The 57671-nt window shown below is 29.5% G+C and carries 59 protein-coding genes (2 of these 59 only partly in view); all 59 read left to right on the plus strand.

The window, feature by feature from the left end:
- Positions 1-222, plus strand: partial view of a 30S ribosomal protein S16 gene (gene rpsP / locus TCEL_RS04355; RefSeq protein ID WP_018661524.1) — the 3' portion only. 24 nt of this gene lie to the left of the window's left edge; 222 of the gene's 246 nt are visible here — the last part of the coding sequence; the start codon falls outside the window, past its left edge; it ends in the stop codon at positions 220-222.
- Between the two features lie 15 nt (positions 223-237).
- Positions 238-465, plus strand: coding sequence for a KH domain-containing protein (locus tag TCEL_RS04360; RefSeq protein ID WP_018661527.1), 228 nt, complete (start codon positions 238-240; stop codon positions 463-465).
- A gap of 53 nt (positions 466-518) precedes the next feature.
- Entirely contained in the window at positions 519-1022 is a 504-nt protein-coding gene (gene rimM, locus TCEL_RS04365) for a ribosome maturation factor RimM (RefSeq protein WP_018661529.1), read from the plus strand.
- The gene (gene trmD, locus TCEL_RS04370) at positions 1019-1759 is read left to right on the plus strand and encodes a tRNA (guanosine(37)-N1)-methyltransferase TrmD (RefSeq protein WP_018661531.1); all 741 of its coding nucleotides are present in this window, start codon (positions 1019-1021) and stop codon (positions 1757-1759) included. The genes rimM and trmD overlap by 4 nt, the downstream gene beginning before the upstream one ends.
- 120 nt (positions 1760-1879) lie before the next feature.
- Positions 1880-2227, plus strand: coding sequence for a 50S ribosomal protein L19 (rplS, locus tag TCEL_RS04375; RefSeq protein ID WP_018661533.1), 348 nt, complete (start codon positions 1880-1882; stop codon positions 2225-2227).
- Between the two features lie 71 nt (positions 2228-2298).
- On the plus strand, positions 2299-3168 hold the full coding sequence (ylqF, locus tag TCEL_RS04380) for a ribosome biogenesis GTPase YlqF (protein WP_018661535.1): 870 nt from the start codon (positions 2299-2301) through the stop codon (positions 3166-3168).
- The gene (locus tag TCEL_RS04385) at positions 3158-3913 is read left to right on the plus strand and encodes a ribonuclease HII (protein ID WP_018661537.1); all 756 of its coding nucleotides are present in this window, start codon (positions 3158-3160) and stop codon (positions 3911-3913) included. Before ylqF ends, TCEL_RS04385 begins: the two co-directional genes overlap by 11 nt.
- A gap of 8 nt (positions 3914-3921) precedes the next feature.
- Positions 3922-4281 (plus strand): YraN family protein, encoded by a 360-nt coding sequence (locus TCEL_RS04390; protein ID WP_018661539.1) that lies wholly within the window; start codon positions 3922-3924, stop codon positions 4279-4281.
- A 219-nt stretch (positions 4282-4500) separates the two neighbouring features.
- Positions 4501-6021, plus strand: coding sequence for a YifB family Mg chelatase-like AAA ATPase (locus TCEL_RS04395; protein ID WP_018661541.1), 1521 nt, complete (start codon positions 4501-4503; stop codon positions 6019-6021).
- A gap of 39 nt (positions 6022-6060) precedes the next feature.
- Complete coding sequence (gene dprA, locus TCEL_RS04400; RefSeq protein ID WP_198010643.1) at positions 6061-7092, plus strand: DNA-processing protein DprA; 1032 nt, start codon at positions 6061-6063, stop codon at positions 7090-7092.
- A 59-nt stretch (positions 7093-7151) separates the two neighbouring features.
- Positions 7152-9203, plus strand: a complete 2052-nt coding sequence (topA, locus tag TCEL_RS04405) for a type I DNA topoisomerase (RefSeq protein ID WP_018661545.1) — start codon at positions 7152-7154, stop codon at positions 9201-9203.
- 174 nt (positions 9204-9377) lie between these two features.
- Positions 9378-9908, plus strand: coding sequence for an ATP-dependent protease subunit HslV (gene hslV / locus TCEL_RS04410; RefSeq protein WP_018661547.1), 531 nt, complete (start codon positions 9378-9380; stop codon positions 9906-9908).
- 19 nt (positions 9909-9927) lie between these two features.
- Positions 9928-11316 (plus strand): ATP-dependent protease ATPase subunit HslU, encoded by a 1389-nt coding sequence (gene hslU / locus TCEL_RS04415; RefSeq protein ID WP_018661549.1) that lies wholly within the window; start codon positions 9928-9930, stop codon positions 11314-11316.
- Between the two features lie 16 nt (positions 11317-11332).
- Entirely contained in the window at positions 11333-12112 is a 780-nt protein-coding gene (codY, locus tag TCEL_RS04420) for a GTP-sensing pleiotropic transcriptional regulator CodY (RefSeq protein WP_018661551.1), read from the plus strand.
- 197 nt (positions 12113-12309) lie between these two features.
- Positions 12310-13008, plus strand: a complete 699-nt coding sequence (rpsB, locus tag TCEL_RS04425; RefSeq protein WP_018661553.1) for a 30S ribosomal protein S2 — start codon at positions 12310-12312, stop codon at positions 13006-13008.
- Between the two features lie 65 nt (positions 13009-13073).
- Positions 13074-13991, plus strand: a complete 918-nt coding sequence (gene tsf / locus TCEL_RS04430; RefSeq protein ID WP_018661555.1) for a translation elongation factor Ts — start codon at positions 13074-13076, stop codon at positions 13989-13991.
- A gap of 87 nt (positions 13992-14078) precedes the next feature.
- A complete protein-coding gene (gene pyrH / locus TCEL_RS04435; protein WP_018661557.1) occupies positions 14079-14789 on the plus strand; it encodes a UMP kinase in 711 nt (236 codons plus the stop codon).
- 18 nt (positions 14790-14807) lie between these two features.
- Positions 14808-15365: a ribosome recycling factor gene (frr, locus tag TCEL_RS04440; RefSeq protein WP_018661559.1), complete on the plus strand. Its 558-nt coding sequence runs from the start codon at positions 14808-14810 to the stop codon at positions 15363-15365.
- Positions 15366-15367: 2 nt separating this feature from the next.
- Entirely contained in the window at positions 15368-15553 is a 186-nt protein-coding gene (locus TCEL_RS04445) for a hypothetical protein (RefSeq protein ID WP_018661561.1), read from the plus strand.
- A 77-nt stretch (positions 15554-15630) separates the two neighbouring features.
- Positions 15631-16395, plus strand: coding sequence for an isoprenyl transferase (locus TCEL_RS04450; RefSeq protein WP_018661563.1), 765 nt, complete (start codon positions 15631-15633; stop codon positions 16393-16395).
- Between the two features lie 13 nt (positions 16396-16408).
- The gene (locus TCEL_RS04455; protein WP_018661564.1) at positions 16409-17197 is read left to right on the plus strand and encodes a phosphatidate cytidylyltransferase; all 789 of its coding nucleotides are present in this window, start codon (positions 16409-16411) and stop codon (positions 17195-17197) included.
- 4 nt (positions 17198-17201) lie between these two features.
- A complete protein-coding gene (locus TCEL_RS12760) occupies positions 17202-18137 on the plus strand; it encodes an AI-2E family transporter (RefSeq protein ID WP_018661566.1) in 936 nt (311 codons plus the stop codon).
- Positions 18134-19279, plus strand: coding sequence for a 1-deoxy-D-xylulose-5-phosphate reductoisomerase (locus TCEL_RS04465; protein ID WP_018661567.1), 1146 nt, complete (start codon positions 18134-18136; stop codon positions 19277-19279). The genes TCEL_RS12760 and TCEL_RS04465 overlap by 4 nt, the downstream gene beginning before the upstream one ends.
- Positions 19280-19291: 12 nt before the next feature.
- Positions 19292-20302, plus strand: a complete 1011-nt coding sequence (gene rseP, locus TCEL_RS04470; protein WP_018661568.1) for an RIP metalloprotease RseP — start codon at positions 19292-19294, stop codon at positions 20300-20302.
- A gap of 17 nt (positions 20303-20319) precedes the next feature.
- Complete coding sequence (ispG, locus tag TCEL_RS04475; RefSeq protein ID WP_018661569.1) at positions 20320-21369, plus strand: flavodoxin-dependent (E)-4-hydroxy-3-methylbut-2-enyl-diphosphate synthase; 1050 nt, start codon at positions 20320-20322, stop codon at positions 21367-21369.
- A gap of 18 nt (positions 21370-21387) precedes the next feature.
- On the plus strand, positions 21388-22014 hold the full coding sequence (locus TCEL_RS04480) for a glycosyltransferase family 2 protein (protein WP_018661570.1): 627 nt from the start codon (positions 21388-21390) through the stop codon (positions 22012-22014).
- Between the two features lie 15 nt (positions 22015-22029).
- Complete coding sequence (locus tag TCEL_RS04485) at positions 22030-26334, plus strand: PolC-type DNA polymerase III (protein WP_018661571.1); 4305 nt, start codon at positions 22030-22032, stop codon at positions 26332-26334.
- Positions 26335-26483: 149 nt separating this feature from the next.
- Positions 26484-26939 (plus strand): ribosome maturation factor RimP, encoded by a 456-nt coding sequence (locus TCEL_RS04490; protein WP_018661572.1) that lies wholly within the window; start codon positions 26484-26486, stop codon positions 26937-26939.
- A gap of 2 nt (positions 26940-26941) precedes the next feature.
- On the plus strand, positions 26942-28000 hold the full coding sequence (nusA, locus tag TCEL_RS04495) for a transcription termination factor NusA (RefSeq protein ID WP_018661574.1): 1059 nt from the start codon (positions 26942-26944) through the stop codon (positions 27998-28000).
- Positions 28001-28003: 3 nt separating this feature from the next.
- A complete protein-coding gene (gene rnpM / locus TCEL_RS04500; protein WP_018661576.1) occupies positions 28004-28270 on the plus strand; it encodes an RNase P modulator RnpM in 267 nt (88 codons plus the stop codon).
- Positions 28263-28598, plus strand: coding sequence for a L7Ae/L30e/S12e/Gadd45 family ribosomal protein (locus TCEL_RS04505; protein ID WP_018661578.1), 336 nt, complete (start codon positions 28263-28265; stop codon positions 28596-28598). The genes rnpM and TCEL_RS04505 overlap by 8 nt, the downstream gene beginning before the upstream one ends.
- The gene (infB, locus tag TCEL_RS04510) at positions 28585-30711 is read left to right on the plus strand and encodes a translation initiation factor IF-2 (protein WP_018661581.1); all 2127 of its coding nucleotides are present in this window, start codon (positions 28585-28587) and stop codon (positions 30709-30711) included. Before TCEL_RS04505 ends, infB begins: the two co-directional genes overlap by 14 nt.
- Before the next feature lie 16 nt (positions 30712-30727).
- A complete protein-coding gene (gene rbfA / locus TCEL_RS04515) occupies positions 30728-31078 on the plus strand; it encodes a 30S ribosome-binding factor RbfA (protein WP_018661582.1) in 351 nt (116 codons plus the stop codon).
- Positions 31071-32045 carry a DHH family phosphoesterase gene (locus TCEL_RS04520; RefSeq protein ID WP_018661584.1) on the plus strand — a complete coding sequence of 325 codons (975 nt, stop codon included), beginning with the start codon at positions 31071-31073 and terminating at the stop codon, positions 32043-32045. Before rbfA ends, TCEL_RS04520 begins: the two co-directional genes overlap by 8 nt.
- Positions 32042-32899, plus strand: a complete 858-nt coding sequence (gene truB, locus TCEL_RS04525; protein WP_018661586.1) for a tRNA pseudouridine(55) synthase TruB — start codon at positions 32042-32044, stop codon at positions 32897-32899. Before TCEL_RS04520 ends, truB begins: the two co-directional genes overlap by 4 nt.
- 10 nt (positions 32900-32909) lie before the next feature.
- The gene (locus TCEL_RS04530; RefSeq protein ID WP_018661588.1) at positions 32910-33818 is read left to right on the plus strand and encodes a bifunctional riboflavin kinase/FAD synthetase; all 909 of its coding nucleotides are present in this window, start codon (positions 32910-32912) and stop codon (positions 33816-33818) included.
- A 115-nt stretch (positions 33819-33933) separates the two neighbouring features.
- A complete protein-coding gene (rpsO, locus tag TCEL_RS04535) occupies positions 33934-34197 on the plus strand; it encodes a 30S ribosomal protein S15 (protein ID WP_018661590.1) in 264 nt (87 codons plus the stop codon).
- Positions 34198-34382: 185 nt separating this feature from the next.
- A complete protein-coding gene (locus TCEL_RS04540; protein ID WP_018661591.1) occupies positions 34383-36491 on the plus strand; it encodes a polyribonucleotide nucleotidyltransferase in 2109 nt (702 codons plus the stop codon).
- Positions 36492-36574: 83 nt separating this feature from the next.
- Positions 36575-37834, plus strand: coding sequence for a M16 family metallopeptidase (locus tag TCEL_RS04545; RefSeq protein WP_018661593.1), 1260 nt, complete (start codon positions 36575-36577; stop codon positions 37832-37834).
- A gap of 3 nt (positions 37835-37837) precedes the next feature.
- Positions 37838-38278, plus strand: coding sequence for a dUTP diphosphatase (gene dut, locus TCEL_RS04550; RefSeq protein ID WP_018661595.1), 441 nt, complete (start codon positions 37838-37840; stop codon positions 38276-38278).
- A gap of 47 nt (positions 38279-38325) precedes the next feature.
- Complete coding sequence (locus tag TCEL_RS04555; RefSeq protein WP_018661596.1) at positions 38326-38574, plus strand: YlmC/YmxH family sporulation protein; 249 nt, start codon at positions 38326-38328, stop codon at positions 38572-38574.
- Positions 38575-38640: 66 nt separating this feature from the next.
- The gene (gene dapG, locus TCEL_RS04560; RefSeq protein WP_018661598.1) at positions 38641-39828 is read left to right on the plus strand and encodes an aspartate kinase; all 1188 of its coding nucleotides are present in this window, start codon (positions 38641-38643) and stop codon (positions 39826-39828) included.
- A gap of 143 nt (positions 39829-39971) precedes the next feature.
- Positions 39972-40676 (plus strand): ClpP family protease, encoded by a 705-nt coding sequence (locus TCEL_RS04565; RefSeq protein ID WP_018661601.1) that lies wholly within the window; start codon positions 39972-39974, stop codon positions 40674-40676.
- Positions 40677-40744: 68 nt separating this feature from the next.
- Complete coding sequence (locus TCEL_RS04570) at positions 40745-42982, plus strand: FtsK/SpoIIIE family DNA translocase (RefSeq protein ID WP_018661603.1); 2238 nt, start codon at positions 40745-40747, stop codon at positions 42980-42982.
- A gap of 182 nt (positions 42983-43164) precedes the next feature.
- On the plus strand, positions 43165-44505 hold the full coding sequence (gene rimO / locus TCEL_RS04575) for a 30S ribosomal protein S12 methylthiotransferase RimO (protein ID WP_018661605.1): 1341 nt from the start codon (positions 43165-43167) through the stop codon (positions 44503-44505).
- Entirely contained in the window at positions 44489-45007 is a 519-nt protein-coding gene (gene pgsA / locus TCEL_RS04580; RefSeq protein WP_018661607.1) for a CDP-diacylglycerol--glycerol-3-phosphate 3-phosphatidyltransferase, read from the plus strand. Before rimO ends, pgsA begins: the two co-directional genes overlap by 17 nt.
- Positions 45008-45171: 164 nt before the next feature.
- Positions 45172-46200: a recombinase RecA gene (recA, locus tag TCEL_RS04585; protein WP_018661609.1), complete on the plus strand. Its 1029-nt coding sequence runs from the start codon at positions 45172-45174 to the stop codon at positions 46198-46200.
- A gap of 58 nt (positions 46201-46258) precedes the next feature.
- On the plus strand, positions 46259-46882 hold the full coding sequence (locus TCEL_RS04590; RefSeq protein ID WP_018661611.1) for a regulatory protein RecX: 624 nt from the start codon (positions 46259-46261) through the stop codon (positions 46880-46882).
- Between the two features lie 5 nt (positions 46883-46887).
- Complete coding sequence (locus TCEL_RS04595; protein ID WP_018661613.1) at positions 46888-47877, plus strand: metallophosphoesterase family protein; 990 nt, start codon at positions 46888-46890, stop codon at positions 47875-47877.
- A complete protein-coding gene (locus tag TCEL_RS04600) occupies positions 47874-49304 on the plus strand; it encodes an AAA family ATPase (protein WP_018661615.1) in 1431 nt (476 codons plus the stop codon). Before TCEL_RS04595 ends, TCEL_RS04600 begins: the two co-directional genes overlap by 4 nt.
- Positions 49305-49327: 23 nt before the next feature.
- Positions 49328-49567, plus strand: coding sequence for a hypothetical protein (locus tag TCEL_RS04605; protein ID WP_018661616.1), 240 nt, complete (start codon positions 49328-49330; stop codon positions 49565-49567).
- A gap of 12 nt (positions 49568-49579) precedes the next feature.
- Positions 49580-50236: a hypothetical protein gene (locus TCEL_RS04610; RefSeq protein ID WP_018661618.1), complete on the plus strand. Its 657-nt coding sequence runs from the start codon at positions 49580-49582 to the stop codon at positions 50234-50236.
- Positions 50237-50454: 218 nt separating this feature from the next.
- The gene (gene rny / locus TCEL_RS04615; protein WP_242823450.1) at positions 50455-51942 is read left to right on the plus strand and encodes a ribonuclease Y; all 1488 of its coding nucleotides are present in this window, start codon (positions 50455-50457) and stop codon (positions 51940-51942) included.
- A gap of 152 nt (positions 51943-52094) precedes the next feature.
- Positions 52095-52355 carry a stage V sporulation protein S gene (locus TCEL_RS04620; protein ID WP_018661622.1) on the plus strand — a complete coding sequence of 87 codons (261 nt, stop codon included), beginning with the start codon at positions 52095-52097 and terminating at the stop codon, positions 52353-52355.
- A gap of 97 nt (positions 52356-52452) precedes the next feature.
- On the plus strand, positions 52453-52881 hold the full coding sequence (locus TCEL_RS04625) for a PadR family transcriptional regulator (RefSeq protein WP_242823436.1): 429 nt from the start codon (positions 52453-52455) through the stop codon (positions 52879-52881).
- Between the two features lie 17 nt (positions 52882-52898).
- Positions 52899-54092 (plus strand): pyridoxal phosphate-dependent aminotransferase, encoded by a 1194-nt coding sequence (locus TCEL_RS04630; RefSeq protein ID WP_018661627.1) that lies wholly within the window; start codon positions 52899-52901, stop codon positions 54090-54092.
- 102 nt (positions 54093-54194) lie between these two features.
- Positions 54195-55631: an adenylosuccinate lyase gene (purB, locus tag TCEL_RS04635; protein ID WP_018661629.1), complete on the plus strand. Its 1437-nt coding sequence runs from the start codon at positions 54195-54197 to the stop codon at positions 55629-55631.
- Between the two features lie 127 nt (positions 55632-55758).
- Positions 55759-56547 (plus strand): pyrroline-5-carboxylate reductase, encoded by a 789-nt coding sequence (gene proC, locus TCEL_RS04640; protein ID WP_018661631.1) that lies wholly within the window; start codon positions 55759-55761, stop codon positions 56545-56547.
- 204 nt (positions 56548-56751) lie between these two features.
- Positions 56752-57671, plus strand: partial view of a tyrosine recombinase XerC gene (locus tag TCEL_RS04645; protein ID WP_018661635.1) — the 5' portion only. The gene runs 79 nt beyond the window's last position; 920 of the gene's 999 nt are visible here — the first part of the coding sequence; its start codon is at positions 56752-56754; its stop codon lies off the right edge, out of view.

Genomic DNA, 57671 nt, shown 5'->3' on the forward strand with positions numbered 1-57671 from the left:
AGAATGGGTGCTAAGAAGGCTCCTTTCTACAGAATAGTTGTTGCTGATTCAAGATCACCAAGAGATGGTAGATTTATTGAAGAAATAGGATACTACAATCCAATTGCTGAGCCAGCTGATATAAAGATTGATGTTGAAAATGCTAAGAAGTGGTTAGCAAATGGAGCTCAACCATCAGATACAGTAAAGCGTCTATTCAAGATTGCTGGTGTTATAGAGTAATGGAGGTGGATTACCATGAAGGAATTGGTTGAGGTAATCGCCAAGTCACTTGTTGATAACCCTGATAAGGTTCAGGTAAATGAAATTTCAGGTGAGCAATCAGTTATAATAGAATTAAAGGTTGCTCCTGAAGATATGGGAAAAGTAATTGGAAAGCAAGGAAGAATTGCTAAGGCCATTAGAACTGTTGTTAAGGCTGCAGCAATTAAAGAGAATAAAAGAGTAATAGTGGAAATAATATAAATAAAAAGAGTTAGGATATCCTAACTCTTTTTAACATAAAAGGGTGTGATAGAATGAAACAATATCTTAAGGTTGGTCAAATAATTAATACTCATGGTATAAAGGGTGAAGTAAAGGTATACCCTTTAACTGATGATATCAAAAGATTTAGTAAACTAAAGTTTGTTTTTATTAAAAAAGATGAAAATTATAATAAAGTAAACGTTGAAGGGGTAAAATACTTTAAAAATCTTGTTATTTTAAAGCTAGAAGGAATAGATAATATGACAGAGGCTGAAAAATATAAAAGGGTATATCTTTATGTAGATAGAGAAAATGCTGTAGAACTAGAAGAAGATACTTATTTCATTGCAGATCTTATTGGATTAGATGTTTATACTCTAGAGGGTGAATATTTAGGAAAAATAACAGATGTGTTTAGCACAGGAAGTAATGACGTATATGAAATAAAGAAGGATAAAAAGAGTATATTAATACCAGCAATCAAAGATGTTGTTAAGGAAGTAGATATTGATAATTCCGTTATGAAAATTAATTTATTAGAGGGATTAAGATGAAATTTGATGTACTTACGCTTTTTCCAGAAATGTTTGAAGCACTAAATCATAGTATTTTAAAAAAGGCTCAGGAAAAAAATATAATACAAATTAATGTTACAAATATAAGAGATTTTGCCTATAACAAGCATAAAAAAGTGGATGATTATCCTTATGGCGGCGGAGCAGGTATGGTAATGCAACCTGAGCCTATTTATAATGCTGTAGATTACATTGTTGAAAAGTATGGATATAAACCATACACAGTTATTATGTCTCCAAGAGGAAAAAGGTTTGAACAGAGGGACGCCAAAAGGCTTGTAGAAAAAGAGCATATTTTAATGATATGTGGACATTATGAAGGTATTGATGAGAGAGTGTTAAATATAGTTGATGAAGAAATTTCAATTGGAGATTTTGTTTTAACTGGAGGAGAAATAGCCTCAATGGCAATAATTGACTGCATAAGTCGTTTGGTTCCGGGTGTTCTTCAGAAACAACAGAGTTATGAAGATGAGTCTTTTTATGATGGACTTTTAGAATATCCTCAATATACAAGACCAGAAGAATTTAGAGGTATGAGAGTTCCAGAAGTTTTATTGTCTGGTCATCATGAAAATATCAGAAAATGGAGAAAATATCAATCTTTAAAAATTACATATGAAAGAAGACCAGACCTTTTGAAAAATAAAACATTAACTAAGGAAGAACAGGAAATGCTTAATGATATAATTAAACAAAATATGAGTCTAAAGTAAAAAAATATGTAAAAATATTGTTGAACTATTTAATTATGTATGATATAATAATCGTTGTGTAAAAACGGGCGTTCCTCTGAAAAACTCATGAACGTCTAGGATAAAGGGAGGTAAAAGGACATGGATATCATTAGAGCTATTGAAGCAGAACAACTTAGAAATGATCTTCCAAACTTTGGACCTGGGGATACTGTAAGAGTACATGTTAAGGTTAAGGAAGGAAACAGAGAAAGAATCCAAGTTTTTGAAGGAATCGTATTAAAGAGACAAAATGGTGGAATTAGAGAAACATTTACAGTAAGAAAGATTGCTTACGGTGTAGGTGTTGAGAGAACATTCCCAGTTCACTCACCAATGATTGATAAGATTGAAGTTGTAAGAAGAGGTAAGGTAAGAAGAGCTAAGCTTTACTACCTAAGAAAGAGAGTAGGAAAGGCTGCAACAAAGGTAAAAGAAATTATGGACTAATGGGGCTGATTATCAGTCCCATTTTACTTTTATTGGATCTTTTTGTATAATTGCTGTGGAGGTGATAAAAATTGAATATACAATGGTATCCTGGTCATATGGTAAAAACTAAAAGGCAAATAGAGGAGAGTTTAAAGGTAATAGATGTTGTAATTGAACTTCTTGATGCTAGAATTCCAATAAGTAGTAAGAACCCTGATATAGATGAGTTAATTAAAAATAAGCCTAAGGTAATTATTTTAAATAAGTGTACTCTAGCAGATGAAAATGTAACAAGAGAATGGATAAAGCACTTTAAAAATAAAGGAATACTAGCTATTGAAGTAGATTCAATGTCTGGTAAGAATATAAATAAGGTTTTTCCAATAGTTAAAGAATCAGTAAAGGACAAATTTGAAAGAAAAATAGCAAAGGGTATTGTAGGTAGGCCTATACGTGCACTTGTTGTTGGTATTCCTAATGTAGGTAAATCATCATTCATAAATAAAATTTCAAACAAGTCTAGTGCAAAGACTGGTGATCTACCAGGAGTTACAAGGTCTAAGCAATGGATTAAGGTAAATAAAGAGTTTGAACTATTAGATACACCTGGTATATTATGGCCAAAGTTTGAAGATGAAAAAGTTGCATTACATTTATCCTATACAAAATCAATAAAGGAAGAAATATTGGATATAGAACAATTAGCAGTTAAGTTTATAGATGAGATGAAGCAAAAGTTTCCAAAGTCATTGACAGAAAGATATAAAATAGATGTGACAAAACCATCTATAGATATTTTAAACGACATAGGAAGAAAAAGAGGATGTATTGTTTCGGGTGGAGAAGTTGATACACTTAGAGCAGCCAATATATTGTTTGAAGATTTTAGAACTGCTAAACTAGGAAAAATTTCATTAGAGACTCCAAAGGATGAAATAGAGGTGGAAAATGAAAATTAAAGAGCTAGAAGAATTAATAAAGAATGCATCATTTGAAGAATTTGAAAAAATAAAAAATCAGTATTATGATTTAAATAACAAATCATTAGTTAAGCTATTTGATAGATATGAAAAGAAAATAAAAAAAGAACTATTATTAATAGAAGAGTACGAAAAGAGAACAGAATATGAAAGATCTTTATTAGAAAAGGGATATAAATTTATTGCAGGGGTTGATGAAGTAGGAAGAGGACCATTAGCTGGCCCAGTTTATGCAGCAGCTGTAATACTTGATTTAAAAAAGCCAATTTATGAAATAAAAGATTCTAAAAAATTGTCACATAATAAAAGAAAAGAGCTATCTGAAAAAATAAAACAAAATTGTATTGCATATTCAATTGCTTATGCAACAGAAAAGGAAATAGATGAATTAAATATACTTAATGCTACCAAATTAGCTATGAAGAGGGCAATAGAATCCTTAAAAATAAAACCAGATTATGTTCTAATTGATGCAGTATCTTTAGACATTGATATTGAATATAGCTCTATTATAAAAGGAGATGATGTGTCTGCATCAATAGGTGCAGCTTCAATTATTGCAAAAGTTGAGAGAGATGAATTTATGGATTCTATAGCTAAGAAATATACTTTATACGGGTTTGAAAAAAATAAAGGATATGGTACAAAGGATCATATAGAAGCAATTAAACTATATGGGCCTTGTGAGATACATAGAAGGAGTTTTTTAAAAAATATATTATAGGTGATAATATGAATAAAAGGGTATTGGGTGAGTTTGGTGAGAAGGCAGCTAGACAGTTTTTGTTAAATAATGGGTATAAGATTATAGATTTTAATTATAGAAATAAATATGGTGAAATTGATATTATAGCAGAACAAAATGACAGTATTGTTTTCATAGAAGTTAAAACCAGAAGTTCAAATAGATATGGTTTTCCCTGTGAAGCTGTCGACTACAGGAAACAAGATAAAATTAAAAAGGTGGCGTTAGGATATTTAAATGAAAGATGTATAAAGAGGAAATTTATTAGATTTGATGTAGTGGAAGTATATATTGAAAGAACAGGAGAAAATATAAGTAAAATTAATATAATAAAGGATGCATTTTAAAGGCTGCATAAAAACATTCCGATTTTAATGTTTATTCATAAAAGGAATGTTTTTATGCAGTTTTTTATTTAGAGGGAATTACTCTAATATAATGTTTATATGCTATAGAGACATAAATACTTTACGTGTCTTTTACATTAAACTATCCTATTTTATTGATTAAATATAAAAAATAAGGATATAATTAACAATAAATTATTTATGTATAGGGGGAAAACTATGATAAGTAGAGTTAACTCTATTTGTTTAATGGGAATGGATGGATATGTAATTGATATTGAAGTGGATATACAAACAGGGTTACCTACGTTTAATATGGTTGGACTTCCGGATGCGGTTATAAAGGAGTCAAAGGAAAGAGTTAAAAGTGCAATAAAAAATTCATATTTAGAGTTTCCAAGAGGAAAGGTTTTAGTTAATTTTGCACCAGCAGCGCTAAAAAAAGAAGGTAATCATTTAGATTTGCCTATAGCTGTCTCCATTTTAAAGGCAAATGATCAAATAAAAGCAGATTTAAATGGAGATATTTTTATTGGTGAGTTGGCTTTAAATGGTGAAATACGTAGTGTAAAAGGTATACTTCCTATGATAATTGAAGCTAGATCAAAAGGTTTTAAGAGGGCGTTTATCCCAATAGATAATGTTAATGAAATAAAAATGATAGATGGCATTGACATATATGCAGTAAATGATTTAAAGGAATTGATCCATTTTTTAAATTCAGAAATACAAATTGATAAGGTTGAAAATATAAAATATGATGTAAAGAGTGCAAAACATAATGTTGATTTTAATGAAGTTAAAGGACATAGTTTTGCAAAAAGAGCTGTTGAAATTGCAGCAGCAGGCTTTCATAACATTTTAATGTATGGTCCTCCTGGTTCAGGGAAAACTATGATAGCTCAAAGAATACCTACAATACTTCCATATTTAACATATGAAGAAAGTCTTGAAGTATCAAAGGTTTACAGTATAGTAGGTGGGCTTAAGGATACAGACATGATATTTTTACCTCCCTTTAGGAATCCACATGTCAATGTTTCGACAAACTCACTCATTGGAGGAGGTACTGTTCCAATACCTGGTGAAGTTTCCTTGGCACATAATGGCGTTTTATTTTTAGATGAATTTACTGAATTTAAAAAGGAAAGCTTGGAGGCATTAAGGCAACCACTTGAGGATGGCGTTGTTACCATTTCAAGAGTTAAGGCAAAATATACATTTCCAGCTAGATTTATGCTTGTTGCTGCAATGAATCCATGTCCATGTGGTTATTATGGTTCAAATATAAAGGAATGTAAGTGTACAGAAATACAGATTAAAAATTATTTATCGAGAATTTCAGGTCCTATTTTAGATAGAATAGATATACATATAGAGCTTAATCCAGTAAAATTTGAAGAGTTAAATAGTGATGATAAAGAGATAAGCTCTGCAGAAATTTTAGAGAGAGTTATCAAGGCAAGGTATATTCAAAAAGAGAGGTTTAAAGGCGAAGGAATTTTGTACAATTCTCATATGAAATCAAAACATATTAAAAAGTATTGTAAGTTAGATAAAGATGCAGAGTCTATTTTAGAAAGTGCATATAAAAAATACAATATGACAACAAGATCATATACTAAAATTTTAAAGATTTCACGTACTATTGCTGATTTGGATAATAGTGAAATAATTGGACTTAAGCATATTGCAGAGGCACTCCAATATAGAAAATTAGATGGAACTTTAATTAAATAGGTGATTAATATGAATAACGTGTATGAGTTGTGGTTTTTTATGCTCAAAATTAATAGAAAAAAGAAGCTGGATATACTTAAAATAGTAAATCCAGAGGAATTATATAAAATGAAAATAGATGAGACAATCAATATGGGTATAGATTTTATAACTGCTGAATATATTTCAAAAAATAAGAGTCTAGAAGAGGTTCAAAATTTACAAAAATATTTAAAGAGTAAAAATATAAATTTTTTATTTTACAATAGTGAATTTTATCCACAAACATTGAAATATATTGAAGATGCACCAATAGGACTATTTTATATGGGTAATATTAATTTCCCTAATAATTTATTAGCAATTGTAGGATCAAGAAAGGCCACAAGTTATGGTAAAACTACAGCATATAAAATGAGCTATGAATTATCAAAATATGAAATTGGAATAGTAAGTGGAATGGCAAGAGGAATTGATACAGAAGCACATTTGGGGTCATTAGATGCAGGTGGATATACAATTGCTGTTTTGGGGTCAGGGTTTGATAATATATATCCTAAGGAAAATATAAAATTATTAAATAGGATTATAGATAACGGATGTGTTTTAACAGAGTATTTACCAAATATTAAACCGTATGGTTATAATTTCCCAGAAAGAAATAGAATAATAAGTGGGTTATCAAAGGCTGTTTTGGTTGTAGAAGCAAGTATTAACAGTGGTTCAATGATTACAGTTAACTGTGCTTTAGAACAAGGAAAAGATGTATATGCAATCCCAGGTGATATCTATAAGGAGACAAGTAGAGGATGTAATAAATTAATTAAAGAAGGGGCAAAGTTAATTGATTCAGTTGATGATATTTTGTATGAATTCGGAATAAGAGCAGAAAATAGTCAATATAATATAGAATTAGATGAGTGTGAGCAAAGGATATTGGAGTGTATCAGTGAGGGAAAAATTACATTTGAACAGATAAAAAATAAGTGCAAAATGGAAACAAGTTTTCTATTGACTAAATTGACTTTGTTAGAATGTAGAGGAATTATTAAAAGATTATATGGGGGAAATTATGTTCTTTTAAAATCTTGATTTTATTAAATTTTCTGTTATAATACATTTATTGCTAAATAGTTACTGGAGGTGTTAGAATGGCTCAATCTTTGGTAATAGTTGAGTCACCTGCAAAAGCAAAAACAATAGGGAAGTTTTTAGGTAAAGGATATAAAATTGCAGCTTCAATGGGTCATGTTAGAGATTTGCCTAAAAGTCAATTAGGCGTTGATATAGATAATAATTATGAACCTAAATATATAACTATAAGAGGAAAAGGTAAGCTTCTTGAGGAGTTAAAAAAAGAAGCAAAAAAATGTGACAAAGTATTTCTTGCAACAGACCCAGATAGGGAGGGAGAGGCTATATCTTGGCACCTTGCCACCATTCTGGGCCTTAATTTTGATGAAGAGTGCAGGATTGAGTTCCATGAAATAACTAAGAAGGCTTTAAGTGAAGCGATAAAGCATCCAAGAAGGATTAATATGAATCTTGTGAATGCACAGCAAGCTAGAAGAGTTTTAGATAGACTAGTTGGTTACGAAATCAGCCCAATTCTTTGGAAAAAAATAAAATGGGGTTTATCTGCAGGTAGAGTACAATCTGTGGCTGTTAAACTTATATGTGAAAGAGAACAGGAAATTAAAAACTTTATTCCTGAAGAGTATTGGTCAATTACAGCAAAGCTTAAAAATAAAAATAAGCAATTTGAAGCAAAATTTTATGGCAAGGGAAAAGAAAAAATTGAGCTTAAGAACAAGGAACAAGTGGATGAAATATTACATAATCTAAAGGATTCAAGATTTATTGTTTCAAATATAAAAAAGCAGGAAAAGAAAAAGAGCCCTATGCCACCATTTACAACTAGTACATTGCAACAAGAAGCATTTAAAAAATTAAATTTTACAACTAAAAAGACAATGTCAGTTGCACAACAATTGTATGAAGGTATCGACATTTCAGGCGAAGGTACAGTGGGTTTAATTACATATATGAGAACAGATTCAGTAAGAGTGTCAGAAGAAGCACAAAAAGAGGCTAGGGAATATATTACAACGAATTTTGGATTAGAATATGTTCCTAAGACAATAAAGAGCTATAAAACAAAAGGAAATGCACAGGATGCACATGAGGCAATAAGGCCTACATCGGTTTTTAGACATCCTGATGCAATTAAGGATTCTTTAACTAATGATCAATATAAACTTTACAGTTTAATTTGGAATAGATTCATAGCAAGCCAAATGTCTGATGCTGTATATGATACAACATCAGTTGACATAACAGCAGGTGACTATTTATTTAAAGTTAGCGGAAGTATATTGAAATTTAATGGATATTTATCAGTATATCAAACAGATGATGAAGAACAAGAAACAAAACTTCCTGAACTTCAATTAAATGATATATTAACACTTGTAAATATTGATAGTAAACAACATTTTACACAACCACCATCAAGATATACTGAAGCTACATTAGTTAAAGTTTTAGAAGAAAAAGGTATTGGAAGACCTAGTACATATGCACCTATTATTAGCACAATTTTAGAACGTGGGTATGTCGAAAAAGATAAAAAATTTTTAGTACCAACTGATTTAGGAATAATTGTAACTGAGTTATTAAATGAAAACTTTAAAGATATAGTAGATGTTGAGTTTACTGCTGAAATGGAAAAAAAATTAGACCAAATAGAAGAAGGCGTTGAAAACTGGGTTGAAGTAGTTGATTCATTCTTTAAGCCTTTAAAAAGGCAGATTGAACTAGCAGAGCAAAATATTTCAAAAATAACACTTGAGGAAAAGGTTGAGGTTACAGATGTTATTTGTGAAAAATGTGGTAGAAACATGGTTGTAAAGAAGAGTAAGTATGGTAAATTTTTAGCGTGTCCTGGTTATCCAGAATGTAAAAACACAAAACCCATTGTTGACGAAATAGATGTTAATTGTCCATTATGTGGAGGTAAAGTGGTTATAAAGAAGAGTAAAAAAGGTAAAGTTTTTTATGGATGTAGTAACTTCCCAGAATGTAATTTTGTAAGCTGGGATAAACCAACAAACGAAAAATGTCCAAAATGTGGTCAAATTTTATATGAAAAAAATGTTAAAGGCGAAAAAAAGCTAGTATGCATAAACAAAAATTGCAAATAATAAAATCAGAAAAATTGTACAAATTTAATTGTCAATTTTAAAAAATATGTCGAAAAATATAAAAAAATTGTTGCATTATGTTTTTTAGTATGTTATATTTATATTGCAGATGGGAAATAAACAATTCAAAAAATTAAAAAAATTGTTTTAAGCTTTGTATTGGGGGTTATTTGTATGTTTAGAGCAACGACTATTGTTGCTGTTAAAAAGGGAAATTGTGTAGCAATTGCAGGTGATGGACAAGTAACTTTTGGTGAAAGTACTATCATTAAATCAACTGCAAACAAAATAAGAAAGATTTATAACGATAAAGTATTAATTGGATTTGCAGGTTCTGTAGCAGATGCATTTTCACTGGCAGAGAAATTTGAAGATAAGCTAGTTGAGTTTAATGGAAACTTAAGAAAGGCAGCAGTAGAACTGGCTAATTTTTGGAGAAGCGATAAAGCCCTAAGAAAGTTAGAGGCTTTGATGATAGCAGCAGATAAAGAAACGCTCCTTATTATATCTGGTGGTGGAGAAGTTATAGAGCCTGATGATGGAATTGCTGCAGTTGGATCAGGTGGAATGTATGCTTTAGCTGCGGCAAGGGCATTGATGCATAATACGGATTTAACTCCAAAGGAGATAGCTTATAAATCACTTGTAATTGCTTCTGAGATATGTGTTTATACAAATAGCAATATTAATGTGTTGGAATTATAAGCTGAGGGGGATAAGGTATATGAAACAGCTTACTCCTAAAAAGATTGTTGAAGAATTAGATAAGTATATAATTGGACAAGAAGAAGCTAAAAAAATGGTTGCCGTGGCTTTAAGAAATAGATATAGAAGAAGGCTAGCACCAGAATATATAAAAGAAGACATAATACCTAAAAACATATTAATGATAGGACCAACTGGAGTTGGTAAGACAGAGATTGCAAGAAGACTGGCTAAATTGGTTAATGCCCCTTTTGTAAAAGTAGAGGCCACTAAATTTACTGAAGTAGGTTACGTTGGTAGGGATGTGGATTCAATCATTAGGGATTTAGTAGAAAACTCAATAAGGCTAGTGAAGGAAGAAAAATTTAAGGAAGTAGAGGAGAAGGCATTAGAATTAGCAAAACAAAGAATTGTAGATGTTATTGCGCCACTTCCAAATAGAAAAAACAACAAAAACCCATTTGATTATATTTTCGGATTTCAAAACGATAATAAACATGTAACATATCATGAAAGTGACGAGGAGATTAATTTAAAACGTCAACAGATTATGCAACAGCTTGAACAAGGATTACTTGATAATATGGAAATAGAAATTGAATTAGAAGATAATGCGGCATTGCCTTTTGAGGTAATTGCAGGTGGCAATGTAAGCGATCTAAACATTAATTTTGAAGATATATTAGGGGGAATTTTCCCTAAAAAGAAAAAGAATAAAAAGGTTAAAGTAAAAGAAGCTATAAATATATTTAAAAATGAAGAGGCCAATAAACTTCTTGATATAGATGAAATAAATAAAATTGCTGTAAAAAGAGCAGAAGAAGATGGAATAGTGTTTATAGATGAAATTGATAAAATTGCAGGTAGAAATAATACCCATGGCCCAGACGTCTCAAGGGAAGGAGTACAGAGAGATATACTTCCAATAGTTGAAGGCAGTACAGTAAATACAAAATATGGGCCAGTAAAAACTGATCATATTTTATTTATAGCAGCTGGTGCCTTTCATGTTTCTAAAGTATCAGATTTAATACCTGAACTTCAGGGAAGATTTCCTGTAAGGGTTAAACTAAATGATTTAACTAAACAGGACTTTATAAAAATCTTAAAAGAGCCAAAGAATGCTTTAATTAAACAGTATATTGAGCTTTTAAAGGTTGAAGGTATAGAACTTGTATTTACAGATGACGGAATAGAAGAAATTGCTGAGATCTCTTATAAGATGAATTTGACTAATGAAAATATTGGAGCTAGAAGGCTTCATACTGTTATTGAACAGGTATTACTAGATATATCTTTTGAAGCTCCAGACGTTGAAGATAAGACTATTATAATAGATAGAGAATATGTTAGAGAAAGAACAAAAGATCTAATAAAAAATACTCAAGAAAAAAACTATATAATATAGAAAGGAGAAGGTGATTATGTATAGTTTACTAGAGAAGACAAGAATTTTAAATAAAATACTACAAAAGTCAGCTACTGAGCCTGTTGTGTTTAACGATATCTGCAAAACTTTAAGTGATGTTATGAACTGTAATGTATATGTTGTAAGTAGAAAAGGAAAAATACTAGGATATCAAATAAGAGATGAGTTTGAGTGTGAAATTGTTAAGAATACTATTATTAAAGAACAAAAGTTCCCAGAAGAATACAATAATAGCCTATTACAAATTAATGAAACTAAGCCAAATGTTAAGTCCAAGGGAATATGTGTATTTGAAAATGATGTTAAGTGTCTTTTCGAAAACAAGATAACAACAATTGTACCAATTATAGGTAACAGAGAAAGATTAGGAACATTACTTATAGCAAGATTTGGTGAAGAATTTACAGATGAAGACCTAGTACTAGCAGAATATAGTGCTGCAATTGTAGGTATGGAAATTATAAGATCAAAACAAGATGAAATTGAAGAAGAAGCTAGAAAGAAGGCAGTAGTTCAATTAGCAATAGGTACACTTTCATATTCTGAACTTGAAGCGGTTGAACATATCTTTAATGAGTTAGATGGTAATGAGGGACTACTTGTAGCAAGTAAGATTGCAGATAAAGTAGGCATAACAAGATCAGTTATAGTTAATGCACTAAGAAAATTTGAAAGTGCTGGAGTAATAGAATCAAGATCATTAGGTATGAAGGGTACTCATATAAAAATATTAAATGACAAATTATTAGAAGAATTAAAGAAGCTAAGAAGCTAATTTTTAGCTTCTTTATTTTGACTAAAAATGAATAATTTTTTCTTTATTTGTTAAAATAATTATTGATATTATTAAAAAGGTGTGTTATACTACTAATCGTGAAAAAACACACACTCTACAATTTTTAAAAGGGTGCCTGTAATAAGGCCTTTTAAAAAAATGAGTAGAGTGGAGGAATAAAACCAGGAGGTGCCTTTATGTCAGTTATTCAAATGAAACAACTATTAGAAGCTGGTGTTCATTTTGGACATCAAACAAGAAGATGGAACCCAAAAATGGCTGAGTACATCTTCACTGAAAGAAATGGAATCTACATCATCGACCTTCAAAAGACAGTAAAGAAGTTAGAAGAAGCTTATGAATTCGTTAAGAATGCAGCAGCAGAAGGAAAGGAAATACTATTTGTAGGAACTAAGAAGCAAGCTCAAGATTCAGTTAAGGAAGAAGCCATCAGATGTAATATGCACTATGTAAATGAAAGATGGCTTGGAGGTATGTTAACAAACTTTAAGACTATAAAGACAAGAATAGCTAGACTTGCTGAACTTGAAAGAATGGCTGAAGATGGAACATTTGATCTACTTCCAAAGAAGGAAGTTATCAAGTTAAAGCATGAAATGGAAAAACTTCAAAAGAACTTAGGTGGTATAAAGAACCTTAAGAAGCTACCAGACGTTCTATTTGTAGTTGATCCAAGAAAGGAAAAGAATGCTGTTGCAGAAGCTAAGATACTTGGTATTCCAGTAGTTGGTATAGTTGATACTAACTGCGATCCAGATGATGTAGACTATGTAATTCCAGGTAACGATGATGCAATAAGAGCAGTTAAGCTAATTACTTCAAAGATAGCTGATGCTGTTCTTGAAGGAAGACAAGGCGAACAATTTGCAGAATAATATTAAAAGGTAAGGGTAAAGGGTATCTTAACCCTTACCTTTAATAACATAAGGAGGAATCGGGTATGCAAATTACAGCTAAGATGGTAAGTGAACTTAGAGAAAGAACAGGCGCAGGAATGATGGATTGTAAAAAGGCTCTTGTTCAAGCTGAAGGTGATATGGAAAAAGCTATTGAAATTTTAAGAGAAAAGGGATTAGCAGCTGCTGCTAAGAAGGCAGGAAGAGTAGCTGCTGAAGGTGTTGTTGAAACATACATAACTGAAGATGGTAAAGTAGGTGCAGTTGTAGAAGTTAACTGTGAAACAGACTTTGTTGGAAAGAATGAAGACTTTGTTAACCTTGCTAAGAATTTAGCAAAGCAAGCTGCTTTATCATCAGCTAAAACAGTAGAGGAAATATTAGAAGAAAAGTACATAGCAGATGAAAACATGACAGTGAGAGAAGCTATAACATCACTAATAGCTAAGCTTGGCGAAAATATGACATTTAGAAGATTTGAAAGATTCAACGTTGAAAATGGTGTAATCATGGACTACATCCATGGCGGTGGAAGAATTGCAGTTATGGTTCAAGTTGAAGGAGCTAACAATGAAGTTGCTAAGGAAGTTGCTAAGGAATTAGCATTACAAATAGCTGCAGCAAATCCATTATATCTTGTAAAAGAAGAAGTACCACAAGATGTAATTGAAAAGGAAAAGGAAATATACAGACAACAAGCTCTAAATGAAGGTAAGCCAGAAAAAGTTGTTGAAAAGATGGTAGAAGGAAGACTACAAAAGTATTTCAAAGAAGTATGTCTATTAGAACAATTATGGATAAGAGATCAAGACAAGACAATAAGAAAGTTTGTTGAAGAAAAATCAAAAGAAGCAAATGCCGAACTTGTTGTTAAGAAGTTCGTAAGATTTGAAAAGGGTGAAGGTATAGAAAAGAAGGAAGAAAACTTTGCAGAAGAAGTTATGAAGCAAGCAAAAGCGTGAATCTAAAAGAGAACACACCTGTGTTCTCTTTTTTTAAGAAGGATATTTTTATATTTTGTTGAATTTAATTATTGGAGGTAGTAAAGAATGACAGCTCCAAAATATAAAAGAATTATGATAAAATTAAGTGGAGAAGCCCTTGCTGGTGAAAAGGGTTATGGATTTGATTTTGAGGTTATCAAGAGAATTGCTCAAGAAATCAAGGAAATTGTTGAAATGGGTGTTGAAGTTGGTTGCGTAGTTGGTGGAGGCAACATTTGGAGAGGTAGAAATGGTATAGACATGGATAGAACAACAGCAGACTATATGGGGATGCTTGCAACCTGTATAAATGCTATGGCACTTCAAGACTCATTAGAATCAATTGGCGTTAAGACTAGAGTTCAGACAGCTATTGAAATGAGAGAAATTGCAGAACCATTTGTTAGAAGAAGGGCAGTTAGACATTTAGAAAAAGGAAGAGTTGTTATATTTGCTGCTGGTACAGGAAATCCTTACTTTTCAACAGATACAGCAGCTGCATTAAGAGCTGCAGAAATTGAAGCTGAAGCTATTTTATTAGCTAAAAACGTTGATGGTGTTTATGACTCAGACCCAAATGTAAATAAAGATGCTAAGAAATTTGATAGGTTAACATTCATGCAAGTTTTAGAAAAAGAATTAAAGGTAATGGATTCAACAGCTACATCATTATGTAAGGACAACAATATACCTATAATAGTATTTGCATTAGATCAACCAGGAAATATTAAGAGAGCGGTTTTAGGTGAAAATATTGGGACTGTTGTTGAAAATTAATTATAAGGAGGTTAATTTATGATTAAAGAAGTAATAGTTGCTTCAGAAGAAAAAATGAAAAAATCAATTGAGCTACTTAAAAAAGAACTTCAAGGTCTTAAGGCAGGAAGAGCAAATGCGGCAATGCTTGATAAAATAACTGTTGATTATTATGGAACACCAACTCATATTGCACAACTTGCTTCCATATCAATTCCTGAACCAAGGGTTTTAGTTATTCAACCATGGGATAAAAGTGTAATAAAAGAAATAGAAAAGGCAATCCAAAAGTCAGATCTTGGTATTAACCCAACAAATGATGGTCAAGTTATAAGACTTGTTATTCCAGAACTTACTGAGGAGACAAGAAAGAATTTAGTAAAGGTTGTAAAAAAACATGGCGAAGATACAAAAGTTGCAGTTAGATCAATTAGAAGAGATGCTAATGATAAGCTAAAGGCATTAAAGAAAGAAGGAAATTATTCAGAAGATGAAATTAAGAGAACTGAAGAAGAAGTACAAAAATTAACAGATAACTTTATAAAGGAAATAGATAAGTTGGTTGAAGCTAAGGAAAAGGAGATAATGACTGTATAATTATGGAAGTAAAGAGGTTTTTAGGGTATAGATTAGATAAAGTTGAAGAGGTATTGAAAGAAAAGGGGATTAAATACGAGTTGGTATTTACAAATAATCCCAAGAATGTACTTATTGGAGAAGAAAAAAGAGTAATTAAAATCAAAGATTTGAATGATAAAATAATCATTTATTATTCATACTTTTAAGTAAGAATTAAATAAAATTTTTATGCCAAAGCTAATAATAAGGCTTTGGCATAAAAATTTATTAATGGGAGGTAGCAATGTTTCAATTTGGTAAAAAAAAGACTCAGACTACACAGAATTACTATGAATTAATTGATAAAAATAATATACCAAAACATATTGCAATAATAATGGATGGTAATGGTAGATGGGCTAAAAAAAGAAACATGCCAAGAACTTTTGGACATAGGGCAGGAGTAGAAACAATAAGAGAAGTTGTAAAGGCTTGTTCGGAATTAGGGGTAAAATATTTGACTTTATATGCATTTTCAACAGAAAATTGGAAAAGGCCATCTGAGGAAGTTGGCGCACTGATGAATTTATTAGTTGAATACTTAAGGGCAGAGGTAGAAGAACTACATAAAAACAATGTTATTGTAAATTCAATAGGGGATATTTCTAAATTGCCACAAATTTGTCAAGATGAATTAAAGAATGCTTATGAAAAAACAAAAAATAACACAGGTCTAACGCTTAATCTAGCGTTAAACTATGGAGGAAGAGATGAGATAAAAAATGTTGTTAAAAAAATAGCTCAGTTAATCGAAAAAGGTGAATTAAATTCAGATCAAATAGATGAAGAGTTAATTTCAAAATATTTATATACAGCAAATATGCCAGATCCAGATTTATTAATAAGACCAAGTGGTGAATATAGGCTAAGTAACTTTTTATTATGGCAAGTTGCATATACTGAATTCTGGTTTTCAAATATTTTTTGGCCAGATTTTAAGAGAGAACACTTATACCAAGCCATATACGATTATCAAAACCGTGATAGAAGATTTGGAGGTATAAAATAAAGAAGGTGAATATATGAAGACAAGAATCATTAGTGCTATAGTTGCTATTCCATTACTACTTTTTTTTGTTATTTCTGGGGGGACAATATTAAAGTTAGGAGTTGGTATTGTAACAGCAATTGCTTTATATGAATATATCAACGCATATAAATCAAAATTTCCTATAATATCTTTTCTTTTAATTGCTTTTTTTATAATTAACCAATTAATTATGTTTACTTCTGATATATCACAATATAATTTGATCTTAATATATCTTTTATTTTTACTTTCAATGGCTTATCCAATATTTAGTAAAAAATACACAGTAATTTCTTCAGCACTAACAGTAATAGGATACATATACATCGTTAGTTTCTTTAATTTATTAGTTAAAATAGATCAATTTAATAATGGACATAGGTTAATCTGGATAGTATTTATTATAGCATGGTGCTGTGATACGTTTGCTTATTTTACAGGAATGGCATTTGGTAAAAGAAAGTTATGTCCAGAAGTAAGTCCTAAGAAAACTATAGAAGGATCCATAGGGGGAATTTTAGGAAGTATAATAGGCTTATTTATATGGAAATATTTTAATAGGACTATTGATGTTACATATATTGAGCTTATTATTTTAGGTGCATTTGGTGCAATAGTTTCACAAATTGGTGATTTGTCAGCATCGCTTATAAAAAGATATGTTGGAATTAAAGATTATGGTAATATTATGCCGGGACATGGTGGTATTTTAGATAGATTTGATAGCATACTATATGTTATACCAATCGTATATTATTATATAGCATTCTTTTTAGGTTGATTATATGAAGAGTAATTTAAGGGCAATACTTAAGATAATAATAATTGATATAATAGTTATTATTATTCTTAAGTTATGCCTTGTTTTTTTATGGCCCTTTTTAATAGCACTATTAATATCATTATTATTGGAGCCAATGATAAAAAAATTAATACAAATAAAATTTAGTAGAAATATTGCAGTGACAATATCTTATGCAAGTATAATAGTGACTATTTTTATACTATCATTTGTTTTTATTAAATACATTTTGGGTGAGATAAATATATTGTATAATTCTCTATCAAGTAAATTTGAGATAGTTAATTTAAACTCAATTGCAAAAAGTATACCTAATTTTCAAAATTATACTGGTTTATTATTAAATAGAACATTTGTTACTATTAATAATTTATTTGATGTGTTTATTGTCCTTTTAATAAGTATAATTTTAAGTTTAGATTTTGATAAGCTGGTAAGCAATTTTATTACGAGTTTTGAAAGTAAATATACTATTTGTTTAATTAACGCATTTATAAAGCTTACTAGCATAACTTTAATAGAGTTTAAATTAGCTTTTGTATCAACTATACTAACCATAGTTGGTTTTTATATATTACGTATAGAAAATGCATTAACTATAGGATTGATTTGTGGTATACTAGATTTGCTACCTGTTTTAGGACCAGCGTTAGTATTTATACCATGGAGTGTAATTGCTTTTATAAATAAAAATTACTTTTTATCCGTTGGATTAATTAGCTTATACATACTTTTACAAATAATAAGAGAAGTTTTGCAGGTTAAAATGGTTGGAAATACATTAAAAATACATCCAATAATTTCGCTGTTTTCTTTATATGCAGGAGTTTTGATTTTTAAACTATGGGGAATTATTTTTGGACCGTTTATGGTTATATTTACAAAAGAATTGATAGATATAGAAAGGAGAATTCTATGAAAAGACTAACAATATTAGGTTCAACCGGTTCAATTGGTACTCAGGCATTGGATGTTATTAGAAATAAAAAGGATGAATTTAAAGTTGTTGCAATTTCAGCTAATTCAAGTGTAGACAAATTAATTAAACAGATAGAGGAATTTCAACCTGAATATGCAGTTATAATGAATAAGGATCTCCTTCAAACAGTAAAAGATAAGGCCGAAAAATATGGAACTAAGGTACTAACAGGAATAGAAGGATTAGAATACATTAGTACTTTAGATAATGTTGATATGGTTTTAACTTCTGTTGTTGGAATGATTGGATTAAGACCTACTATAGCTGCAATTAGAGCCGGAAAGGACATTGCACTTGCAAATAAAGAAACATTAGTTGTTGGTGGGAGATTAATAAAAGAGGAGTTATTAAAATCAAAATCAAGAATTATACCCGTTGATAGTGAACACAGTGCTCTTTTTCAATGTTTAAATGGAGAAAATAAGGAAAATATAAATAATCTAATATTAACTGCATCAGGAGGACCATTTAGGGGAAAGAAGAAAAGTGAACTAGATGATGTTTCGCCAGAGATGGCTTTAAAGCACCCAAGGTGGAACATGGGAAGAAAAATATCAATAGATTCAGCAACACTTATGAATAAAGGATTAGAAGTTATTGAGGCCCATTATTTATTTGATGTAGATTATGATAACATAAAAGTTATAATACATCCTCAAAGCATTATACATTCCATGGTTGAATTTAAAGATGGATCAATTTTAGCACAGTTATCAAATACAGATATGAGACATCCAATTCAATATGCATTAGAATATCCAAATAGAACAGAATCACTAATAGGATATCTTGATTTAATAAAGAATAATACATTAACATTTGAGCAACCGGATCTAGAAACATTTGAATGTTTAGAGTTAGCATACAAGGCTGGTAAAACTGGAGGCACAATGCCAGCAGTTTGTAATATAGCTAATGAAGAAGCAGTAGAATTATTCTTAAATAATAAAATTAAATTTTTAGATATACCAAAAGTAATTAAAGAAGCTATGAATAAATTTGATGTTAAATACGATTTTGATTTAGATTATATATTTGATTTAGAAGAGAAAGTAAGAGAATTTGTAAGAACAATTATATAGGGTGGTGTTTTTATGCAAACATTTTTAGCTACAGTATTTGTATTTGGATTATTAGTTACAAGCCATGAATTAGGACATTTTATTACTGCTAAATTAGCAGGAATAAAGGTTTTAGAATTTGCCATAGGGATGGGACCAAAGCTGTTTGGATTTAAAAAGGGAGAAACTAATTATTCATTAAGAATTTTACCACTCGGTGGATATGTAAAAATGCTTGGAGAAGAAGGAGAATCAAATGATCCAAGGGCATTTTGCAATCAAAGTCCATGGATAAGACTTATAGTTATTGTGGCAGGAGCATTTATGAATTTTGTTATTGCAGTAATTCTTTTTGCTATTATTGCAATGAATACCGGAATAGTTAAGCCAATAATAAGTGAAGTTGAAAAGGGATATCCAGCATATAATGCTGGTATTAAGGTTAATGATGTGATAATAGCTGTAAATGGAAAAAAGGTAAAGATGTGGGAAGATTTCGTATTAACTATTTCTGAAAATAAAGATAAACAAATCAATTTAACTATCAAAAGGGATAATGTAATTAAAGAATATAATATTAAGCCAGTATATGACGAATCAAGAGGGAAATATTTAATAGGTATTGTACCAACTGTTACTAAGGGTAATTTGATTGAGGCAATAGGAGACGGGTTTAATAAAACAATTTTTACAACAAAACAAATGGGATTATTTTTAAAAAGAGCTCTTAGGGGGCAGATTTCATCTGAGGATGTAGGTGGACCTGTTGCAATAGTTAAGATGTCAGGTGAGGCTGCAAGGTATGGGTTGTTAAGTCTTTTATCATTTGCAGCTCTTTTGAGTATAAATTTAGGAGTAATTAATCTTATACCATTTCCTGCACTAGATGGAGGCTGGGTTATTATATTGTTATTTGAGGGTATAACTGGTAGAAAAATAGATGAAAATAAGATTGGATTGATAAACCTAATAGGATTTACTATACTAATATTATTCGCTATATTCATAACATATAAAGACATAATAAGATTTAAACTACTTTAATTGGTAAGGTGAGTATAATGAATAGGAGAAAAACTAAAAAGATAAAGGTTGGTAATATTTTTGTAGGCGGGGATGCACCAATTACTGTGCAATCAATGACAAATACTGATACAAGAGATGTAAAAAGTACTGTAAATCAAATAAAACAGCTAGAAAAAGAAGGATGTGAAATAATAAGAGTTGCTGTTCCTGATATGGAAGCTGTTGATGCAATAAAGGAGATAATAAAGCAAATTAAAATACCTCTAGTTGCTGATATTCATTTTGATTATAGATTGGCAATAAAATCATTAGAAAATGGTGTTAATGCACTTAGAATTAATCCAGGAAATATTGGCGATGAAAATAAAGTTAAAGAAGTTGTAAACGCTGCAAAATACTATGGGGTACCCATAAGGGTAGGTGTTAATTCAGGTTCTCTTGAAAAAGAATTGTTAGAAAAATATAAAAGACCGTGTCCACAAGCGTTGGTGGAGAGTGCTCTAAAGAATGTTGAGATATTGGAGAAATATGGATTTTATGATATTGTTTTATCTGTAAAATCATCAAATGTTGTAGAAATGGTTGAAAGTTACAGATTGCTTTCAAAAAATACTGATTATCCTCTACACGTTGGAGTTACAGAGGCAGGTACAAAATTTAGTGGAACTGTAAAATCGTCAATAGGTATCGGTGCATTGTTATTAGATGGTATTGGAGATACAATAAGAGTTTCATTAACAGATGATCCTGTAGAAGAAGTAAGGTTGGGTAAAGAGATATTGCAGGCATGCGGTGTTCGTAAGTTTGGTGTTGAAATAATATCATGTCCGACTTGTGGAAGAACAGCTATAGACTTGATAGGACTTGCAAATAAGATTGAAAAAGAATTAAAACATATAAATAAGCCAATTAAAGTTGCGGTAATGGGTTGTGTAGTAAATGGACCAGGTGAAGCTAAAGAAGCAGACATAGGTATTGCAGGTGGGAAAAATGAAGCTTTGATATTTAAAAAAGGAGAAATAATCAAAAAGGTTAAAGAAGAAAATATAATAGAAGAATTGATAAATGAGATAAATAAATTATAAATACTAGGGGGAAATAATATGAAAATTGATTGTATTATTCCTGCTTATAATGAGGAAAGAACGGTTGGGGAAGTTATAAATGTTGTAAAAGAAGTTGAAATTATTAGAAATATAATTGTTGTTAATGATGGCTCAACTGATAATACAGCTAACATTGCAAGAGAAAAAGGTGCAACAGTAATAGAAAATCCCAAAAATCTTGGTAAAGGTGGAGCAATCAAAAATGGCATAGAAAATACTGATGCAGATATTATACTTCTATTAGATGCAGATTTAATAGGATTAACCAAAAAACATGTTATTGATTTGTTGACACCTGTAATGAATGATGAGGCTGATATGACAGTAGGCATATTTTCAAGTGGAAGACTTGCTACAGATTTAGCTCAATTTGTTGCCCCTAATCTTTCAGGCCAAAGGGCACTAAAGCGTTATGTTATAGATACTATGGATAATTTAGATATGACAAAATATGGTGTAGAAGTTGCATTAACTAAACATGCTTCTAAGATGAAATATAGAGTAATAAATGTTGAATTAAAAGATATGACACATATAATGAAGGAAGAAAAATTGGGATTAAAGAAGGGAATTAAGGCTAGGTTAAAGATGTACTATGATATTTTAAGATGTCTTAGGACATAATTAGGAGGTTTATATATGTCCAAAGCTTTAAGTGAAGTACTTGCAAATGACATAGAACTTAAAAGATATGATTTTTTAGATAAATTATATATCGAAAAAATTATAATAGATAAAAAAACTAAAAAATATGAGTTTTTTTTAAAATCCTATATTGATACTGATGATAAAATTAAGAACAATTTAATTGATATATTTAAAAGCAAATTTAAAATAGATAATAATTTAGAGTTATATATTGACTACTGTAAAAATTATATTGATATTAATAATATAGATGATAGCAATATAAGATTACTATTGAGGGATATTTTAAAACAATATCCCTCAATATGTTCTGTACTTACTTCAAGTAACATAAATGTTAAAGAGAAATTAATTGAGTTTAAAATAGATAATGAATTTACAGTTAATATGCTTAAAAGTAGACAAATTGATAAATTATTAAAAACTGAGTTATTTAAATTCACAAACGAGCACCTAGAGATCCGTTTTAATTATAGTGAGATAGAATTAGAAGAATATAATAAGATAAAATACGATGAAGACAATAAAATAATTAATCAGTATATTCAAGAATCTAGAGAAAAAAGTGATTATAAGGCTTTAGATAACAATAATAATGTTATTGAAAAAGAGGTAAAAGAAAAAGAAAAAGAGAAAGAAAGCCCATATATATATGGTAAGCCAGTTAAGGCTGATTTTACAAAGATATCAGCAATAAATGAAACATCAGGTGTTGTAGAAATAGAGGGTGAGGTATTTAAGGTAGATATTAAGGAAACAAAAAATGGAAAATTCATTTTTTCTTTTTATATAACTGATTATTCAAGCTCCATAACAGTAAAATTATTCCCTAAAAATGATATTCTAGATAAAGTAAAATCTGAAATATCAGAAGGTAAATATTTAAAAGTAATAGGAGAAGCTACCTTTGATAAATTTTCTAACGAAGTTGTAATAATGGCTAAGTTTATAGATAAAAAGGATCCTATTAAAAGAATGGATACTTGTGATCAGAAAAGGGTAGAGCTTCATCTTCATACTCAAATGAGCGGAATGGATGGAGTAACATCTGCAACAAAGCTAATACAAAGAGCAAAGGAATGGGGACATAATGCAATAGCTATTACAGATCATGGAGTTGTTCAAGCATTCCCTGAAGCTATGGATGCTGCAAAAAAGTATGGAATAAAGGTAATCTATGGAGTTGAGGGATACTTAGTTGATGATGGAGAACCTATTGTATATAATCCGAAGGATGTTTTACTTGAGGATGAATTTGTAGTATTTGATATAGAAACAACTGGATTTAATCCTCAAACAGAAGAAATTATAGAAATTGGGGCTGTAAAGATTAAAAATTATCAAATTGTTGATAGGTTCTCTGTTCTTATAAATCCTCAAAAGGAAATTTCTTTAGAAATAGAAAAACTAACTGGAATTACAAATGAAATGGTTAGTGATAAACAAACAATAGAAGAGGTATTACCAGCTTTTATTGATTTTATTGGTGAAGCTGTTTTAGTTGCACATAATGCTAAATTTGACACTGGGTTCATTAGGGAAAAGTGTAAGAAATTAAATTTGCCATTTAGTTTTTCAATAGTTGATACACTTCCTCTAGCAAGGTGGTTATTGCCAGATTTAAAGAAACACAAACTTAATATAATAGCTGAACACCTAGGAATAAGTTTAGAAAATCATCATAGAGCAGTAGATGATGCTGAAGCTACAGCCCATATATTTTTAAAATTTTTAGATATGCTAAAGGAAAGAGGGGCTAATAAACTTACAGAAGTAAATGAACTCTATAGTGGAAATTTTGATATAAGAAAGGCAGACACATATCATATTGTTATTTTAGTTAAGAACTATCAAGGTTTGTACAATTTATATAAACTAGTTTCTATGGCTCATTGTAATTACTTTTTCAAAAGACCAAGAATACCTAAAAGCTTACTTGAACAGATGAGAGATGGTTTAATAATTGGAACTGCTTGTGAGGCAGGTCAACTTTATAGGGCTATATTAAATAATATGCCTGAGAGAGACATTGAGGAAATTGTAAAGTTTTATGACTACCTAGAAATTCAGCCAATAGCAAATAATATGTTTCTTTATGAAAGTGGTAAAGTAGATAGTGTTGAAAAATTATATGAATATAATAAAAAAATAGTTGAACTAGGAGAAAAATATAACAAACCAGTTGTTGCAACTGGTGATGTACATTTTCTTGATCCACATGATGAGTATTTTAGAAGAATATTGATGGCTGGACAAGGATATGATGATGCAGATAATCAAGCCCCATTATATTTTAAAACAACAAATGAAATGTTGGAAGAATTTAGTTATTTAGGAGAACAAAAAGCTTTTGAAGTAGTAGTAGAAAATCCTAATAAAATTGCAGATATGGTTGAAGAAATTAAGCCAATACCTGAAGAAACATTTCCACCTAAAATAGATGGTGCAGACGAAGAAATTAGAAAAATGACAATGGACAATGCACATAGGATTTATGGGGAAAAACTTCCAGAGGTTGTTGAAAAAAGACTGGAAAAGGAATTAAATTCAATAATAAACAATGGATATGCTGTTTTATATCTAATTGCACATAAATTAGTGGCAAAGTCATTAAGCGATGGGTATCTAGTTGGATCAAGAGGATCAGTAGGATCTTCATTTGTTGCAACAATGTGTGGAATTACTGAAGTAAATCCATTACCTCCACATTATGTTTGTCCAAACTGTAAAAATTCAGAGTTTTTCTTAGATGGAAGCGTTGGATCAGGAGTAGATTTACCAGATAAAAATTGTCCTGTATGTAATACCAAATATAAGAAAGATGGCCATGATATACCTTTTGAAGTCTTTCTAGGGTTTGAGGGAGATAAAGAACCAGATATAGACTTAAACTTTTCAGGTGAATATCAACCGATTGCTCACAAATATACTGAAGAATTGTTTGGAGAAGGACATGTATTTAGGGCAGGAACTATAGGTACTATTGCAGAAAAAACTGCTTATGGATTTGTAAAAAATTATTTAGAAGAAAGAGGTTTAAAGGTTTCTTCTGCTGAGATGGAGAGACTTGTTAGAGGCTGTACTGGTGTTAAAAGAACCACTGGACAACACCCAGGAGGTATAATGGTTGTTCCCAGAGATAAGGAGATTTATGAATTTACACCTATTCAAAAGCCAGCAGATGATATAAATTCAGATGTTACTACTACTCATTTTGATTACCATTCTATAAGTGGTAGATTATTAAAACTAGATATACTAGGACACGACGATCCAACAGTTTTAAGAATGTTGCAGGATTTAACTGGTATTGATCCAAAAGAAATTCCTCTGGATGATAAAAATGTTATAAAACTATTTACATCAACAGAGCCTTTAGGGATTACACAAGAAGATATAAATTGTGAGGTTGGAACTTTGGGATTACCAGAGTTTGGAACCAAATTTGTTCGTCAAATGTTGATTGATACACAACCTCAAAATTTTTCTGATTTGGTTAGAATTTCTGGTCTATCACATGGTACTGATGTATGGTTAAATAATGCTCAAGATATTATTAGACAAGGTTTAGCTACTCTTAAAGAAGTTATATGTACAAGAGACGATATAATGCTTTATTTAATTTATAGTGGTGTACCACCAAAAACTGCTTTTAATATAATGGAAAGAGTAAGAAAAGGTAAAGGCTTAAGGGATGAGGATATTGAAATAATGAAACAAAATAATGTGCCAGATTGGTATATCCAATCATGTAATAAAATAAAATACATGTTCCCTAAAGGCCATGCAGTTGCATATGTTATGATGGCAGTTAGAATTGCTTACTTTAAAGTTTATTATCCTGAAGCCTACTATGCTACTTATTTTACAGTAAGAGCAGATGATTTTGATGCTGACTTAATTGTAAAGGGTGAACGAGCTATAATTAGTAAAATAAAAGAGATAGAAGCATTGGGTAATAATGTTTCTCAAAAGGATAAAGGATTACTGACTATATTGGAAATAGCTCTTGAAATGTATAAGAGAGGATTAAAATTTATACCTGTTGATCTATATAAATCAGATGCAACTAAGTTCTTGATTACTGAGGAGGGAATACTGCCTCCATTTAGAGCCTTACAAGGTGTAGGTGAGAATGCAGCAAAAAATATAGTTGCTGCAAGAGAACAAGGGCCTTTTGTTTCAAAAGAGGATTTAAGAATAAGAGCAAAGGTATCAAAAACAGTAATAGAAATATTAGACTCACATGGATGTCTAAAGGGATTACCAGAAACAAATCAACTTTCTTTGTTTTAACTTGAAATAATTTCATTATAATGATATAATAACTTTAGACTAAATACTTGGTTTTCAGAGTGGGCAAAACCCACTCTATATTTATGTTTTTTGTATACTGTGAATTATTTTTTGATGTATACAAAAAATAGAAACAAAGGAGGGATAAAATGATTAATAAAATTGAGCAACAAGTAGAAAAAATCGCAAAACCTATTGTAGAGTCATACAATTGTGATTTTATAGATGTTGAATTTTTAAAGGAGTCAGGTGAATGGTATCTTAGGGTTTATATAGATAAAGAAGATGGAGTAACCTTAGATGATTGTGCAAAAATAAGTAGAGTTTTAAGTGATGAATTAGATAAGGTTGATCCTATTGAATTTAGTTACTTTTTAGAGGTATCATCTCCAGGTGAAATGAAATTATTAGAAGATGATAAGAGCTTTAAAAAAGCCATAAATAAAATAGTTAAAGTAAGACTAAATGACGAGAATTATACAGCAATCTATGGCAAATTAATAAACTATAGTGAAAACAATATTGTTATAAACGTTGATGACGAAGAAAAGAATATAAGATTTGATGATATTTATTTCATTAGGTTGAGTGGAAAGGGGAGATAAAAATGAATTCTGTTGAATTAATCGAAGCTCTAAAGGCAATAGTACAAGAAAAAGGTATTGATGAAGACATAATATTTAATGCATTAGAATCTGCTCTAGTAGCTGCCTACAAAAAGAATTATGGAACATCACAAAATGTTAAGGTAACAATTAATAGAGAAACAGGAGAAATACATGTTTATGCTCAGAAAAAGGTTGTGGAAGATGTATATGACAATCTATTAGAAATAAGCCTTGAGGATGCTAGAAAAATAGATGTAAGATACAACCTTGATGATGTAGTTGATATTGAAATAACTCCAAAGGATTTCTTAAGAGCTTCGGCGCAAGTAGCAAAACAACGTGTAATACAAGAGATCAGGGAGCAAGAGAGAAAAATTTTATATGAAGAATTTATACAAAAAGAAAATGACATTATAACAGGTATTGTTCAGAAAAAGGAAAATGATAAAGTTTTAGTAGACATCGGCAAAACAGAAACTCTTCTAAATGCTAGTGAGCAAATGCCAAATGATACATATAGCCACGGTGAAAGATTAAAGTTCTATGTTGTGGAAGTTAAAAAGACAACTAAAGGACCAAATATAATTATATCAAGAACGCACCCAGGCTTAGTAAAAAGATTGTTTGAGCTAGAAGTACCAGAGATATACGAAGGTATTGTGGAAATAAAGAGTATTGCAAGAGAAGCAGGTTCAAGAACAAAAATTGCAGTTCATTCCAGAGATGAAAATGTAGATGCGACAGGTGCTTGTGTTGGACCAAAAGGAGTAAGAGTTCAAAATGTTGTTAATGAGTTAAGAGGAGAAAAAATTGATATAGTTAAATGGAGTAAAGATCCTGTTGAATTCATTCAAAATGCATTGAGTCCAGCTAAGGTTGTTAGTGTAGAAATAATAGATGAAAAAGAAAGAATCGCAAGAGTTATTGTTCCAGATTATCAATTATCATTAGCAATAGGTAAAGAAGGTCAAAATGCTAGACTTGCTGCTAAATTGACTGGTTGGAAGATAGATATAAAAAGTGAGTCCCAAGTCCAAGAATTGAATAAGGAGGAATGATTAATGAAAGTAAAAAAAATTCCTCAAAGAATGTGTCTTGGATGTATGGAGATGAAGCCTAAGAAGGAACTTATAAGGGTAGTTAGAAATAAAGAAGGCGAAGTAAAATTAGATTTAACTGGTAAAGCACCTGGTAGAGGAGCATATATTTGTAGAAGTGTTGAATGTTTTGAAAAGGCTTATAAGGGCAAAAAATTTGAAAAAGCGTTGGAAGTAAACATTTCTCCTGAAGTTTATGAAAAACTAAAGGAGGAGTTGCAACGTGGATAGTAAGCTTTATAACTTTTTAGGGCTTATACAAAAATCAGGTAATTTAACCTCAGGTGATGATGGAGTTGAAATAGATATAAAAAAGGGTAAATGTAAGCTCTTGATTATATCAGAAGATGCCAGTGAAAATACTAGAAAGAAGTTTCAAAATATGGCAAATAACTATGGTGTTCCATATGTTATATTTGGAACTAAAGATGACATAGGACATTTTATAGGGAAATCAATGAGATCGGTTTTATCTATAAAAGACAAAAACTTAGCAGATGCATTTATTAAGAAGTTAAGAGAAAATACCAGTGGGGGTGACAATATTGTCAAAGATTAGAGTTTATGAGTTAGCTAAACAAATCAATAAAACTAGTAAAGAAGTTATTGAGCTTTTAAGTAAAGAGTTTGGTATAGAAGTAAAAAATCACATGAGTGTGATAGAGGGAGAAGATGCAAATATAATAAAGGAATATATAGAAGAACTAAATAAAAAGAAAGATGAAGATAATTCAAGTCTTCAGGAGCAACAACAAGACCAAAGTGCTCATAAAGATGAACATGCTGATGACCATGAATATGATGACTTAGGTTTGATGGATGATAATTATACGAAAAATGAAAAGATTAGAAAGAAACAAAGAAACGAGAATATAAAGCACAAACAAATTAAAGAAAAAAATAAGGTAGTTGAAGAAGAAATAGGAATTGTTGTTATTCCACCAACTATTAAAGTAGGAGATTTTGCTCAAAAGATAAAGAAGCCAGTAGCCGAAATAATTAAAAAGTTAATTTTAAAAGGTATAATGGCCTCAATAAATCATGAAATAGATTTTGAAGTAGCTGAAAAAATAGCAGAAGAATATAACATATTATTAGAAAAGGAAGAAGTAAAGGAAAAGGAAGAAGTTCTAATTAATGATTTTGAAGATCGTCCAGAGGATATGGTTCCAAGACCACCAGTTGTAACTGTAATGGGACACGTTGACCACGGTAAAACATCACTTCTAGATGCTATAAGAAATTCTAGAGTAGCTGCACAGGAAGCTGGTGGAATTACACAACATATAGGGGCTTATAGTGTTGATGTAAATGGTAATAAAATTGTTTTCCTAGATACACCAGGACACGAAGCATTTACTGCAATGAGAGCTAGAGGAGCAAAAGTTACAGATATTGCTGTACTTGTTGTTGCTGCAGATGATGGTGTTATGCCACAAACTGTTGAAGCTATAAACCATGCTAAGGCAGCAAATGTACCTATTATAGTTGCAATAAATAAAATAGATAAATCAGGTGCTAATCCTGATAGAGTAAAACAAGAATTAACTGAATATGGTTTAATTGCTGAAGATTGGGGTGGAGACACAATATGTGTCCCTGTATCAGCACATACTCATCAAGGAATTGATACATTACTTGAAATGATATTACTAGTTGCAGAAATGCAAGAGCTTAAAGCTAATCCAAATAGAGCAGCAAAGGGTACAATAATTGAATCAAAACTAGATAAAGGTAGAGGACCTGTGGCAACAGCATTAATTCAAGCAGGAACTTTAAAGGTTGGAGACGCAGTAGTAGCTGGAACTGCTTATGGTAGAGTAAGAGCAATGATGGATGATAAAGGTAGAAAAGTGAATAAAGTAGGTCCATCAATGCCAGTTGAGATTTTAGGTTTATCAGAAGTGCCAAATGCAGGTGAAAAATTTTACGTTGTTGCAGATGAAAAAACAGCACGTGAAATTGCAGAAATAAGAAAAGAGAAACAAAGACAAGAGATGTTTGCATCAAGTGCAAAAGTATCATTACAAGATTTATTCTCACAAATTAAAGAAGGTAAAGTGAAAGTTTTAAATATAATTGTAAAGGCTGATGTTCAAGGATCAGTTGAGGCAATTAGACAATCATTAGAAAAGCTTTCAAATGATGAGGTTAAGGTAAAAGTTATCCATGGTGCAGTAGGAGCTATAACTGAAACTGACGTTACACTAGCATCAGCTTCAAATGCTATAATAATAGGTTTTAATGTAAGACCTGATAGTATGGCTAGGCAGTTAGCAGAAAAGGAAAATGTTGAAATTAAGACATACAGAATAATTTATGAAGCTATAGATGATATAACAGCAGCTATGAAGGGTATGTTAGATCCTGAATATACTGAAGTAGTAACTGCAAGATTACAAGTAAGACAAACATTTAAAGTATCATCAATTGGTACAATTGCTGGATGTTATGTTGAAGAAGGAAAAGTTAATAGACATGATAATATAAGAGTTATTAGAAATGGTATAGTAATATATGAAGGAAAAATATCATCATTAAAGAGATTTAAAGATGATGTTAGAGAAGTTGCTGCTGGATATGAATGTGGTCTTACAATTGAAAAGTACAATGATATAAAAGAGGGAGATATTTTTGAAACATATACAATGAAGGAAGTAGAGCGCAAGTAAAAGAGGTGTATAAATTATGGCGTTTGAAAGAAATAGTAGGCTTTCTGAGGAAGTAAAAAAGGTATTAAGTAATATAATTCAGTATGAGTTAAAGGATCCAAGAATTCCACCTTTAACATCAGTAACTCGTGTTGATGTTACAAAAGATTTAAGATATGCAAAAGTTTATATTAGTGTTTTTGGAAATGAAGAGATGAAAAATAGTTGTATTGATGGATTAAAGAGTGCAGCAGGTTTTTTAAGGAGAGAGCTTGGAAGCAGAATTAAGATGCGCTATACTCCTGAATTAATATTTGAACTTGACCATTCAATAGAATACAGCATGAAGATAAATGATCTTCTAAGGGAGATAAACAAAAATGATTGATATAGAAAGATTAAAACTAGTTATAGAAACTAAAAATACTTTTGCAGTTGTATCCCATACATCACCTGATGGTGATAGTATGGGTTCTATTCTAAGTTTTTATAATTTTTTAATTGAAAAAGGAAAAAGAGTGGATGTATTCGTTGAAGGTCAAGTTCCTAGAAAGTACTTATATCTAAATGGTGCAAATGAGATTAAAAATGTTGATTTGGCGCAGGAATCATATGATTGTCTTATAGTGTTGGATTGTGGTGATTTAGATAGATTAGGTGAATGTATGCCCCTAACAGAAAAATGCGATTTAATAATTAACATAGATCATCATATTACAAACACTAGGTTTGGTAATATAAATATCGTAGACAGTAATGCTTCTAGTGTTGGAGAAATGCTATATGATATTTATTTACAATTAGGACATAATATATCAAAAAATATTGCTGAGTGTTTGTATACATCAATAGTTTCGGACACAGGTGGATTTAAATTTTCCAATACAACATCAAAAACTATGAACATTGTATCTAAGTTATTAGAAAAGGATATTGATTTTACTTCAATTTATTATAGATTGTTCGATCAAAAAACATTAAATGGAATTAAATTAACATCTTTAGTTGTGTCAACTTTAAGAACCTACTTAAATGGTAAAGTAGCTATAATGAATTTAACAAAAGAAATGCTTGAATTATCCGGTGCTACCGAGGATGAAGCTGGTGAGCTTGTTAATATAGCTAGAGATATTGAGAATGTTGAGGTTGGAGTACTTATTAAAGAAATTGATAAAAATGTATATAAAATAAGCCTGAGATCAAAAGATTATGTAGATGTAAAAGATATAGCTCTAAAATATGGTGGTGGAGGGCATGTTAAAGCCGCAGGATGCACTATTAAAGATAAGACTATAGAACAGATTGAGACTATATTATTAAAGGATATTGAAAAGAGTTTGGGTGAAGTAATATGAATGGAGTTATAAATATATTAAAACCACCAGGTATGACCTCATTTGATGTTGTAGCATACTTAAGGAAGAAATTGAATGTAAAAAAAATAGGGCATACAGGCACACTTGATCCAGGAGCAGCAGGAGTTTTACCAATATGTATTGGAAAGGCAACAAAGATTGTAGACTACTTAACTGCACAAGACAAGAAGTATATATGCGAAATATGCTTTGGTGAAACAACAGATACATATGATAAATATGGAAATGTAGTTAGAAGATATGAGAAGGATTTTACACTTGATTATCAAAAATTAAATCAAATAATAAAGAGTAAATTTATAGGAGAGATTGAACAGGTACCTCCTGCGTATTCTGCAATAAAAATTAATGGAATGAGAGCATATGATTTAGCAAGAAAGGGTCATGAATTTGAAATTCCTAAGAGAAAAGTGATTATATATAACATAGATATTATAGATGTTTATAGCAAAAGAGCATTATTAGAAGTTCATTGCTCAAAAGGAACATATATAAGAAGTTTATGTTATGATCTAGGGGAATGTTTAGGATATGGTGCATATATGGGTTTTCTTCTTAGAACACAAACAGGAAAATTTAAATTAGATGATTCATATGTTTTAGAGGAAATAAATAAAGAAAACATAAATAATATTATGTTAACTGTAGATAAACTTTTAGATTATGATTCTTTAAAATTAGATATTGATGAATCTAAAAAGTTTTGTAATGGAGTTATTTTAAGTAAAAGACACAAAGATGGTATGTATAAAATATATAATTACAAAAGTGAATTTTTAGGTATTGGAAATATTAATAATAATAAATTAAAGCCAGAAAAAATTTTTGTATAAGGTGTTAAAAATGATAGTGATAAATGATGACATAAAAAACATTGAATTAGGTTATGAAACAAGTATTGCATTAGGAATGTTTGATGGGCTTCATATTGCCCATCAAAAAATTATAAAAAAAGCAGTAGAATGGGCAAATAAAAATAATACAAAAAGTGTTGTATTAACATTTGACAAGCATCCAGAAGAGATTTTATTTAATTTAAATCAAAAGATAATTATGGATAACTATACAAAAGCACGTTTAATTCAAAATTTAGGTGTAGATAACTTGATATTACTAAAAACTGATTTAGATCTATTAAATTTAGATTATAAATATTTTATAAAGTTTATTTGTGAAAAGTTAAAGGCAAAGTTTATCGTTTGTGGTTTTGATTATAGATTTGGTAAAAAAGCACAAGGAACTGCTTCAAAATTAATTGAATTAAGTAAGATATATAATTATGATATTGATGTTATAGATGAAGTTAAAATAGATAATTATAAAGTATCAAGTTCAATAATTAGAGAAAAGCTAAGTTGTGGATTAATAGATGAGGTGAATAATTTATTAGGTTATAACTTTTGTATTTATGGAAAAGTTGAAGGTGGAAATAGAATAGCAAGGGAATTTGGATATCCAACAGCTAATGTATACATTGATGACAATCTAGCTATTAAAAATGGTGTATATATTACCACAACAATAGTTGATGATAAAGAATATAAATCAATTACTAATATAGGATATAAACCAACTTTTAATCATAGAGGAAGGGTATTAGAAACCCATATATTTGACTTTAATAAAGATCTGTATAATAAAGATATATGTGTTAAATTTAAAAAGTTTATTAGGGATGAACAGAAGTTCAATAGTGTTAGCGAATTAAAAAACAGAATAGAAAAAGATGTTTTATTAGCAAAAAATATGTGAAACATATTTACAACAATAGATTGTTTTGATATAATCTGTCTGTAACCTGTGCAAAGTTATCGTAGCACCGGCGTTAACCTTGCACTAGGGGTTAATAAATTAGGAGGTGTAACAAATGGATAAGGTTAAGAAGCAAGAGATTATCAACAAGTACCAAAGACATGAAGGCGACACTGGATCACCAGAAGTTCAAATCGCATTATTAACAGAAAGAATCAACCATTTAACTGAACACTTAAAGGTTCATAAACATGACCATCATTCAAGAAGAGGTCTTTTAAAGATGGTTGGTAAGAGAAGAGGACTTCTAAACTATCTAATGAAGACTGATCTTGAAAAGTATCGTCAAATAATTGCTGATCTAGAAATCAGAAAATAATTCCTTAAAAATAGAGCGGTTTATCCGCTCTATTTTTTAAACTTGTAAAAAATCATTAAATTTTTAATTTTAAAAGATTATATCAATATGTACAATATATGGTATAATAAAGTTGTGAAAAAATGTTTTAAATTATATTTTTTATGAAATAATAAATAAAGAGGATAATGAAGGGAGGCTATTTGATGCATAATGTTTTTACAACAACATTTGCGGGAAGAGAAGTAAAAGCTGACATAGGAAAATATGCATTGCTTTCTAATGGTGCTGTTTTATTAAGTTATGGTGAAACAGTTGTATTAGTAACAGCAAATGCATCTGAGGAACCAAAAGAAGGAGTAGATTTTTTCCCGTTAAGTGTTGATTATGAAGAAAGGTTATATGCAGTAGGAAAGATTCCAGGAGGTTTTATAAAGAGGGAAGGAAAACCAACAGAAAAGGCTATATTGTCTGCTAGAGCTATAGACAGACCGATTAGACCTTTATTCCCAAAAGGTTATAGAAATGATGTTCAAGTTATATGTACAGTTCTTTCTGTTGATCCAGATAATCCACCTGAAATTGTTGCAATGAATGGTGCTTCATTAGCTTTATGTATATCAGATATACCATTTGAGGGACCTTGTGCAGCAGTTTTAGTTGGTAGAATTGATGGTCAATTTATTGTTAATCCAACTGCAAAAGAGAGAGAACAAAGTGATCTACATCTAGTTGTATCAGCAACAAAAGAAAAGGTAATGATGATTGAAGCAGGTGGAAAAGAAATACCAGAAGATGTAATGATTGATGCTATAATGTTTGGATTTAAAGCATGTCAAGATTTAATAAAATTTCAAGAGGATATAACTAAACAATGTGGAAAAGAAAAGAAAGTTCCTGAACTATACAAAGTTCCAGAGGAAATAGAAACAGCAGTTAGAGAATATGCAACTGATAAATTATGGGAAGCACTTCAATATACAGATAGACAAGAAAGACAAGAAAAAGTTGATCAAGTTAAAGAGGAAGTGTTTGCTCATTTTGCAGAAATATTTGAAGAAGCAGAAAAAGATATAGATGATGTTATGTATAGAATAATGAAGGAACATGTTAGAAGAATGATATTAGAAGAAAAGAGAAGACCTGATGGAAGAAAATTTGATGAAATAAGACCATTATATTGTGAAGTTGGAATTTTACCAAGAACACATGGTTCAGGTTTATTCCAACGCGGACAAACTCAAGTTTTAACTGCAGCAACTTTAGGAGCTTTAGGAGATGTACAAATACTAGATGGGCTAGGAGATGAAGAATTTAAGAGATATATGCATCACTATAATTTCCCACCATATTCTACTGGGGAAGTTAAGTTCTTAAGAGGACCTGGTAGAAGAGAAATAGGTCATGGTGCATTAGCAGAAAGAGCACTAGAGCCTGTTATTCCACCAGAAGAAGAATTTCCTTATACTATAAGATTAGTTTCAGAAGTATTAAGTTCTAATGGTTCAACATCTCAAGCCAGTGTTTGTGCAAGTACTTTAGCTTTAATGGATGCTGGTGTACCAATTAAACGACCAGTTGCAGGTATCGCTATGGGATTAGTTACTGATGAAGAATTAACAAGAGCAGAAATTTTAACAGATATTCAAGGCATTGAAGATTTCTTTGGAGATATGGATTTTAAAGTAGCTGGTACAGAAAAGGGAATTACTGCAATTCAAGTTGATACAAAACTAAAAGGATTAACAGAAGATATTATAAGAAGAGCAATTAAACAAGCAAGAGAAGCAAGAATGAAGATACTTGATACGATGTTAAAAGTAATACCAGAACCAAGAAAAGAACTTTCAAAATATGCGCCTAGAATAGTTCCAATGATAATTGATCCTGATAAAATAAGAGATGTTATAGGTCCAGGTGGAAAGACAATTAATAAAATAATTGCTGAAACAGGTGTAAAGATCGACATTGAAGATGATGGAAGACTATACATATGTGCGCCAAGTATAGAAGCTGGAGAGAGAGCAAAGAAAATTATTGAAGGAATAACAAAAGATGTACAAGTAGGTGAAATATATTTAGGTAGGGTAAACAGAATTACACAATTTGGTGCATTTGTTGAAATACTACCTGGAAAAGAAGGATTGGTACATATTTCAAAATTGGCTCATGAAAGGGTAAATAAAGTTGAAGATGTAGTTAATGTTGGAGATGAAATATTAGTTAAGGTTACAGAAATAGATAGCCAAGGTAGAATAAATTTATCAAGAAAAGATGCAATTAAAAAGGAAAAAACTGAAGATAACAAAGAATAAGGCTTTTTATAAGCCTTTTTTTGAAATTTATAAAAGTTTTTGACCTCTAATTTTAAACTATAAATTATTTTCAGGAGGTTTTTATGTATAAAATAATAAATTTAAAAAGTGGAATTCGTTTGGTTACTGAGTATATACCTTATGTTAACTCTGTTAGTGTAGGAATCTGGGTAAAAAGTGGTTCACGTTATGAAAATCAGGAAATTAACGGAATATCACATTTTATTGAGCATATGATGTTCAAAGGAACAAAAAATAGAACAGCAAAGCAGATAGCAGAGGATATTGAATCTTTAGGTGGTCAGATCAATGCATTTACTGCTAAGGAAGCAACCTGTTATTATGTTAAGATGATTGATCAGCATATTGATGTTGCAATGGATGTATTATTAGATATGGTTTTTAATTCAAATATGAATTTAGAGGATATAGAAAAAGAAAAAGGAGTAATAAAAGAAGAGATAAATATGTATGAAGATTCACCTGAAGATTTGGTAGGAGATTTATTATCTAAAGCTGCTTGGGATGGAGATACACTTTCATATTCAATATTAGGTAGTCATGATACAATAGACAAAATGTCTAGAGAAAAAATCATAAATTATATGAATGATACATATACGGCAGACAATATTGTAATTGCAATAACAGGAAATTTTAATGAAGAAAATGTCATAAATAAATTAGAATCATTTTTACAAAATATAAATGTAAAAGAAAGAGGAAAAGTTAATATAACAAATCCATCTATTAAAAGTAATATATTGTTTAAACAAAAGGATATTGAACAAGTTCATATTGGATTATGTATGGATGGAATTGAATTAGGGAATGAAGAAATATATACATTATCAGCTATAAACAATTATTTTGGTGGAGGAACTAGTTCAAGATTATTTCAAAGGTTAAGAGAAGAAAATGGATTAGTTTATACTATTTATTCATTTCCGTCATCCTATATTAATTGTGGTTCCTTTAATATCTATTTTGCTTTAAATGAAGCTCAGGTTGAAAAAGCTATTATGTTTATTAGAGAAGAGATAGAAAAGTTATATAAAAATGGTATTGATAAAGAAAGTATAAGAAAAGCAAAGGAACAACTAAAGGGAAATTATATTCTTGGTCTAGAGAGTGTTGCTAATAGAATGTTCAGTATGGGTAAGTCATTAATTTTACAAAATAAAGTTTACGAGCCTAAAGAAGTTTTAAATAGGATTGATGCTATAACAGAAGATGATGTAGAAAAAATAATAAATAAAGTATTTACTAAAGGAATTAAAGCAGCTGCGATTGTTGGCAAGAATATAAATGAAGATAAATATAAAAAAATAATTTGGGGGTAAAAAATGAAGTTACAAATAAAAAGGCTAGAAAATGCTAAGGATTTACCACTACCAAAGTTTATGACTGAGGGTTCATGTGGAATGGATCTTTATGCAAATGTTGAAGGCGAAGTTGTTGTAAATCCTATGGAAATTAAATTAATACCAACAGGTATTTCAATTAGTTTACCTATAGGTTATGAAGCACAAATAAGGCCAAGAAGTGGTTTAGCTTTAAAAAATGGGATTGCCCTAGTTAATTCACCAGGTACAATTGACAGCGATTATAGAGGAGAAATAGGTGTTATTTTAATTAATCTTGGAAAGGAACCTTTTATTATAAGACGTGGTGATAGAATAGCACAAATGGTAATAAACAAAGTTGTAATACCTGAAATTATTGAGGCAGAAAATTTAGATGAAACTATAAGGGGAAAAGATGGTTTTGGATCTACAGGTCTATAAACCATCTTTTTTCATATAATAGTATTATAAGGGGAGGGGGATCTATTATGAGTAAAAGGTTATCCGAACTTATGGAATTAGAAATAATAGATGTTTCAGAGGGTAGTAAATTTGGTACTATAGCAGATTGTGATATAGTTTTTAATAGACTTTCAGGAGAAATTGAAAGTTTAATAACTACCCCGAATTTTTCATTCTTTTCATTTAAAAATAAAGATTACATAGAGTTGCCGTGGAATAAAAGAATAAATGTTTTTAAAAAGACAATACTTTTTGATTTAAAAACTAAATTTTAATAGCAGAATTTGATGTAAAGTAGTATAATATAGTAGTGTTAGCATATGACTTGAGGAGGCCAAGATATGAAAATAATAGTACAAAAGTTTGGAGGAACATCTGTTTCAACTCAACAGAGAAGGGAAATGGTTGCAGATAAAGTAATTGATGCTATAAAAAAAGGGTACAAACCGGTTGTAGTAGTTTCTGCAATAGGACGAAAAGGGGATCCATATGCTACTGATACACTACTATCTTTAATTGATAATGAGAAGGCATATTTAGAAAAAAGGGAATATGATATTTTAATGTCATGTGGAGAAATAATTTCATGTGTTGTTATGGCAGAGGTATTATCAAAAAGAGGTTTAAAGCCCAGAGTATTAACTGGAGGCCAAGCAGGAATTATAACTAATGACAATTTTGGTAATGCTGATATATTAAGAATTGATACAACAAAGCTCATAAATTATATTAACGAAGGATATGTACCTGTTGTGGCAGGTTTTCAAGGTATGACTCAAAGCGGTGAAATTACCACATTAGGTAGAGGTGGTAGTGATATTACAGGTACTGCATTGGGAGCTGCTTTAAAGGCAGAATTTGTAGAAATTTATACAGATGTTGATGGAATAATGACAGCCGATCCAAGAATAGTTGATGATGCTCATTTAATTGAGACAATGAGTTATAATGAAGTATTTCAATTTGCTGATCAAGGTGCAAAGGTAATACATCCAAGAGCTGTAGAATATGCAATGAAGGTAAATATACCAGTCTACATTAAGAATACAATGTCAAATTCAAAAGGAACATTAATAACAGCATCTCGTGAAAGCATTGGCAGAATAATTACAGGAATAACACATATGTCATCAAGAACTCAAATAAGTGTTGAGTATGGCGAAGAAAATCAATATGTTGATGATGTATTTGATATATTAGCTGCGAATAAGATAAGTATAGATTTAATAAATGTTTTTCCAAACTATAGAGTATTTACTGTTGATTCAAAACAAGAAGAGAATGTAAAGAAAATTTTAGATGAATTAAAATTAAAATATACAGTTGTTTCAAATTGTAGTAAGATTGCAGTAATAGGAAATGGTATGAGAGGAATACCAGGTGTCATGGCTAAAATACTAAAGGCACTAAAGGAAAAGAATATTAAAGTGTTACAAACTGCAGATTCACATACTACAATATGGTGTTTAGTAAAGGAAGAAGATACAACAAATGCAATAAAAGCATTACATGAAGCTTTTGAGTTATAATAAAAAAATCCTATCAAGTAGTTTCTTGATAGGATTTTTTTATTTGTAAATTGCTTTATTACAACGTAATTAAAATAAATTTTATGTATAATTTTATAAATTGGTTATATATTGGTTAGAATAAATAACGAGGTGATAAAGTTATGGATTTCTTATTTAATGAAGAAAAACCTGATAAAGAAGTTCAAAAAAATATAGATGTTTCAGAAAATATAAAGGAACTGGGTAATTTTCCTAGTAGTCCCTTTATATCAGATATTTTTACAATGACAATAATAGGCCAAATTGAAGGGCATACAGTTTTACCACCACAGACTAAATCGACTAAATATGAACATGTTTTTCCTCAGTTAGTTAATGTAGAAGAAAATCCTAATATAAAAGGTCTACTTGTTATTTTAAATACTGTTGGAGGAGATGTTGAGGCAGGATTAGCAATTGCGGAAATGGTAAATAGTATAACAAAGCCTACAGTATCACTAGTTGTAGGTGGAGGACATAGTATAGGAGTACCACTAGCTGTATCTACAAAATATTCTTTTATATCCCCTACAGCAACTATGATTATACATCCTATACGTATGAATGGTTTAGTAATTGGTGTACCGCAAACATTTACTTATTTCCAAAAAATGCAAGATAGAATATTAAATTTTATTACTCGAAATAGTAGGGTTTCAAAAGAAAAATTACGTGAACTTATGTTGGAAACAGATGAATTGTTAAATGATATGGGTACTATATTGATAGGTCAGCAGGCAGTAGAACTAGGGTTAATTAATGAAGTTGGTGGTATTGGAGATGCAATAAGAAAATTAAGAGAATTAATTGATAAAGCAAATGCATAAAAATTGCATTTGCTTTTTTTTGCTAATATGTTATATTTTCATATAGAAGACTTTTGTGAGGTGATAGGATGGCTAAAAGTACAAAACGAAATAATAGTGACTTCAATTCAAGTTTAAAAAAAGAAATATATGGAATAATCATTTTTGGTATATCACTAATAATTGCACTTAGTATTTATATTAGACCAACGGGTATTGCAGGTGTATTTATAAGAGATTTTACAATGGGGATGTTTGGAATTAGTGCTTATATTTTTCCAATTTATTTTTTGATTATAGGGGCATTTTTTATAATAAAGAGAGGAAAAGCAAAGTTTAATAGAAAATTTTATTATGTTACAACATTGTTATACATAATAAATGTTATGTTAACCATATCATATTCTTCAAAATTGAATAATTTAAAATTCATTGAGAAGTTAAAGGAAGCATATTTAAATGGAATCTCCCTTAAAGGTGGAGGAGTAATTGGTGAACTGCTTGCATCACCAATGATTTATATATTTGGAAGTTTAGGAACATATATTATATTAATTTGTACAATAATTATTTTAGTAATTTTAATAACAGAAAGATCATTATTGTTTTCTACTTTGAATTTTATTGAAGGTCTAAAGAATAAAAATAAATTGAGAAAACAAATAATAAAAGATAGCAAAAATGATAGTGAAAAGATTGAAGACGAAAACAATGAAGCAGAAGTTAACGAACTAAAAGAAAATATAGAAAAAATAGATAAAAAAATTAAAATAGTTGATTTTCTAAAGGAAACAAAAGAGAAGGAAATAAAAGATGATTTTAAGGTAGATAAAATTGAGGATAAAGAAACAGCTGTAGATGAACTAAATGATCAAATAAGTAGTAGAAATAGTAATTTGATTGAATATAAATTTCCTCCTATTGACCTATTAAGTGAGAATAAATTTAAGGGAGGGATACAAGATAAGAAGGAGTTACTTCAAAACGCTAAACTACTTGAGGATACATTAAACAGTTTTGGAGTTGAAGCAAAAGTTATACAAGTAAATCGTGGACCGTCAGTAACAAGATATGAGGTGCAACCAAGTGCAGGTGTGAAAGTAAGTAGAATTGTTAATTTGTCAGATGATATTGCATTAAATTTAGCAGCACCTTCTGTAAGAATTGAAGCACCAATTCCAGGTAAATCAGCTATAGGAATAGAAGTTCCTAATAAAGAAGTAGTTCCAGTTACATTAAGGGAAGTTATTGAATCAAAAGAATTTAACGATTTTAAATCTAATCTTGCATTTGCTTTAGGTAAAGATATAACAGGAAAATGCATAGTTGCTGATTTAGCCAAAATGCCACATCTTCTTATTGCGGGTGCAACAGGTTCGGGTAAAAGTGTTTGTATAAATACTTTGATAACAAGTATTATTTATAAATCTTCACCTAATGAAGTAAAAATGCTGTTAGTAGATCCAAAAGTTGTTGAATTATCTATCTACAATGGTATTCCTCACTTATTAATACCGGTTGTAACAGAACCTAAAAAAGCGGCTTCAGCTTTATATTGGGCAGTAAATGAAATGACAAATAGATATAAAGCTTTTGCAGAAAATAATGTAAGAAATATAGAAGGCTATAATGAACTTATGAATAAAATAGATCCTTCTAAAAAAATGCCAAAGATAGTAATAGTAATAGATGAGTTAGCTGATTTAATGATGGTTGCTCCAAATGATGTTGAAGATGCAATATGCAGACTTGCACAAATGGCAAGAGCAGCAGGTATGCACCTTGTTATAGCAACTCAAAGACCATCTGTTGATGTAATTACTGGGGTTATTAAAGCAAATATTCCATCTAGGATTGCTTTTGCAGTATCAAGCCAAGTGGATTCTAGAACTATTTTAGATATGTCAGGAGCAGAAAGATTATTGGGTAGGGGAGACATGTTATTTATGCCAATAGGTGAGAGTAAACCTATTAGAATTCAAGGAGCATTTATTTCAGATAAAGAAGTAGAAGATGTTGTAAATTATTTAAAAAATAACAGTAACACAGAATATAAAGAAGATATTATTGATGATATTGAGAATAACATTGGAAATATTAATAACACAAATGATGATTATGAAGATGAACTATTTAGTGAAGCTGTAAATATTGCTATAGAAAGTGGACAAATATCAGCATCAATGTTGCAAAGAAGATTAAGAATTGGATTTAATAGAGCAGCAAGGTTGATAGAAGAGATGGAATCAAGGGGAATTGTAGGTAAACAAGAAGGAAGCAAACCAAGGCAAGTATTAATTTCTAAGCAAGATGTAGAAAAATATTAATATATATTGTAAATCAACCTCGTATATTATAAAATATATGAGGTTGATTTTTGTCGCAAAACAAAAAAATATAATTAATGATGTAAGAATGAGAAGTAATAAGTAAAATAAAGAAAAATAAAGCAAAATAGAAATAATCAAAGATAATTGCCCAGGAAATAAGATTAAAGGAGTTGATAAGATTGAAATATAAAGTAGGTTTAATTTCATTAGGTTGTGATAAAAACAGAATTGATGCTGAGGTTATGCTATCAGAATTAAAAAAGAATGGATTTGAAATTGTAAATGACGAAACAAAGGCAGATATAATCATAGTAAACACCTGTGGATTTATTGAATCAGCAAAGAGAGAATCAATAGAAACTATACTTGAAATGGCACAAAATAAAATAGAAGGTTCATGTAAAGCTATAATTGCTACTGGTTGTATGGCAGAAAGATATAAACAGGAGTTAATAGAGGAAATGCCTGAGCTTGATGCAGTTGTTGGAACAGGCAATTATACTAATATTGTAGAAATTGTTAATAATATTTTAAATGGAAATAATAAGATTGTAAAAGTAGGAAATATAAATTATAATTTAGAATATAAAGAAAGAGTTTTAACAACACCAAGACATTATGCTTATATTAAAATAGCTGAAGGATGTAACAATAATTGTAGCTATTGTATTATCCCACAGCTAAGAGGTAGGTTCCGAAGCAGAAAGATGGAGGATATCATTAAAGAGGCCAATCAACTTGCAAAACAAGGTGTTAAAGAATTAATTTTAGTTGCACAGGATACAACTATGTATGGTATAGATATATATGGGAAGAAGATGCTATGCAAGTTGTTAACTGAACTTGAAACCATAGAAGGTATAGAGTGGATTAGGATAATGTATTCTTATCCAGAAGAAATTGATGATGAATTGATTGATACGATAAAAAATAGTAAAAAAATTTGTAACTATTTTGATATTCCAATACAACATATAAGCAATAATATATTAAAATTGATGAATAGAAGAACAACTAAAGAAAGAATCATTGATGTTATTACTAAAATAAGAACAAAAATTAACAATGCAGTTATAAGAACATCATTAATAGTAGGCTTTCCTGGCGAACAGGAAGAGGATTTTAATGAATTAGTTGAGTTTATAAAAAATTATAAATTAGATAGAGTTGGAGTTTTTGAATATTCACAGGAAGAAGGTACAAGAGCAGCACTGATGGAAAACCAAATACCAGAGTATATAAAAGTAAAAAGAAAAGATAGGTTGATGAAAATACAAAGAAAAATTTCATTAGAAAAAAATAAAAGTTTAATAGGAAGTGTATTAGAGGTAATAATTGATGGTATAACAAGTGATGGAGTTTATTATGGTAGAACATATGGAGATGCACCAGAAATTGATCAAATTGTATATATAAATACAAAAAATAAATATAATAATGGTGATATTATTAAAATTAAAATTGTTAATGCGTTTGAATATGATTTAATAGGAGATGATTTAAATGAATTTGGCAAATAAAATTACAATTACGAGAATTTTCTTAGTTCCTGTATTTTTGTTTTTTCTATTAGTCAAAATGCCATATGGTAATTTAACAGCTACATCTATATTTATTATTGCAGCATTAACGGATACTTTAGATGGATATATTGCTCGTAGCAGAAATCAGATTACAAAATTCGGAAAATTCTTAGACCCGTTAGCTGACAAATTGATCGTGACTGCAGCCTTAGTTGCTCTTGTTGAACTAAAGAAAATACCATCATGGCTTGTAATTATTATATTGGCTCGTGAATTTGCAATAACAGGCTTAAGAGCAGTTGCAGCATCTGAAGGAAATGTAATTGCAGCTAGCAATTGGGGTAAATTAAAAACGATAACTCAAATAATAGCAATAATAGCAGCATTAATTGAAATGAAATTTAACATATATTTAATGTATATAGCTACTATAATAACAATTATATCTGGTATTGATTATATTTATAAGAATAGAAAATTTATAAACTCAAAAGATTGAAATAGGACAAACGATTTGTTTGTCCTATTTATATTATTCTCAAAATATTACTAAAATGATATTATCAAAAATGATAAAGGTCAACAATAATAAATATTATTGTTGACCTTTATAAAATTTTATTATATAATAAGAACAGATGTTCGGGGAAAGGAAGGATTAAAATGAACGAAAAACAAAAAGCACTAGAATTAGCATTAAGTCAAATAGAAAAACAGTTTGGTAAAGGTTCAATCATGAAGTTAGGCGAAAATTCTAAATTGAATGTTGAAGCAATATCAACAGGTTCATTAGATTTAGATATAGCATTAGGTATAGGAGGAGTACCTAGAGGTAGAATAGTTGAAATTTATGGACCTGAGTCTTCAGGTAAGACTACTGTTGCTTTGCATATAATAGCAGAAGCTCAAAAAAATGGGGGTACAGCTGCCTTCATAGATGCAGAACATGCACTTGATCCTACATATGCTGCAAAACTAGGTGTAGATGTATCAAATTTAGTTGTATCACAACCAGATACAGGAGAACAAGCATTAGAAATTGCTGAAGCATTAGTTAGGTCTGGTGCAATTGATGTCATTGTTGTAGATTCAGTCGCTGCACTTGTTCCTAAAGCAGAGATTGAAGGTGAAATGGGAGATGCTTTTGTAGGATTACAAGCAAGATTAATGTCACAGGCTTTAAGAAAATTAGCAGGTGCTATAAATAAATCTAAATGTGTGGCTGTATTTATTAACCAGTTAAGAGAAAAAGTTGGTGTTATGTTTGGTAGTCCTGAAACAACTCCAGGTGGTAGAGCACTTAAATTCTATGCTTCAGTTAGATTAGATGTAAGAAAGGTTGATTCAATAAAGCAAGGTGAAGATGTTATAGGAAGCAGAACAAGGGTAAAAGTAGTAAAGAATAAAGTTGCTCCACCTTTTAAACAGGCAGAATTCGATATAATGTATGGCGAAGGAATTTCAAGAGAAGGTAATATACTAGATGTTGCAGTAAATAATAACATTGTTCAAAAGAGTGGTGCGTGGTTTTCATATAAGGATATAAAATTAGGACAAGGTAGAGAAAATGCTAAAAGTTATTTAAAAGAAAATCCTAATTTAGCATTAGAAATAGAGAATGCAATAAGACAAAAATATAATTTACCTTTAAATTTACCAGCAAGTTCACAGGATAATAAAAAAGAAGAATAAATGAATTAAATAAACATCCCAGATGGGATGTTTATTTTCAATTTTTAGAGGTGATTAGATGAAAATTACATATATAGAGAAACAAAAAAATAACAGTAATAGATATAATATTTTTGTAGATGGTAACTATTGTTTTTCAGCAGAATTAGAGGATATTATAAAATATCAAATTGATATAGATAGAATATTTTCTAAGGAAGAGTTAGAGAAAATAATTGAGAAATGTGAAATAAGTAAAGGTTTTAAATATGGATTAAATCTTTTAAGTAATAAAGATTATACAAAAAGTGAAATGTTTGATAAATTAAAAGAGAAGGGATATAGTGATAATAGTATAGAAGTTATATTAGATAAATTATGTGAATATGGATTTGTGGATGATATGAAATATGCAGAAAAATTTGCGTACAGAAAAGTAAAATTAAATAAAATAGGAAAAAAAAGAATTATAAACGATTTAAAAAATAAAGGTATTGAAGCTGAAATATTAGATAAGATACAATTTGATGAAGAAGAAATTTTAAACAATGCATATGCTTTACTTATCAAAAAGTTAAAAGGAAATAAAAAAGATAAAGAAAGTCTTCAGAAAGCGATAAGATATTTATATAATAAAGGGTATACTTTTGAAGAAATAAAAAAGGCTGTATTTAAAATAAATAATGAAATAGATTGGGAGTAGGTATTATGAAGGTTTTATTTTTTACAGATACACATATAAGAGGAACAAATCCTAGATCGCGACTAGATGTATTTCAGGATACCTTATATAATAAATTAAATGAAATACTTAACTTTATAAAAGAAAATAAAGTCAATTATGTTATATTTGGAGGAGACTTATTAGATAGGCCAGATGTATCGTTATCGGTTATGCAAAGGTTTATCTATCTATTAAATCAATTTCCAAAGCCTATATATATGGTTTTAGGTAATCATGATATTTATGGACAGAATCCCAATACTGTAAACAGAACAATTATTGGTATTTTAGAAACATTAGGTATAGTTCATATATTAGATAATAATCATGTAATTTTAGAAGATGAAGAAATGAAAATTAAAGTAACAGGTGCCAACTATTATTATGATATTGATGTTGATATAAATAAGGAGAAATATATATCCAAAAACAAAGATGGATGTGATTATTTAATTCATGTTGTACATGGTATGTTAATGGAAAAATCGTTTATTAAGGAGGTACCTCATACTTTAATTGATGACATTTTTAGTATGACTGAGGCAGATATTACATTATGTGGACATTATCATACTGGTTATGGAGCTTTAAAAATTAACGATAAATATTTTGTAAATCCTGGAGCGCTTGTTAGAATTAATAATAGTCTTTCGGAAATAAAAAGAAGTCCTTCTTTTGCTGTTATTAATTTAGAAAAAAATAATATAGAGATAAGTATTGAAAAATTAAAGACAGCTCCAGAGGGAGAATTAGTTATAGATAGAAGTTTTGTCAAAGAACAGGCACAAAGAGAAGTAATATTAAATAAAATAATTCAATCGGTAAATAGTTACGGAGAATTCGAGATGTTAAGTATAAATCAAATTGTAGAAGAAATAGCAAGAAAAGAAGCAATACCTGATGAAATAAAAAAAGAGGCACTTGATAGGTTATCGAGAGCACACTTACTTTTATCAAATGAGGTGGTAGATTGATATATATAAAATCAATTGAAATAGAAAATTTTCAATCCCATGAGTTTACTAAAATTGATTTTAGTAGTAATTTGAATGTTATTGTAGGACCATCGGACAATGGCAAATCAGCTATAATAAGAGCTTTAAAATGGGTATTGTTTAATGAACCCAAAGGAACAGAATTTATTCGTTTTGGGGCTTCTTATTGCAGAGTTTCAATTGTTTTGTCTAATGGTATAAAAATAATTAGGGAAAGGACAAAATCTAAAAATCTTTATAAATTAATAGAAGGCGAAAATGAGACAATATATGAGGGTTTTGGAAATGATATACCTTTAGAAATACTTGAAGCACATAAAATAAAGAAAATACAAATAGATAAAGATACTAATATTTGTTTAAATATCTCTGAGCAATTGGAAGGACCTTTTTTGTTAAGCCAGCCAAATTCATATAAGTCAAAAGCTATAGGAAGGATTGTTGGACTTCACATAATTGATGAGGCAATAAAGGAGATCAATAGAGAAATTAGCTCAATACAGTTTGAAAAAAGAAATTTAAAAGATGACTTAGATAAACTAGATAAACAAATAAAAGATTTAGAATATATTTATGATCTAGAAGATTTAATATTAAAAAAAGAAACATTAATTAAAAAAATTCAAGATAAGCTTGATTTGTTAGACAAACTAAAATATTATAAAGAACTAATAAATCAAATTGATCGAGAAATTGATTATGAAGAGAGTTTGGTTAGTGAATTAAGAAAAATAGAGAAAATAGACTTGGAATTATTAGAAGTAAAAGTTTATAATTATACTAATTCTACAAAGCTTTTAAAAAATATGAAATTATTAGCAAAAGAAATTAAGAATCAAAAAGATATATTAAACAATACAAGTAATTTAGAACATATAGAAATAAAGCTTAAGATCCTTGAAAATTATTTAAAAAAGTATATAGACATCATAGATTATTATAAAAAATATAAGCTAATTGAAAATGAAATAGAGAATAATAGAATAATAGAAATTGAAACTAAAAATGTACAAGAAATAAATAATATATTGGTTAGATTAGAAAAAGTAATAAGCAAATATAGTGCATTAAGTGATAAATATCAACAATTAAATCTATGTATTAATTCAATAAATAAAGGTAATGAATATATGAAAAAATTCCGTTATCAAGAAGAATGCCAGAATAAAATAGTTAATATAGAAAAACTCTATAATGTATTAATTAATATTATTACACTTAAAAAAGATTTTGATATGATAGAAAAGGAATTTAAAGCTGTAGAACAGAATTACAAAGATTGTTCTCAAAACATATATAATCTAACAGAAGAATATAAGAATATTTTAAAAAATATTTCTGTGTGTCCTTTGTGTGGAAGTGATATTGATGAATTAAAAATAGATAAGATACTAGAATCAATTTAATTATAGTGAGGAGGAATATAAAAATGATAAACTATGAAGATAAATTAAATGAGCTAAAGAAAAAATTAGAATATGCTAAAAATAAAAGAATTAAAGCAGAAACAAGATTGGAACAATTGCAATTACAAAAAAACGAAATTATGAACGAAATAAAAAAGTTAGGTTTTGAACCTGATAACTTAGAAAATGAAATTAAAAGCTTAGAAGATGAAATTGTAAAACTTATAAATGAAGCAGAATCCTTAATGCCAAGGGATATATAATAAGGTGATTTTATGTGGAGAGAAAAAATACAGAACTTAAATAAAAGTTTAAATCAAGAGAAAGAAATTTATTATCAACTCAAAGGTAAATTAGATACATTAAATAATGAAAAAATAAAATTAAATGAAAAGATGGAAATTTTAGATAAAAAAGAATTGACGTTATTAGAAACTAGAAGGTTGTTACAGAGTGTATCTGAATATGCAAGAAATCAATCAAAGCAACAAATAGAATATATAGTAACCAATTGCTTACAATATATATTTAACTCTAATATTGAATTTAAAATAGAGTTAAATGAAAAAGCAAATCGTAATGAAGCTGATTTTTATGTTATTACTCCTCTTGATAATGGACAAAATGTGGTAACAAGACCAGAGGTTTCAAGAGGAGGGGGAGTTGTTGATATTGTATCCTTAGCGTTAAGAATTGCCCTTTTAGAAGCTCATAATCCAAAGATTAATGGTCCTTTGATCTTAGATGAACCTGCTAAACATGTAAGTGATGATTTTATAATAAATGTTGCAGAGTTTTTGAAACAGGTATCTAATATGTTTAAAAGACAGATAATTATGGTTACACATAATACCCATTTACTTGAATCAGCTGATAAAAAGTATAAGGTTGAATTGATTGACAATGTAAGTACTGTTACCCCTCTAACTTGACATAAAATTAAAACTATAATAAAATAAAGACAAATAATGGTTTCAATTTGCTTTGTTTCTTGCTTCTATTTGTTAGAGTCTCTAAATTGAATTTTACTTAAAAAATAACAAATATATGATAAATTAAGTTTAATTTTTTTGACGTTTTGAGGGAGGTGTTGTGTATTAGTACTCTTGTATGGCTATTATTAATTGGAGCAACAGGTATTATAGCCTTTATGCTAGGCTATTTTATTAGAAAAAATATATCTGAAAAGAAGATTCAATCTGCTGAAGAATTAGCTAAAAAAATAGTTTCTGATGCAGAAAAAGAAGCTGAATCAAAAAAGAAGGAAGCAATAATTGAAGCTAGAGAAGAAGTTCATAAGCTTAGAAATGAGTTTGACAAGGAAGTAAGAGAAAGAAGAAATGAACTTCAAAGAATGGAAAGAAGATTAATATTAAGAGAGGAGACTCTCGATAAAAAGGTTGAAGCATTAGAAGCAAGAGAGGAAAATTTAACTAAAAAACAACAGGAAATACAAGAATTACAGGAACAATTAAATGAGGTTTACAAGAAACAAATTCAAGAGCTTGAAAGAATAGCAAATTTAACAACAGAGGAAGCAAAAGAAATTATTTTAAGCAATGTTAGAGAAGAAGTTAAACATGATGCAGCAATGCTTATAAAAGAAATTGAAACAAAAGCAAAGGAAGAAGCCGATAAAAAAGCGAGAGAGATAATTGCTTGTGCTATTCAAAGATGTGCTGCAGATCATGTTGCTGAGACAACAGTTTCAGTTGTAAACCTACCTAACGATGAAATGAAAGGTAGGATAATAGGAAGAGAAGGTAGAAATATTCGAACATTAGAAACATTAACAGGAATTGATCTTATAATTGATGATACTCCTGAAGCTGTTATTTTATCAGGTTTTGATCCAATTAGAAGGGAAGTTGCTCGTTTAGCGTTAGAAAAGCTTATTGCAGATGGTAGAATACATCCTGCAAGAATTGAAGAGATGGTGGAAAAGGCAAAGAAAGAAGTTGAAAATGATATTCGAGAACAAGGTGAACAAGCTACTTTTGAAACAGGTGTACATGGTTTACATAGCGAACTAATAAAGTTGCTAGGTAGATTAAAGTATAGAACAAGTTATGGACAAAATGTTTTAAAGCATTCAATTGAGGTTGCATATTTAGCAGGATTAATGGCTGCAGAATTAGGTGCAGATGTTGCTTTAGCAAAGAGAGCAGGTTTATTACATGATATAGGTAAAGCATTAGATCATGAAATAGAAGGACCTCATGCTATGATAGGTGGAGATATACTAAAGAAATATAATGAATCTCCAGCAGTTATACATGCGGTTTCAGCACACCATGGTGATATAGAGCCTCAAACAATTGAAGCTATTCTTGTTCAGGCTGCAGATGCAATTTCAGCTGCTAGACCTGGAGCAAGAAGAGAAACACTTGAGGCATATATAAAGAGATTAGAAAAATTAGAAGAAATAGCTGATTCTTTTGATGGTGTTGAAAAATCATATGCTATTCAAGCAGGTAGAGAGATTAGAATAATGGTAAAACCAGAACAAATTTCTGATGCTGATGCTATACAAATGGCAAGGGATATAGTAAAAAGAATTGAAAGTGAGTTAGAATATCCAGGTCAAATTAAAGTTAATGTAATAAGAGAAGTTAGAGCTATAGAATATGCAAAATAATAGGACAGTTTATTACTGTCCTATTTTTAGTTTTTTGTCTTAGATTTTTGGAATTATTAAATTATTTAACAATTTTAAGAAGGATTTTTTTAATTTATGTAGAATATAGAATTATGAGAAAATAATAAGCAACTTTAAGGAGGTACTAAAACATGGAAGTATTAAAGGTTTCAGCAAAATCAAATCCAAATTCTGTAGCAGGTGCTTTAGCAGGTGTTGTAAGGGAAAAAGGTGTTGCAGAGATGCAGGCTATAGGTGCAGGTGCTATTAATCAAGCTATAAAGGCTGTTGCAATTGCAAGAGGATATGTAGCACCAAGTGGAATTGATTTAATATGCATCCCTGCATTTACTGATGTTAATATTGATGGTGAAGAAAGAACAGCAATAAAGTTTATTGTTCAGCCAAGATAATAAATAAAATTAAAATGGAGAGAAAACTCTCCATTTTTTATTTATTTTAAAAAAATGAAAGAAAAGTTGCAAACTGTATAGACATATAATTGTTTTAATGATATATTTTAAGTATATTAAGTGTATATTTAAAATTGAAGAGGTGGATGAAATGGTATCTACAGGTGGGCAGAGGAATAGACAGCTACCTAGTAAGTTTAATACAACAACTGTTGTAAAACTATTTATATTACATTTTTTAAATCAGAAGAATTGTTATGGAAATGAATTGATAGATTTAATAGAAAAAAGTTTAAATTACATATGGCGCCCTAGTCCGGGAATGATTTATCCACTTTTAAGGGATATGGAGGATAATTTGTTAATTGAAGGTTGGTGGGAGGAACCAGATAAAAAAACAAAAAGAATATATAGAATAACTGAAGATGGGAAGAAGCATTTTGAAGTTATTAAAAATATAAATAAACCATTAATAGAAGAATCAATGTATATTTTAAAATATACATTAAATACAATATATGATTAATTCGGGGAGGGTAAAATATGGAGTTATCAAGAAAAGCAAAGGCAATTACACCATCTACAACACTAGCAATAACTGCAAAAGCTAAAAAGATGAAAAGTGAAGGAATTAATGTAATAAGTTTTGGTGCAGGAGAACCTGATTTTGATACTCCTCAATTTGTAAAAGATGCAGCATTTGATGCAATAAACAAGGGGTTAACTAGGTACACTCCTGCATCAGGTATAATCGAATTAAAGGAAGCTATTTGTATGAAGCTAAAGGAAGAAAACAATTTAGAATATTCTCCAGCAGAAATAGTTATATCGAATGGCGCAAAGCATTCAATTTATAATGCGCTAATGGCAATTTGTAATCCAGGTGATGAAGTTATTATTCCTGTACCATATTGGGTGAGCTATCCTGAATTAGTTAAATTGGTTGATGCAGTGCCTGTTTATATTAATACATCAGAAGACAATCAGTTTAAAATAAAAATTCATGAATTAGAAGAAAAAATAACATCAAAAACAAAAGCTATTATATTAAATAGTCCAAGTAATCCAACTGGTGCAGTTTATACAAAAGAAGAATTAGAGAAAATAGCTGAAATTGCTGTAAAGCATGATTTGATAGTTATATCAGATGAAATATATGAAAAGTTAATATATGATGAATACAAACATATAAGTATAGCTTCATTAAATGATGAAATTAAAAATAGAACAATTGTAATAAATGGTATGTCTAAGGCATATGCTATGACTGGTTGGAGAATAGGTTATACAGCTTCTAATAAAGAGATAGCATCACTAATGGCTAATATACAAAGTCACGCTACATCAAATCCTAATACAATTGCTCAATATGCAAGTGTGGCAGCATTGAAAGGCGATCAAGAAGTAATAGAAAAAATGAGAAAAGAATTTGAATTAAGAAGAAACTATATGGTAGACAAGATAAATAGTATTGAAGGTTTAAGTTGTGTTAAACCTATAGGTGCATTTTATGTAATGATTAATATATCTAAACTAATAGGAAAATCATTTAATGGAAATATAATAAACTCATCATTAGAATTTGCAAATGTTCTATTGGATGAAGAAAAGGTAGCTGTAATTCCAGGAGACGCTTTTGGAGATGATAATTATATTAGATTGTCATTTGCAACTTCTTTGGAACAAATAAAAGAAGGGTTGAATAGAATTGAAGCTTTTATAAAAAAATTAAAGTAGGGGTGTAATCTCCTACTTTTTATATTGTAAAAGTTGTGTTATAATAAAACTACGAAATAAAATCATTTAAATAAAAAGAATTTACGTTAGGAGGCGAATGAATTGACTGATAGAGAATTATATATTAGTCCATTAACAAAAAGATATGCAAGTAGAGAAATGTCATATTTATTTTCAGATGATAAAAAGTTTAAAACATGGAGAAAACTATGGATAGCACTTGCTGAGTCGGAAAAAGAATTGGGGTTAAATATTACTGATGAACAAATTGATGAGCTTAAGAAATATGCTGAAGATATTAATTATGAGGTGGCTGAGAACAAAGAGAGAGAAACAAGGCATGATGTTATGTCTCATGTATATGCTTATGGAATGCAATGTCCTACAGCAAAACCTATAATTCATTTAGGAGCAACAAGTTGTTATGTTGGTGACAATACAGATGTTATTATAATGAAAGAGGCCTTAGAACTAATTAAAGCTAAACTATTAGTATGTATTAAAAATTTAAGAGAGTTTGCTTTAAAATATAAAGGTTTGCCAACATTATCATATACTCATTTACAGCCAGCTCAGTTAACGACTGTAGGTAAAAGAGCATGTTTGTGGATACAAGATTTAATTATGGATTTTGAACAACTAGAATATTGTATTGAAAATTTAAAACTTTTGGGAGTAAAGGGTACTACTGGTACACAGGCAAGTTTTTTAAAATTATTTAATGGAGACCATAATAAGGTAAAGAAATTAGATGAAATGATTTGTGAAAAAATGGGATTTAAAGATAAATATTTTAAAGTTACTGGGCAAACTTATCCTAGAAAACAAGATTCTATAGTATTAAACGTATTATCTAATATTGCTCAAAGTGCTTATAAATTTAGTAACGATTTAAGAATTCTTCAAAGCTTTAAAGAAATAGAGGAACCTTTTGAAAAAAATCAAATTGGTTCTTCGGCTATGCCATATAAAAGAAACCCTATGAGATCTGAAAGAATTTCAGCATTGGCTAGATATGTAATTGTTAATTCCACAAACGCAGATATAACAGCATCAACCCAATGGTTTGAAAGAACATTAGATGATTCAGCTAATAGAAGAATAGTGATTGCAGAATCTTTTTTAGCTGTTGATGGCATATTAAATTTATACATAAATATAAGCTCTAATATGGTTGTTAATGATAAGGTAATTTTAAGAAGAGTTAGAGATGAATTGCCTTTTATGGCAACAGAAAATATCTTGATGGAATGTGTAAAACGAGGCGGAGATAGGCAAGAATTACATGAAAGGATAAGAGTTCATTCTATGGAAGCAGCTAAAAATGTAAAACAATTAGGAGGAAATAATGATTTGTTAGATAGGATAATGAATGATCCGATGTTTGGATTAAATAAAGAAGATATTAGTGATATAATGGATGAAAGTAAATATATCGGGCGATCACTAGAACAAGTAGAAGAATTTATTAGTGGTGTTGTTGATCCGTTACTAGATAAATATTCTATTGAAAATATTGATGTAGATATTTTTGTATAAGCGACTTATTGGTCGCTTATTTTTATTGTTAAAAAACAGTTTTATAATTTGAACCTTTGATTTTTTAATGATATTTTATTATAATAAACTTAATAGCTTGTACTTTATTGTATTTAGGGGGTATAATATGATAGGTTTCATTGGTTTTGGTAATATGGCAAATGCAATAGTTAATGGTTTGATTAATAACAATGTTATTGCAGCGAATGATATATATATTTTTGATATTGATAATGAAAAATGTTATAATGCAAAACAAAAATTTGGAATAAACATATGTAGGGATTATGATGAAGTTTTTAAGAATGCAAAGTACATAATTTTGGCTATAAAGCCAAATGTTTATAAAGATATTTATGGAATTATTAAAAGTAATTATTGTGATGATAAGGTATTAATATCATTGGCAGCAGGAATAACAATAGATGAAATTGTGAAAAACACTGGTTGGAACAAGATTGTAAGGTTAATGCCTAATGTACCAGCACTAATAAATTCTGGTGTAATTGCAGCAACAATTGTAAAATTAGATAATGAAGAACGAGAGTTTGTAACAAAAATGTTATCAAGTATAGGAAGAGTTTTTATAACAAGTGAAGAAAATATAAATAAATTTTCTGCTTTAAGTGGAAGTGGCCCTGCATTTGTTGCTATGTTTATTGAAGCTTTAGTTGATGCAGCTATATATTTAGGTATGCCTTATAAAGAGGCATTAGATATTGTTTTAGAAACGATAATAGGTACATCTGAACTGTTAAAACAAAAAAATATTTCAACGAGCGAATTAAAATATATGGTATGTTCTCCAGGTGGAACTACTATAGAAGGTATACGAACTATGGAAGAAAAAGGTTTTAAGACTGCAGTTATAGAAACGATAATTAATACATATAAAAAGAATTTAAATATAAGGTGATTATATGTTTAGGTTTATAATATTTTTGGTGTTTTTATTTATTTTTTTAATAATACAAAAAGAGTTGTTTATATCAATAGGAAATAAAAGAAAAATAAAAAGCAATAGAAAAAACAAATAATTTTGCTTTTTATTTTTCCCTTTATATAATTTCGCTAAATACTAATTTAGCGAAATACAATATAAAAAAGAGGGGGGTCTAATGTGAATTTTTCGCAAATTTATGATAAGAATTGTCCAATATTATTAAATGATTTTTTAGCATATATGATCAATGTAAAAGCAAAATCAATTAATACTGTTTTAGGCTATAAAGTTGATTTAAAATTATTTTTAAAATATATTAAGTATATAAAGCAAGGGATTTATAATAATGATATTAATATAGATGAAATTGAAATTAATGATATTAATATTGATTTTATAAAAAATATAACACTATATGATATCTACTCTTTTGTAAATTACGTAACTGTTGAAAGACAAAATTCAAGTTATGCTAGAGCAAGAAAAATAGCGGCAATAAGGTCGTTTTTCAATTATTTAGAAAAGAAAGTTAAACTAATAAACGATAATCCTGCTAAAGATTTGGAAAGTCCTAAAATATCAAAAAGGCATCCAGTCTATTTAACGTTAGAACAAAGCAAAAAATTGATTGAAGCAATAGACGGTAAACATAAAGAACGAGATTATGCAATAATTATGTTATTTTTAAATTGTGGTTTAAGATTATCTGAGTTGGTTGGTATAGATATAGATAGAATTAAGGGTGATACATTAACAGTTATAGGAAAAGGTAATAAAGAAAGGACTGTTTATCTTAATAATGCTTGTATAGATGCTATTAATAGATATTTAGAAGTTAGACCTAAAGATGCGGTAGATGAAAAAGCTTTGTTTTTGAGTGAAAGGAAAAAGAGGATAAACAAAAGAACAGTAGAGATAATAGTTAAAAAATATATTAAAAAAGCTGGCCTATATGACGAAAAATATACACCCCACAAATTAAGGCATACTGCAGCCACTCTAATGTATAAATATGGTAATGTTGATATAAGGGCATTGCAACAAATATTAGGCCATGAAAGTGTGTCAACAACACAAATTTATACACATATTGATGA

Source organism: Thermobrachium celere DSM 8682 (genome assembly GCF_000430995.1).
Classification (GTDB): domain Bacteria; phylum Bacillota; class Clostridia; order Clostridiales; family Caloramatoraceae; genus Thermobrachium; species Thermobrachium celere.

Coding starts and splice junctions, on each gene's coding strand:
- dapG (WP_018661598.1), top strand. CDS start 38,641: ATGAAAATAATAGTACAAAAGTTTGGAGGAACATCTGTTTCAACTCAA.
- TCEL_RS04545 (WP_018661593.1), top strand. CDS start 36,575: ATGTATAAAATAATAAATTTAAAAAGTGGAATTCGTTTGGTTACTGAG.
- pgsA (WP_018661607.1), top strand. CDS start 44,489: ATGAATTTGGCAAATAAAATTACAATTACGAGAATTTTCTTAGTTCCT.
- codY (WP_018661551.1), top strand. CDS start 11,333: ATGTATAGTTTACTAGAGAAGACAAGAATTTTAAATAAAATACTACAA.
- TCEL_RS04520 (WP_018661584.1), top strand. CDS start 31,071: ATGATTGATATAGAAAGATTAAAACTAGTTATAGAAACTAAAAATACT.
- rseP (WP_018661568.1), top strand. CDS start 19,292: ATGCAAACATTTTTAGCTACAGTATTTGTATTTGGATTATTAGTTACA.
- frr (WP_018661559.1), top strand. CDS start 14,808: ATGATTAAAGAAGTAATAGTTGCTTCAGAAGAAAAAATGAAAAAATCA.
- nusA (WP_018661574.1), top strand. CDS start 26,942: ATGAATTCTGTTGAATTAATCGAAGCTCTAAAGGCAATAGTACAAGAA.
- rimM (WP_018661529.1), top strand. CDS start 519: ATGAAACAATATCTTAAGGTTGGTCAAATAATTAATACTCATGGTATA.
- rnpM (WP_018661576.1), top strand. CDS start 28,004: ATGAAAGTAAAAAAAATTCCTCAAAGAATGTGTCTTGGATGTATGGAG.
- TCEL_RS04555 (WP_018661596.1), top strand. CDS start 38,326: ATGAGTAAAAGGTTATCCGAACTTATGGAATTAGAAATAATAGATGTT.
- TCEL_RS04465 (WP_018661567.1), top strand. CDS start 18,134: ATGAAAAGACTAACAATATTAGGTTCAACCGGTTCAATTGGTACTCAG.
- ispG (WP_018661569.1), top strand. CDS start 20,320: ATGAATAGGAGAAAAACTAAAAAGATAAAGGTTGGTAATATTTTTGTA.
- TCEL_RS04540 (WP_018661591.1), top strand. CDS start 34,383: ATGCATAATGTTTTTACAACAACATTTGCGGGAAGAGAAGTAAAAGCT.
- TCEL_RS04590 (WP_018661611.1), top strand. CDS start 46,259: ATGAAAATTACATATATAGAGAAACAAAAAAATAACAGTAATAGATAT.
- TCEL_RS04445 (WP_018661561.1), top strand. CDS start 15,368: ATGGAAGTAAAGAGGTTTTTAGGGTATAGATTAGATAAAGTTGAAGAG.
- TCEL_RS04570 (WP_018661603.1), top strand. CDS start 40,745: ATGGCTAAAAGTACAAAACGAAATAATAGTGACTTCAATTCAAGTTTA.
- pyrH (WP_018661557.1), top strand. CDS start 14,079: ATGACAGCTCCAAAATATAAAAGAATTATGATAAAATTAAGTGGAGAA.
- proC (WP_018661631.1), top strand. CDS start 55,759: ATGATAGGTTTCATTGGTTTTGGTAATATGGCAAATGCAATAGTTAAT.
- TCEL_RS04360 (WP_018661527.1), top strand. CDS start 238: ATGAAGGAATTGGTTGAGGTAATCGCCAAGTCACTTGTTGATAACCCT.
- TCEL_RS04530 (WP_018661588.1), top strand. CDS start 32,910: ATGATAGTGATAAATGATGACATAAAAAACATTGAATTAGGTTATGAA.
- hslU (WP_018661549.1), top strand. CDS start 9,928: ATGAAACAGCTTACTCCTAAAAAGATTGTTGAAGAATTAGATAAGTAT.
- rpsB (WP_018661553.1), top strand. CDS start 12,310: ATGTCAGTTATTCAAATGAAACAACTATTAGAAGCTGGTGTTCATTTT.
- TCEL_RS04385 (WP_018661537.1), top strand. CDS start 3,158: ATGAAAATTAAAGAGCTAGAAGAATTAATAAAGAATGCATCATTTGAA.
- TCEL_RS12760 (WP_018661566.1), top strand. CDS start 17,202: ATGAAGAGTAATTTAAGGGCAATACTTAAGATAATAATAATTGATATA.
- hslV (WP_018661547.1), top strand. CDS start 9,378: ATGTTTAGAGCAACGACTATTGTTGCTGTTAAAAAGGGAAATTGTGTA.
- topA (WP_018661545.1), top strand. CDS start 7,152: ATGGCTCAATCTTTGGTAATAGTTGAGTCACCTGCAAAAGCAAAAACA.
- TCEL_RS04610 (WP_018661618.1), top strand. CDS start 49,580: ATGTGGAGAGAAAAAATACAGAACTTAAATAAAAGTTTAAATCAAGAG.
- rbfA (WP_018661582.1), top strand. CDS start 30,728: ATGGCGTTTGAAAGAAATAGTAGGCTTTCTGAGGAAGTAAAAAAGGTA.
- TCEL_RS04620 (WP_018661622.1), top strand. CDS start 52,095: ATGGAAGTATTAAAGGTTTCAGCAAAATCAAATCCAAATTCTGTAGCA.
- rplS (WP_018661533.1), top strand. CDS start 1,880: ATGGATATCATTAGAGCTATTGAAGCAGAACAACTTAGAAATGATCTT.
- trmD (WP_018661531.1), top strand. CDS start 1,019: ATGAAATTTGATGTACTTACGCTTTTTCCAGAAATGTTTGAAGCACTA.
- truB (WP_018661586.1), top strand. CDS start 32,042: ATGAATGGAGTTATAAATATATTAAAACCACCAGGTATGACCTCATTT.
- TCEL_RS04490 (WP_018661572.1), top strand. CDS start 26,484: ATGATTAATAAAATTGAGCAACAAGTAGAAAAAATCGCAAAACCTATT.
- TCEL_RS04565 (WP_018661601.1), top strand. CDS start 39,972: ATGGATTTCTTATTTAATGAAGAAAAACCTGATAAAGAAGTTCAAAAA.
- dut (WP_018661595.1), top strand. CDS start 37,838: ATGAAGTTACAAATAAAAAGGCTAGAAAATGCTAAGGATTTACCACTA.
- dprA (WP_198010643.1), top strand. CDS start 6,061: ATGCTCAAAATTAATAGAAAAAAGAAGCTGGATATACTTAAAATAGTA.
- TCEL_RS04625 (WP_242823436.1), top strand. CDS start 52,453: ATGATATATTTTAAGTATATTAAGTGTATATTTAAAATTGAAGAGGTG.
- rpsO (WP_018661590.1), top strand. CDS start 33,934: ATGGATAAGGTTAAGAAGCAAGAGATTATCAACAAGTACCAAAGACAT.
- TCEL_RS04605 (WP_018661616.1), top strand. CDS start 49,328: ATGATAAACTATGAAGATAAATTAAATGAGCTAAAGAAAAAATTAGAA.
- TCEL_RS04595 (WP_018661613.1), top strand. CDS start 46,888: ATGAAGGTTTTATTTTTTACAGATACACATATAAGAGGAACAAATCCT.
- TCEL_RS04455 (WP_018661564.1), top strand. CDS start 16,409: ATGAAGACAAGAATCATTAGTGCTATAGTTGCTATTCCATTACTACTT.
- TCEL_RS04450 (WP_018661563.1), top strand. CDS start 15,631: ATGTTTCAATTTGGTAAAAAAAAGACTCAGACTACACAGAATTACTAT.
- TCEL_RS04485 (WP_018661571.1), top strand. CDS start 22,030: ATGTCCAAAGCTTTAAGTGAAGTACTTGCAAATGACATAGAACTTAAA.
- TCEL_RS04395 (WP_018661541.1), top strand. CDS start 4,501: ATGATAAGTAGAGTTAACTCTATTTGTTTAATGGGAATGGATGGATAT.
- recA (WP_018661609.1), top strand. CDS start 45,172: ATGAACGAAAAACAAAAAGCACTAGAATTAGCATTAAGTCAAATAGAA.
- rny (WP_242823450.1), top strand. CDS start 50,455: ATGCTAGGCTATTTTATTAGAAAAAATATATCTGAAAAGAAGATTCAA.
- TCEL_RS04630 (WP_018661627.1), top strand. CDS start 52,899: ATGGAGTTATCAAGAAAAGCAAAGGCAATTACACCATCTACAACACTA.
- TCEL_RS04480 (WP_018661570.1), top strand. CDS start 21,388: ATGAAAATTGATTGTATTATTCCTGCTTATAATGAGGAAAGAACGGTT.
- TCEL_RS04390 (WP_018661539.1), top strand. CDS start 3,922: ATGAATAAAAGGGTATTGGGTGAGTTTGGTGAGAAGGCAGCTAGACAG.
- tsf (WP_018661555.1), top strand. CDS start 13,074: ATGCAAATTACAGCTAAGATGGTAAGTGAACTTAGAGAAAGAACAGGC.